Origin of the sequence: Shewanella vesiculosa, assembly GCF_009994065.1 — a bacterium.
Classification (GTDB): Bacteria; Pseudomonadota; Gammaproteobacteria; order Enterobacterales; family Shewanellaceae; genus Shewanella; species Shewanella vesiculosa.
Genome location: NZ_JAACSD010000019.1, coordinates 1 through 57671, shown reverse-complemented (window position 1 = coordinate 57671; position 57671 = coordinate 1). Strand labels below are relative to the sequence as shown.

The 57671-nt window shown below is 42.0% G+C and carries 48 protein-coding genes (1 of these 48 running past the window's edge); 17 read left to right on the top strand and 31 right to left on the bottom strand.

Annotated features, from left to right (window positions below):
• On the top strand, positions 1–288 hold the 3' portion of the coding sequence (locus tag GW828_RS17215) for a hypothetical protein (protein WP_182757182.1). It extends 54 nt beyond the left edge of the window; only the last 288 of its 342 coding nucleotides appear in the window; the start codon falls outside the window, past its left edge; it ends in the stop codon at positions 286–288.
• Positions 289–290: 2 nt separating this feature from the next.
• Here the strand turns inward: GW828_RS17215 and tilS are convergent, their stop codons facing one another.
• The 17 genes from tilS to rpsB all read right to left on the bottom strand — a co-directional run bounded on the left by tilS (position 291) and on the right by rpsB (position 20070).
• Positions 291–1742, bottom strand: a complete 1452-nt coding sequence (gene tilS, locus GW828_RS17210; RefSeq protein ID WP_273059417.1) for a tRNA lysidine(34) synthetase TilS — start codon at positions 1740–1742, stop codon at positions 291–293.
• Positions 1743–1751: 9 nt separating this feature from the next.
• A complete protein-coding gene (dnaE, locus tag GW828_RS17205; RefSeq protein ID WP_124016998.1) occupies positions 1752–5225 on the bottom strand; it encodes a DNA polymerase III subunit alpha in 3474 nt (1157 codons plus the stop codon).
• Between the two features lie 109 nt (positions 5226–5334).
• Complete coding sequence (rnhB, locus tag GW828_RS17200; RefSeq protein ID WP_404716157.1) at positions 5335–5982, bottom strand: ribonuclease HII; 648 nt, start codon at positions 5980–5982, stop codon at positions 5335–5337.
• Positions 5983–6000: 18 nt separating this feature from the next.
• Complete coding sequence (gene lpxB, locus GW828_RS17195; protein ID WP_124016997.1) at positions 6001–7149, bottom strand: lipid-A-disaccharide synthase; 1149 nt, start codon at positions 7147–7149, stop codon at positions 6001–6003.
• A gap of 9 nt (positions 7150–7158) precedes the next feature.
• Entirely contained in the window at positions 7159–7929 is a 771-nt protein-coding gene (gene lpxA, locus GW828_RS17190; protein WP_124016996.1) for an acyl-ACP--UDP-N-acetylglucosamine O-acyltransferase, read from the bottom strand.
• Positions 7926–8387 carry a 3-hydroxyacyl-ACP dehydratase FabZ gene (gene fabZ / locus GW828_RS17185; protein WP_124016995.1) on the bottom strand — a complete coding sequence of 154 codons (462 nt, stop codon included), beginning with the start codon at positions 8385–8387 and terminating at the stop codon, positions 7926–7928. Before fabZ ends, lpxA begins: the two co-directional genes overlap by 4 nt.
• Positions 8388–8418: 31 nt before the next feature.
• On the bottom strand, positions 8419–9444 hold the full coding sequence (lpxD, locus tag GW828_RS17180; protein ID WP_273059414.1) for a UDP-3-O-(3-hydroxymyristoyl)glucosamine N-acyltransferase: 1026 nt from the start codon (positions 9442–9444) through the stop codon (positions 8419–8421).
• Between the two features lie 5 nt (positions 9445–9449).
• Entirely contained in the window at positions 9450–9947 is a 498-nt protein-coding gene (locus GW828_RS17175) for an OmpH/Skp family outer membrane protein (RefSeq protein ID WP_124017027.1), read from the bottom strand.
• Positions 9948–10012: 65 nt separating this feature from the next.
• Positions 10013–12496 carry an outer membrane protein assembly factor BamA gene (gene bamA / locus GW828_RS17170; protein ID WP_273059412.1) on the bottom strand — a complete coding sequence of 828 codons (2484 nt, stop codon included), beginning with the start codon at positions 12494–12496 and terminating at the stop codon, positions 10013–10015.
• Positions 12497–12527: 31 nt separating this feature from the next.
• Positions 12528–13898: a sigma E protease regulator RseP gene (gene rseP / locus GW828_RS17165; protein WP_182757185.1), complete on the bottom strand. Its 1371-nt coding sequence runs from the start codon at positions 13896–13898 to the stop codon at positions 12528–12530.
• Positions 13899–13910: 12 nt separating this feature from the next.
• On the bottom strand, positions 13911–15101 hold the full coding sequence (ispC, locus tag GW828_RS17160; RefSeq protein WP_273059410.1) for a 1-deoxy-D-xylulose-5-phosphate reductoisomerase: 1191 nt from the start codon (positions 15099–15101) through the stop codon (positions 13911–13913).
• A 5-nt stretch (positions 15102–15106) separates the two neighbouring features.
• Positions 15107–15964: a phosphatidate cytidylyltransferase gene (locus tag GW828_RS17155; RefSeq protein WP_124016991.1), complete on the bottom strand. Its 858-nt coding sequence runs from the start codon at positions 15962–15964 to the stop codon at positions 15107–15109.
• A 19-nt stretch (positions 15965–15983) separates the two neighbouring features.
• Positions 15984–16808, bottom strand: a complete 825-nt coding sequence (gene uppS, locus GW828_RS17150) for a polyprenyl diphosphate synthase (RefSeq protein WP_124016990.1) — start codon at positions 16806–16808, stop codon at positions 15984–15986.
• An 81-nt stretch (positions 16809–16889) separates the two neighbouring features.
• Entirely contained in the window at positions 16890–17432 is a 543-nt protein-coding gene (gene frr / locus GW828_RS17145; protein WP_220487623.1) for a ribosome recycling factor, read from the bottom strand.
• Positions 17433–17566: 134 nt separating this feature from the next.
• Positions 17567–18304, bottom strand: coding sequence for a UMP kinase (pyrH, locus tag GW828_RS17140; RefSeq protein ID WP_124016988.1), 738 nt, complete (start codon positions 18302–18304; stop codon positions 17567–17569).
• A 68-nt stretch (positions 18305–18372) separates the two neighbouring features.
• On the bottom strand, positions 18373–19224 hold the full coding sequence (gene tsf / locus GW828_RS17135; protein ID WP_124016987.1) for a translation elongation factor Ts: 852 nt from the start codon (positions 19222–19224) through the stop codon (positions 18373–18375).
• Positions 19225–19341: 117 nt separating this feature from the next.
• Positions 19342–20070, bottom strand: coding sequence for a 30S ribosomal protein S2 (gene rpsB, locus GW828_RS17130; protein WP_124016986.1), 729 nt, complete (start codon positions 20068–20070; stop codon positions 19342–19344).
• Between the two features lie 350 nt (positions 20071–20420).
• Between rpsB and map the strand changes: the two genes are divergently transcribed.
• Genes map through dapD form a run of 3 tightly spaced genes read left to right on the top strand, consistent with a single transcriptional unit; the run spans position 20421 to position 24693 of the window.
• Positions 20421–21218, top strand: a complete 798-nt coding sequence (gene map / locus GW828_RS17125) for a type I methionyl aminopeptidase (protein WP_124016985.1) — start codon at positions 20421–20423, stop codon at positions 21216–21218.
• Positions 21219–21241: 23 nt separating this feature from the next.
• Positions 21242–23815, top strand: a complete 2574-nt coding sequence (gene glnD / locus GW828_RS17120) for a bifunctional uridylyltransferase/uridylyl-removing protein GlnD (RefSeq protein ID WP_273059406.1) — start codon at positions 21242–21244, stop codon at positions 23813–23815.
• Positions 23816–23868: 53 nt separating this feature from the next.
• Entirely contained in the window at positions 23869–24693 is an 825-nt protein-coding gene (dapD, locus tag GW828_RS17115; protein ID WP_273059404.1) for a 2,3,4,5-tetrahydropyridine-2,6-dicarboxylate N-succinyltransferase, read from the top strand.
• A gap of 167 nt (positions 24694–24860) precedes the next feature.
• Here the strand turns inward: dapD and GW828_RS17110 are convergent, their stop codons facing one another.
• The 4 genes from GW828_RS17110 to GW828_RS17095 all read right to left on the bottom strand — a co-directional run bounded on the left by GW828_RS17110 (position 24861) and on the right by GW828_RS17095 (position 30066).
• Complete coding sequence (locus GW828_RS17110) at positions 24861–26759, bottom strand: HD domain-containing phosphohydrolase (protein WP_182698046.1); 1899 nt, start codon at positions 26757–26759, stop codon at positions 24861–24863.
• A 362-nt stretch (positions 26760–27121) separates the two neighbouring features.
• On the bottom strand, positions 27122–27994 hold the full coding sequence (gene purU / locus GW828_RS17105) for a formyltetrahydrofolate deformylase (RefSeq protein ID WP_124016981.1): 873 nt from the start codon (positions 27992–27994) through the stop codon (positions 27122–27124).
• A gap of 177 nt (positions 27995–28171) precedes the next feature.
• On the bottom strand, positions 28172–29650 hold the full coding sequence (locus tag GW828_RS17100; RefSeq protein WP_182698044.1) for a PTS transporter subunit EIIC: 1479 nt from the start codon (positions 29648–29650) through the stop codon (positions 28172–28174).
• The gene (locus GW828_RS17095; protein WP_124016979.1) at positions 29602–30066 is read right to left on the bottom strand and encodes a flavodoxin; all 465 of its coding nucleotides are present in this window, start codon (positions 30064–30066) and stop codon (positions 29602–29604) included. The genes GW828_RS17100 and GW828_RS17095 overlap by 49 nt, the downstream gene beginning before the upstream one ends.
• A gap of 171 nt (positions 30067–30237) precedes the next feature.
• Here GW828_RS17095 and GW828_RS17090 point away from each other — a divergent pair, with 171 nt between their 5' ends.
• Complete coding sequence (locus tag GW828_RS17090) at positions 30238–30399, top strand: hypothetical protein (RefSeq protein WP_165870116.1); 162 nt, start codon at positions 30238–30240, stop codon at positions 30397–30399.
• Positions 30400–30416: 17 nt separating this feature from the next.
• On the opposite strand, the gene truC is transcribed toward GW828_RS17090, so the two are convergent.
• Positions 30417–31217 carry a tRNA pseudouridine(65) synthase TruC gene (gene truC / locus GW828_RS17085; RefSeq protein ID WP_420542446.1) on the bottom strand — a complete coding sequence of 267 codons (801 nt, stop codon included), beginning with the start codon at positions 31215–31217 and terminating at the stop codon, positions 30417–30419.
• A 170-nt stretch (positions 31218–31387) separates the two neighbouring features.
• Positions 31388–31750 carry a YqcC family protein gene (locus tag GW828_RS17080; protein WP_273059401.1) on the bottom strand — a complete coding sequence of 121 codons (363 nt, stop codon included), beginning with the start codon at positions 31748–31750 and terminating at the stop codon, positions 31388–31390.
• Between the two features lie 49 nt (positions 31751–31799).
• Here GW828_RS17080 and GW828_RS17075 point away from each other — a divergent pair, with 49 nt between their 5' ends.
• Complete coding sequence (locus GW828_RS17075; protein WP_182698042.1) at positions 31800–32813, top strand: DUF3549 family protein; 1014 nt, start codon at positions 31800–31802, stop codon at positions 32811–32813.
• Positions 32810–33196, top strand: coding sequence for a DUF3301 domain-containing protein (locus tag GW828_RS17070; RefSeq protein ID WP_124016976.1), 387 nt, complete (start codon positions 32810–32812; stop codon positions 33194–33196). The genes GW828_RS17075 and GW828_RS17070 overlap by 4 nt, the downstream gene beginning before the upstream one ends.
• Positions 33197–33315: 119 nt before the next feature.
• Here the strand turns inward: GW828_RS17070 and GW828_RS17065 are convergent, their stop codons facing one another.
• Positions 33316–34023 (bottom strand): hypothetical protein, encoded by a 708-nt coding sequence (locus tag GW828_RS17065; RefSeq protein WP_124016975.1) that lies wholly within the window; start codon positions 34021–34023, stop codon positions 33316–33318.
• 1410 nt (positions 34024–35433) lie between these two features.
• Here GW828_RS17065 and focA point away from each other — a divergent pair.
• Positions 35434–37014, top strand: coding sequence for a formate transporter FocA (focA, locus tag GW828_RS17060; RefSeq protein WP_273059399.1), 1581 nt, complete (start codon positions 35434–35436; stop codon positions 37012–37014).
• Positions 37015–37377: 363 nt separating this feature from the next.
• Here the strand turns inward: focA and GW828_RS17055 are convergent, their stop codons facing one another.
• On the bottom strand, positions 37378–37905 hold the full coding sequence (locus GW828_RS17055; RefSeq protein WP_124016973.1) for a helix-turn-helix transcriptional regulator: 528 nt from the start codon (positions 37903–37905) through the stop codon (positions 37378–37380).
• A 264-nt stretch (positions 37906–38169) separates the two neighbouring features.
• Here GW828_RS17055 and GW828_RS17050 point away from each other — a divergent pair, with 264 nt between their 5' ends.
• A complete protein-coding gene (locus GW828_RS17050; protein ID WP_273059397.1) occupies positions 38170–38799 on the top strand; it encodes a heme-binding beta-barrel domain-containing protein in 630 nt (209 codons plus the stop codon).
• 536 nt (positions 38800–39335) lie between these two features.
• Here GW828_RS17050 and msrA read toward each other — a convergent pair.
• The 3 genes from msrA to GW828_RS17035 form a co-directional block, all read right to left on the bottom strand.
• Positions 39336–39929, bottom strand: coding sequence for a peptide-methionine (S)-S-oxide reductase MsrA (gene msrA, locus GW828_RS17045; RefSeq protein ID WP_273059395.1), 594 nt, complete (start codon positions 39927–39929; stop codon positions 39336–39338).
• A gap of 1110 nt (positions 39930–41039) precedes the next feature.
• Positions 41040–41357, bottom strand: a complete 318-nt coding sequence (locus GW828_RS17040) for an Mpo1-like protein (RefSeq protein ID WP_182742991.1) — start codon at positions 41355–41357, stop codon at positions 41040–41042.
• Between the two features lie 69 nt (positions 41358–41426).
• Complete coding sequence (locus tag GW828_RS17035; RefSeq protein WP_182742992.1) at positions 41427–42056, bottom strand: GNAT family N-acetyltransferase; 630 nt, start codon at positions 42054–42056, stop codon at positions 41427–41429.
• Positions 42057–42233: 177 nt separating this feature from the next.
• Between GW828_RS17035 and GW828_RS17030 the strand changes: the two genes are divergently transcribed.
• Positions 42234–42470 carry a DUF2789 domain-containing protein gene (locus tag GW828_RS17030; protein ID WP_124016968.1) on the top strand — a complete coding sequence of 79 codons (237 nt, stop codon included), beginning with the start codon at positions 42234–42236 and terminating at the stop codon, positions 42468–42470.
• A 35-nt stretch (positions 42471–42505) separates the two neighbouring features.
• Here the strand turns inward: GW828_RS17030 and GW828_RS17025 are convergent, their stop codons facing one another.
• On the bottom strand, positions 42506–42889 hold the full coding sequence (locus GW828_RS17025; protein WP_124016967.1) for a DUF3192 domain-containing protein: 384 nt from the start codon (positions 42887–42889) through the stop codon (positions 42506–42508).
• Positions 42890–43048: 159 nt separating this feature from the next.
• On the opposite strand from GW828_RS17025, the gene GW828_RS17020 reads away from it, so the two are divergent.
• The 3 genes from GW828_RS17020 to GW828_RS17010 are packed head-to-tail and all read left to right on the top strand — an operon-like array spanning position 43049 to position 46896.
• Positions 43049–43414 (top strand): hypothetical protein, encoded by a 366-nt coding sequence (locus tag GW828_RS17020; protein ID WP_273059391.1) that lies wholly within the window; start codon positions 43049–43051, stop codon positions 43412–43414.
• Positions 43415–44188: a Zn-ribbon-containing protein gene (locus tag GW828_RS17015; protein ID WP_124016965.1), complete on the top strand. Its 774-nt coding sequence runs from the start codon at positions 43415–43417 to the stop codon at positions 44186–44188. It abuts the gene before it with no gap.
• A 14-nt stretch (positions 44189–44202) separates the two neighbouring features.
• Entirely contained in the window at positions 44203–46896 is a 2694-nt protein-coding gene (locus tag GW828_RS17010) for a DEAD/DEAH box helicase (RefSeq protein WP_273059389.1), read from the top strand.
• Between the two features lie 96 nt (positions 46897–46992).
• Here GW828_RS17010 and syd read toward each other — a convergent pair whose 3' ends face one another.
• Positions 46993–47643, bottom strand: a complete 651-nt coding sequence (gene syd / locus GW828_RS17005; RefSeq protein ID WP_182757198.1) for a SecY-interacting protein — start codon at positions 47641–47643, stop codon at positions 46993–46995.
• Between the two features lie 54 nt (positions 47644–47697).
• Between syd and queF the strand changes: the two genes are divergently transcribed.
• Positions 47698–48555 carry an NADPH-dependent 7-cyano-7-deazaguanine reductase QueF gene (gene queF / locus GW828_RS17000; protein ID WP_124016962.1) on the top strand — a complete coding sequence of 286 codons (858 nt, stop codon included), beginning with the start codon at positions 47698–47700 and terminating at the stop codon, positions 48553–48555.
• Between the two features lie 383 nt (positions 48556–48938).
• Positions 48939–50462, top strand: a complete 1524-nt coding sequence (locus tag GW828_RS16995; RefSeq protein WP_182741566.1) for a S10 family peptidase — start codon at positions 48939–48941, stop codon at positions 50460–50462.
• Here the strand turns inward: GW828_RS16995 and GW828_RS16990 are convergent.
• On the bottom strand, positions 50459–51319 hold the full coding sequence (locus tag GW828_RS16990) for a 4'-phosphopantetheinyl transferase family protein (RefSeq protein ID WP_273059385.1): 861 nt from the start codon (positions 51317–51319) through the stop codon (positions 50459–50461). The two genes, GW828_RS16995 and GW828_RS16990, sit on opposite strands and share 4 nt — an antisense overlap.
• 804 nt (positions 51320–52123) lie before the next feature.
• Here GW828_RS16990 and GW828_RS16985 point away from each other — a divergent pair.
• Both GW828_RS16985 and GW828_RS16980 read left to right on the top strand, forming a co-directional pair.
• Entirely contained in the window at positions 52124–53005 is an 882-nt protein-coding gene (locus GW828_RS16985) for a COG3415 family protein (protein ID WP_182741565.1), read from the top strand.
• The coding region (locus GW828_RS16980; protein ID WP_273693542.1) for a type I polyketide synthase at positions 52989–57671 on the top strand (4683 nt) is incomplete at its 3' end. The genes GW828_RS16985 and GW828_RS16980, both read left to right, overlap by 17 nt.

Genomic DNA, 57671 nt, shown 5'->3' with positions numbered 1-57671 from the left:
GGTATGATTGCACTTAAATTTTTTGCCTATGGAGGTCAAAGCGTTGCCGCTGCAGAAATTCAAATGTCGGCGAGTACCTTACAACTGCTTGAATCACATCAAACCGATATGGTAGTCAACAAGCTGTGTTCGATACTGCCTATTGCATTAAAAAATAAAGCCGAATTTGACGCCTCATGGTTTGCTATCGAATTTAATTATGGTCATACCCAATCAGACGAAGATATTGAAACAATCGCCAAAAATATGTTGGCAAAGGGCAATATTTGCAACCCGATAACGCATTAACATCAAAGTAAACTAATGCCTTGGTGCCCTGTTTGCGCTAAATAGCGTTTGTCTACCCATAGGCCGATAGCAGCAACTAATACTTCATCATAGAAAACTAACGGAATAAGTTGCCGACGCCAAGGTGGGATATTGCACTCTTGCCATAGTTTTTTTAACTCACGCGGTTTTGGCCGTTGTGAGGTAGCAAATTGTGGTTGGCACTTAATAGAGCCTGCTGCGCCATAGCGAATCGTCACTTTACTGTTAGTTGGCGCTAACGCTAATAGAGGCTTATCAGCAGATATTTGTTGGCTTAAAAGGCATTGATGCTGGCCGATATCTATCTGCAACTCAGTAACATCACCCTTTAATAGACGAATAAAATCAGCGGTTAATGAGAGCGGATCGGGCGTTTTAAGATCACTATTGCTCAGTACATAGGCCACCCCTGCATAGCGTTTTACTTGGTAGCCACCCCATTGGATCGCCATATTAGCATCATCTTTAGCAGCCAGCAGTTGTGACAGTATCTGCTGTAATTGCGCTTGCGAAGGTAAACTAACGCCACAATGGCTTAAATATCCGCGAAATAGTAATGCTTGCCAAGCGGCACTTAATTGGCCAAAACCGCTAAGCTTAAATCCGCTTAATTCGATTATTGATGCATTGTCATCACTGGCTAACATTAGCCATTGAGGTAAGCGATGACTGACTTCATCATCAATAACGTCTTGTTGCTGAGCACACAATGCCGCACTTCTGGCGGCTGTTACTGCGATACTTGGCCAGCGTTGTTTTAAGCGGGGAATAATATCTAAACGCAGAAAGTTACGATCATAACTGTCGTCTTGATTACTTTCATCTTCAATATGAGTTAAACGCTGTTGCAGTGCAAATTGCTCTATTTGCTCTCGGCTGACATCTAATAATGGCCTAACCAACCAAGCGTGATGATAAGCTTGTATGGCGCCCATCGCACCAAGTCCTTTAGGACCTTGGCCACGCTTTAATGCCAGCAATAACGTTTCAAGTTGATCATCCTGATGATGGGCCGTGAGTAAGATATCACCCGGATTAAGGTAGCGGTCAAACGCTTGATAACGGGCGTCACGCGCTTGTGCCTCAAGGCTTTGCCTTGGACCTTTGTCAACATTAACGCGCTCAATTTGCACGGGTAATTGGTAATAACCCGCACGCGTTATACAGTGTTGCACCCAAGTGTCGGCATTAGGACTGAGCCCATGATGAACATGGATAAGTAAACACGCAATATGTGGGTATTTTTGGGCGAACGCACTCAAACCATAAGCTAATACTTCAGAATCAACTCCACCACTGTAAGCCAGCACTAACTTAGGTGTGCGCTCATGTTGCAAACTCGTCTGTTGATAAAGTGGCATTACCGCTTGTTCAAGCAAACTAAGCAATTGTTGGCCGCTGAGTTGAGCTAAAGTCGAGTGTTTCACTGTCATGGTATGTACCTAGAAAACAATTTTAACATTGGTTGACCCGAGCATACTTTCGAGTGCTAACATCAACTCATCACTGGGATTAACTCGCCATTCATCACCTAAAGTAATTTTACCGCTAGCATGGTCTTGTGCATAATTAATGGTCACCGGAACCACACCATTTCGCCAAGGGGTTAAGGTTTGTTCAAAGGTTTCCAGCCATGCTTGGGTAACATCGTTGCCATGAACATTTATTGCAACCGCTTTAGCAAAATGACTACGAGCTTCACCAATTTCGATAATATTACGGGCGTTCATCCGGTTACCACCAGAGAAATCATCAAAACTGACATCACCTTCGCAAATTAAAATACGATCTTTTTCAAGCATGTGGCCAAACTTTTCAAACGGTTCGGTAAACAGCATGACTTCTAAACGGGCACTTTTGTCATCTAAGGTGACTAGGCCCATTTTAGAGCCACGCTTGGTGATCATTACCCGCGTAGCGACCACTAGACCAGCAACTTTAACGGTTTTACCACGTTCTGTTGGGTGAATATCTTTTAAGCGACCGTTTGTGTATTGCTTCAACTCTTTTAAATACTGGTTAATCGGATGACCCGTTAGATACAACCCTAATGTTTCACGCTCCCCTTCAAGCCAAATTTTGTCTGGCCAAGGGGTACACTGAACAAAGTTTTGCTTACTGTCTTCTGGCTCAGAGTTGAGTAAACCAAACATATCATGCTGACCAATGGCTTCGGCTTTAGCATGTTGCGCGGCAGCACTAATAGCCTCTGGCAAAGTGGCCATCATTGAAGCGCGATGTGGGCCTAAGGTATCTAGTGCACCCGCAAGGATCAGTTTTTCAATCACTCGTTTGTTGAGCTTTTTCAAATCAACACGGGCACAGAAATCAAATAAGTCGATAAATGGGCCGTCTTTTCGGGCCTCTAAAATGGACTCAACCGGACCTTCACCTACGCCTTTAATCGCGCCGATACCATAAACAATATTTAAGTCGTCATCGACGGTAAATTTAAATTGGCCTTTGTTCACATCGGGCGGAATTAACGGTAAGCCCATGCGCTCACATTCATCCACTAAGGTGACAATTTTATCAGTGTTGTCCATGTCGGCAGACATTACCGCCGCCATAAACTGCGCAGGAAAATGGGTTTTTAACCACAGGGTTTGGTACGAGACGAGTGCATAAGCGGCTGAGTGAGATTTGTTAAACCCGTAACCGGCAAACTTTTCCACCAAGTCAAAGATCTTCATCGACAAATCGCCATCGATACCGTTGTTAATCGCCCCTTCTTTAAACGTGCCGCGCTGCTTGGCCATTTCTTCGGGTTTTTTCTTACCCATGGCACGACGGAGCATATCCGCACCACCTAGGGTATAACCCGACAATACTTGCGCAATCTGCATCACCTGCTCTTGATACAAGATAATGCCGTAAGTTGGTGACAATAATTCTTTTAACGATTCATGCTGATATTCGGCATCTGGGTATGAGACTTCTTCACGCCCATGCTTACGTTCAATAAAGTTATCCACCATGCCTGATTGCAAAGGGCCTGGGCGGAATAACGCTACAAGCGCAATCATGTCTTCAAAACAGTCTGGTTGCAGACGTTTGATCAAATCTTTCATGCCGCGAGATTCGAGCTGGAATACCGCTGTGGTCTCATAACGTTGCAGTAATCTAAAGCAAGCAGGATCGGCAAGTGGAATGGCTTCAATCAGTACCGGCTCTTTACCTTCTTTGGCTAGGCGCGGATTAATCATCTGCAATGCCCAATCAATGATGGTTAAGGTACGTAAACCCAAGAAGTCGAACTTAACTAAACCCGCGGTTTCAACATCGTTTTTATCAAATTGCGTAACCGGGTTTAGACCTTCTGCATCGCAATACAGTGGCGCGAAATCGGTAATCCGAGTGGGCGCAATAACCACACCACCGGCATGTTTACCCGCGTTACGCGTCACACCTTCTAGGCGCCGACACATGTCGATGAGCTCTTTAACATCTTCGTCGCTGTCATAGGCTTCTGGTAGCGATGGCTCAACTTCAAACGCTTTAGCTAACGTCATTCCAGGCTCTGCTGGGATCATTTTAGTGAGACGTTCAACAAAGCCGTATGGATGACCTAAAACACGGCCAACGTCGCGCACAACCGCTTTAGCTGCCATGGTGCCAAAGGTAATAATTTGCGATACCGCTTCTCGGCCGTACAGCTCTGCTACGTGATCAATGACCTCATCACGTCGGTCCATGCAAAAGTCGACGTCGAAATCGGGCATGGATACGCGTTCAGGGTTCAAGAAACGTTCGAACAGTAAGTCGTATTCGAGTGGATCTAAGTCGGTAATTTTAAGTGCGTATGCCACTAATGAACCGGCACCTGAACCACGACCTGGGCCAACCGGAATACCGTTATCTTTACCCCATTGGATAAACTCCATCACGATAAGGAAGTAGCCAGGAAACCCCATCTGGTTAATGACTTTCAGCTCAATCGCAAGGCGTTCGTCATACTCGCCACGCTTTTCGATACGAACTTGTGGGTCGGGGAATAAAAACGCCAGACGCTCTTCGAGGCCTTTTTCGGAGGCCGCGACTAAGAAGTCTTCAATCGATAAATCACCGGTGGGGAAATTAGGTAAAAAGTATTCATGCAAGCGGATGGTGACATTACAACGTTTAGCAATTTCAACACTGTTTTGAATCGCCGACGGAATATCACTAAACAGCGCAAGCATTTCGTCTTCGGTGCGCAGATATTGTTGATCGCTGTAGGTTTTAGGGCGACGGGGGTCAACTAAAGTATAACCATCATGGATCGCAACACGGATCTCATGAGCTTCAAAGTCGTCTTGCTTTAAAAACACCACTTGGTTAGTGGCCACAACGGGTAAACCTTTAATTGACGCTAGCTCAACCGCCATGTGTAAATAGCGTTCTTCGTGTGCCCGGCCGGTGCGAATAAGTTCGAGGTAATAGCGATCTTCAAAGTGTTGTTGATAAAAAGCAATCAGTGACTCAACTTGATTTTGGTTGCCTTTTAATAAGGCTTTGCCCACATCACCGTCTTTGGCGCCAGAAAGAATGATCAAGCCGCTGTTATATTTGATCAGCCAGTCTTGATCAATCACTACGCGGTTATCGATATGCCCGCGAAGATAAGCTTCGCTGATTAATTGGGTTAGATTTTGATAACCGTCATTGTTCATCGCAATAATGGTTAACGCACAAAACTCTTTTTCAAAACCAGGCGTTTGTACCCAAAAATCGGCACCAATAATAGGTTTAATCCCGACGCCATGACAGGCACCGTAAAACTTGACCAAACCACAAAAGTTGTTTTGATCAGTTAACGCTATAGCTGCCATGCCCTGACTTTCAGCAGCAGCAATAATAGGTTTAACTTTGGCAACGCCATCTGACATTGAATAATCACTGTGGACGCGCAAATGAACAAAACGAGGATCGGACATAGATTATTTTTCTTCGAAAAAGATGAATGAAACAACACGAAAATGCGGGATTTAGACTACCAAACTAAGTGATTTTATCCAATGATAAACTCACTTAGTTTGGTGATTATCACAATGGATCCTGAAGTAAAATACGCTCAGCAACAGGTTTAAAACTTTTACGATGTTCAGGTAACACGCCATATAATGCCAGGGCTTCAAAATGTGCTTTGGTTGGGTAACCTTTGTGCTTAGCAAAGCCATACTGGGGATACTGGCTGTCTAAGGCATCCATCTCGGCATCACGAGTAACTTTAGCAATAATAGATGCTGCGCTGATGGCCGCAACGAGCCCATCACCTTTGATGATAGCATGGCTGGCAATACCAAAATGAGGCACACGATTACCATCAACTAATACTCGCTCAGGTAAAATGGCCAAACCTGCCACAGCGCGTTGCATCGCCAGCATAGTGGCATGCAAAATATTAAGCTCATCGATTTCAAGTGGACTGGCACGGCCAATACTGACACTTAACGCGTTATCCATAATTTGTTGATATAAAGCGTTACGGCGCTTCTCACTGAGTTTCTTCGAATCATTAAGGCCAACAATTGGTTTACTCGGATCTAAGATCACCGCGGCGGTGACCACATCACCAATCAATGGACCACGGCCGACTTCATCAACACCGGCAACCACACCTTGTGAAATCATGGCGACGTGTTCTGGGGTAATATTTTTAATCACCACAGGAAGAGAATCAAGAGATGTCATCTGTTTTATCCTGTAAACCTAAGACGCATGTAACAATGCCACTACAGCATCTGCAGCTCGTTCGCTGGCGTTACATTTAAGTAAACCATGTAATTGCTCAAAACGGGCATTTAGCGGTGCAAAATCTTGATTGAGTTGGTTAATTACCGCGTCTGCAATTAACTGAGGCTGGCAATTTGCTTGCATGAGCTCAGGCACTATGGTCTCGTTTGCTAACAGATTAGGCAACGAATAGTTCTTAATTTTCATCATACGAATCGCAATGGCGTAAGTAATAGGGCTAACACGATAAGACACCACCATCGGGCGTTTTACCAGCATTGCCTCTAAAGTTGCAGTGCCTGACGCTAACAAAATACAATCAGCAGCAGCCATCACCTCACGAGATTGACCTTCAATAAGAGTGACCTCTAAATCGGGCGCAAACTCCTCAAGCGCAGTTAGAAATTGTTGCCGACGAGCATCATTAACCACAGGCGTGACAAATTTGATGTCCGGATAAGCTTGTTTAACCAACTGGGCTGCTTTGATAAAAGGTTCAGCTAATTGCTTTAACTCACCGCCACGAGACCCTGGTAATACCGCCAAGTATTCAGCATCGGCATCTAATCCTAATAATTGACGCGCAGCCTGCTTGTCGCTGTACATAGGTATGTCATCAGCAAGTGTATGACCGACAAAGGTACAGGGTACTTGATACTGGTCGTAAAAGGCTTTCTCAAATGGCAGTAACGACAACACCATATTAGTGGCTTTGGCAATTTTGAAAATACGCTTTGGACGCCAAGCCCAGACCGACGGGCTAACATAATGGACCGTTTTTATTCCTTTAGCTTTTAACTTAAGCTCTAAGCCAATGTTAAAGTCAGGTGCATCAATACCGATAAAGCAATCTGGAGCTAATTCAGTAATCTGTTTCACTAAACTGGAACGAATATGCATAAGCCGCGGTAAACACGAAAGCACCTCAACTAACCCCATCACTGAAAGCTCTTCCATTGAGAATAAACTTTCAAATCCTAGGGCTTGCATGCGCGGGCCACCAATACCGATAAATCGCGCATCAGGGTAGCGTTGTTTGAGTGAATGAACTAAACCGGCACCTAAAATATCGCCGGAGATTTCTCCGGCGACAATGGCAAATACTTTTGAAGAAGAGTTGGTCATCGTTTCCGTCTATCGAATAATGCCACGAGCAGAGTGGTTTACAAAATCTACTAACATTTTTACATTGGCGTCATTTTTAGCAGACTCAGCCAGTTCAGCATTGGCTTCTTCAATGGTTAAGCTTTTACGAAATATAGCTTTATACGCATTCAAGATTGCACGCTGGCTTTCTTTAGTAAAACCACGGCGTTTTAAACCTTCTAAATTTAATCCACGTGGTGCAGCAGGAGATCCCGAAGCCATCACAAATGGAGGTACATCTTTTAAAATCAGCGAAGCACCGGCAGTGAATGCATGGTCACCAATATGAACAAACTGATGTACACCTGTCATGCCACCTAAAATAACCCAATCACCAACATGCACATGGCCAGCGATAGATGCATTGTTAGCCATAATGACGTTATTACCCACAACACAGTCATGGGCGATGTGAACATAAGCCATAAATAGATTATTTGAACCTATGCGTGTTTCACCATGATCTTGGGTAGTGCCTCGGTGAATCGTGACTGACTCACGGATAATATTATTGTCACCAATAATTAACCGAGTTTGCTCACCGGCATACTTTTTATCTTGGCACTCTTCACCGACTGAAGAGAATTGAAAAATACGGTTACCTTTACCAATAACCGTTGGACCTTTAACCACAACATGCGAGCTTATCCATGTGTCGTCGCCAATTTCAACATTTTCACCGATATAAGTCCAAGGACCAATAGTGACATTATGGCCAATTTTGGCTGTTGGGTGAACAAATGCTAATTTATCTATCACTTTTCAATCTCTCTACGTGCACACATGATTTCAGCAGAACAAACCAGTTCGCCATCAACCAGGGCTTCACCAATAAACACACCAATGCCACGACGCTCTTTAATCATTTTAACGTGAAAATGTATTTGATCGCCCGGTACAACTACACGTCTAAAACGCGCTTTATCAATACCCGCAAAATAATACAATACGTCAGGAGACGGCTCTGTACTCATGGTTTTAAATGCAAGTAAGCCTGTGGCTTGTGCCATAGCTTCTAAAATTAGTACACCTGGCATCACAGGTTGTATTGGAAAATGTCCCTGAAAAAATGGTTCATTAATAGTGACATTTTTAATCGCATGTAGTTGCTCACCTACAGTAAAGTCTAATACACGATCGATTAACAAAAATGGATATCTATGGGGTAGATATTTAAGTATCTCTTGAATATCCATGGTGTTTAATTGGTTTGACACACTACATTCCTTTAATAAGGCAGAATTACAATTATTCTGTGCCCTTAGCACTTTTCTCGAGATTTTTCACTCGACTAAATAAATCATCTAGTTGGCGGAAACGCACAGTATTTCGGCGCCAAAGTTTGTTTTCCATGGCAACTGTAGCAGATGAATACACGCCTTTCTCGCGAATAATACTCGTTATATTGGTACCGCCAGAGACATGGACACCATCCACAATACTAAGGTGTCCTGCAACAGCACTACCACCACCAATAATGCAGTATTTACCGATAGTAGAACTACCTGCAATGATGGAACCACCCGCCATCGCGGTGTTTTGTCCAATAACAACATTATGGGCAATTTGAACTTGATTGTCGATAATCACACCATCATGAATCTCGGTATGCGACAGCGCGCCACGGTCAATACTGGTACATGCGCCAATTTCCACATGATTGCCAATACGTACACCACCTGTTTGAGGGATTTTAATCCAATTACCACGTTCATTGGCATAACCAAAACCATCAGAACCAATAACAGAGCCTGAATGAACGATACAGTGGTGACCAATATGCACATCATGATAAATCGTTACATTCGCCCAAAGACGTGTATCTGAACCAATAATACTGGTTTCACCGATCACACAACCTGGACCAATCTGGACATTTTCACCTAAAATAACATTGGCACCAATCACCGCATTTGCACCAATAGCAACTCCGTCACCAATAATGGCTGAGGCTTCTATTTGGGCTGAAGGATGGATACCAAGGCTCTCTTTTGGTGTGGTATCAAGTAATTGCGCCACGCGAGCGAACCCAACATAAGGGTCACTGACAATTAGGGCATTACCTTGATAATTGCTTGCTTCTTTTTCGCTAAGTAAAACCGCGCTAGCTTGAGTTGCCTCAAGCATTGCACGGTATTTACTATTGGCTAAAAAAGAGAGTTGGCCTTGGACTGCATCTTCAAGAGTAGCCACACTGGTAATTTCCAGCGTATCGTCACCTTTGACTGTTGCACCCAATAATTGGCTAAGCTCTTTTAAAGTCACTTTTTGCATACTTATTATTTGCCTTTGCTTAAGGCTTCTACCACTTTGCTGCTGATATCAGCTTCTGGCTTAACAAAGATTACCGCGCCACGTTGAAGAACCATGTCGTAGTTTTCTTTACCAGCAATGGTATTAATTGCTTTTTGCACTTGAACTAATAGCTTGTTCTGCTCTTCACCTTGACGGCGACGCATGTCTTCGTCTAAAGCTTTGCCTTTCAGTTGGAATTCAGATTTCAATGATTCCATTTTACGGACTAATTCAGTTTTTTGTGTGTCGCTCATTAACGCGCCATCACGTTGTTGCTTTTCAACCATAGAACGCATGTCTTCTTGCATTTTTTGGACTTCAGCAACACGATCACCAAACTCAGCTTTTAACGATTTAGAAATTTGTTCGCGCTGTGGCAACTGCTCGAACACTTGACCCATATCCACTACAGCAAGCTTTTCTGCTTGAACTAGCATAGGGGTAGCAAACAATGCCAATGTAATTAATGCGCGATTTACCATCTTTTTCAAAGTAGACTCCTTGTTGAACTTGTTGTTGTCAGCAAAACTTGCCGAGTGTATTTGTTTTAGAACGTTTTGCCAATATTGAACGAGAAAATCTCTGTCTCATCATCTGCGTATTCTTTCAGCGGCCAAGCTAAACTGAATACCATAGGACCCATTGGCGATAGCCACTGAACGCTCATACCCCATGAGGCACGTAAACGAGCTGGATCACTGTAATCTTCTAACTTAGAGAACTGATCCGCAGGCAGATTTCGATAAGATTCATAATCAAACTCTGTATCCCACACGTTACCGGCATCCACGAAGAAACTGGTCCGCACTGAGTTGGTGTAAGCTTCATCAAGGAATGGCGTTGGAACGATCATTTCAAAGCTTGCGGTTGCAATAGCATTACCACCAATTGAGCGACCTGAACTGACCTGAATCGTATTTGGGTCACCAGGTAAGCTACAACCATCACCAGAAACATCAGGCCCACATTGCTCACTACCACGTAGTAAATAGAACGAGCGTGGACCGACAGAATTTGACTTGAAGCCACGTAACGAACTGCTACCACCTGAATAGTAGTTTTCCCAGAACGGTAAGATTTGGTCATTGTCATTATATTGACCATAACCGTTCGAGTAACCTAAACGGGCGCGAGCCAATAATACAAACCCATGCTGAGGTGTCAGCGGGAAGTAGAAATTGGTATCAAAATCCGTTTTAAAGTACTGCAAGTCAGAACCCGGAACCGTCATTTTACCGCTTAAACGTTGCGATGAACCATCTGTAGGGAACGTACCACGGTTAAGTGTGCTGCGGTACCAACCAGCATTCAATTCAAAGTTATCAAAACTTAAGTCTGAATTTGGATCGTCCGTTTCACGATACACATTGTAGAAACGCAATGCTTGTTCATAAGCAGAGATTTCTGAAATGGTATTATGACGATAACCAATACCACCGTTCAAACGGTTATATTCGTTGATCGGGAAGCCTGAGTTTAACGCCACACCATAAGATTTATTCTTATAGCGTTCAAGGTTAGCCTGGTTAGCATCAAACTCGTTCCAGTAAACGCTACCACCTAAACTAACACCATCTTTGGTGAAATAAGGGTCAGTGAAAGACAAGTTAGCGCTACGGGAATATTTATTAGTGTTAATACTAATACCCGCTTGGTTACCGGTGCCAAGGAAGTTGTTTTGCTCAACGCCAAACTGCAAACTCACGCCAGATTCAGTACCATAACCGACACCCGCGTTAAACGAACCCGACGGCTGTTCTTTTACAGTTACTGCAACATCAACTAAATCGTCACTGCCCGGCACTTGAATCGTTTCTGCATCAACCGTTTCAAAATAACCTAAACGGTTAAGGCGAAGTTTAGACTGCTCAATTTGGGCTGAGTTTAACCATGCCCCTTCCATTTGACGAAGTTCACGACGCATAACTTCATCTTTGGTAACCGTGTTACCGGTGAAGTTAATTGAGCGAACATAGACGCGTTTACCCGGTTTAACATTAATGTTAAGCACCACTTCTTTGGTGTCATCATTAATTTCAGGGTAAGTTTTCACTTCCGGATAAGCATAACCGAAACGGCCCAGGTATTTACTGTACATTTCTTCGGTGAATGTGACATCGGCACCGTTGTACATATTACCCGCTTTGATAGGTAAAATAGATTTCATTAACTCTTCGCGGCCCATAAGGTCACCAATTAAGTTAACTTCTTTTACTTTATACTTTTCACCTTCATTAACATTGATAGTGATGTACAAACCTTTACGGTCCGGTGTCATCGCCACTTGTGTTGAGGTGACTTCAAAACGAATATAACCTTGGTTATGGTAATAGGTTTTGATGGTTTCTAAGTCGGCTTGTAGCTTTTGCTTTTGGTAGCGACGCTCACCAAACAAATCCCACCAAGCCACATAATCTTTGAGCTCCAGCATACTGATGATCTCAGAATCTGAGAACACAGTATTACCTACTACGTTGATTTGACGGATTTCAGCCGCTAACCCTTCGGTAAATTTAAACTTAAGTTCAACACGGTTACGCGGCAAGTTGATGATTTGCGCTTCAACTTTAGCCCCATACTTACCCACACCGTAATAGAAATCTTGCAGGCCTTTTTCAATGCCTGTCAACATGGTTCTATCAAGTGACTCGCCCGCTTTAACACCAGAACCGTCAAGACTTTCTTGTAACTGTTCGTCTTTAATATCTTTATTACCTTCAAACGAGATAATACTGATAGTTGGACGCTCTTTAACCGTTACAAAAAGTATACCGTCTTCGTGACTGACACTGATGTTTTCAAAATTGGTTGAACCGTATAGGCTCTTAATCGCTTGCTGTAATTTAACTTCATCTACCGTGTCACCTACTTTCACAGGTAAACTCAATAGTGCTGCACCGAGAGCAACTCGTTGCAAACCTTCTACTTGGATGTCGGTCACTTCAAAAGGTTGGAAAGACTCTGCCCAACCATTCCCTGAAAAAGACGCGCCGACGAATAACATCGAGGCAAAAATTTTATTAAATCTCATAGAGCACTTCTAATTATTAGTCTGTCCTTGCTCAGAGTCGGGCAAAATCATTGAATAAGGCTACGCCCATCAACATTAGCAGCAAAGCTGCGCCAAACCTGAAACCTATTTCCTGAACCTTTTCGGGTACAGGCTTACCAGTAATCACTTCAATAAAGTAATACAGCAAGTGTCCACCATCGAGCACTGGCAAAGGCATTAAGTTGATAATGCCTAAGTTAACGCTGATGAGCGCGATAAATCCTAGAAAGTACACTAAACCGTAACTCGCACTGGCGCCTGCGCCCTGTGCAATAGAAATAGGACCACTAAGATTTTTCACCGACACATCGCCGGTAAATAATTTTCCAATCATCTTGAAGCTGACCACAACAAGTTGCGATGTTTTATCAGCTGCAGCGACAACAGAATCTACTATGCCATACTCAAGTTCAAAGCGCATATTATCAGGCCATGGAGCTTGAGTTGGGCTAATTCCGACAATCCCGATAGTCTTACCTTCAGGATCTTGTTGTGCTTTTGGCACAACATCAACATTGATAAGTTCGCCTTGGCGCAGCAATGTCATATTAATATTTTTGTTAGCAGAGCTTTGTATCACATCAACAAACGCATTCCAATCGCTGTATTGTGTACCGTTAATGTTGACCAGTTTATCGCCAGCAATAATGCCTGCTTGCTCAGCTGCGCTGTCTTTGCTCACTGCAGCTATAGTTGGATCAATACCTGGGCGAAAAATGCCTAATCCAAGAGCCGTAATCGGTGATTCTTTTTCAGGATCAAATACCCAGTTACGCGTATCGAGCTTGAACGTGCGAACTGGCATGTCCATCCCAGATAACTCAGGTAGTGACGCCAAGGTTAATTCAATACTGTCATCACCAATATGCCCCACTAGGGCCAAGTTAACCTCTTCCCAAGTGCGCACTTTTTGTCCTGACACCGCGATAATCTGTTGCGGCTCAACCAATTGAATAACACTGGCAGGACTGTCTAATTTAGTAGTATCAATCACAGGCTTAATCGACGGAGTGCCAATAAGGTACATGAGATACAAGGCTGCAAAAGCAAAAATAAAGTTAGCGATAGGGCCGGCTGACACAATCGCAATCCGTTGCCATACAGTTTTACGGTTAAACGCTTGATCAACTAACTCGGCGGGGACCTCTTCAACACGCTCATCGAGCATTTTGACATAGCCACCCAGTGGTATCATCGCAACCACATATTCAGTTCCGTCTTTACCGACTTTTCGCCAAATTGCTTTACCAAAGCCAATAGAGAAGCGCTCTACTTTGACACCACAGCGACGGGCAACCCAAAAGTGTCCGTACTCATGTGCGGTAATCAAAATACCTAATGCAACAATAAAAGAGCCTAGGCTCCACAAAAAATCTATCATTATTTCCCTGAACTAATTAAGTGCTTTAATGGCAGACATTGCTGTCGCACGGGTTTGAGCATCGAGCTGTAATATATCGTCAATACTCGCTAAGCGCGTCTGTTGTACCAGTTCTAAACAGCGAGCATTTACATTGGCAATATCAGTGAAGCGGAGCTGGCCTTTTAAAAATGCATCAACAGCAACTTCATTCGCTGCGTTCAGCACAGTAGTGGCTTCTTGCCCTTGCTCGCAAGCCTGCATCGCTAAGCGTAAACAGGGAAAACGGTCAAAGTCAGGTTCACAAAAGCTTAATTGTCCGACTTTGAAAAAATCCAAAGGTTCAACGCCAGCGTCAATTCTTTGCGGATAGCTCATACAATGAGCAATCGGCGTACGCATATCGGGGTTGCCCATTTGCGCAATAACTGAGCCATCTTGGTATTGCACCATAGAATGAATGATACTTTGAGGATGAATCACCACTTTCAGTTGCTCAGCTTGAGTATTAAACAACCAGCGAGCTTCAATAAACTCTAAGCCTTTGTTCATCATAGTGGCGGAATCAACAGAGATTTTAGGGCCCATAGACCAGTTGGGGTGATTACACGCCTGAGTCGGCGTCATCGCACTTAACGTGGTTAAATCGGTGTTTAGAAATGGCCCACCGGAACCTGTTAATAAAATATGAGCAATACCTGAAGCGGCTAAATCACAGTAACCTAATTGGGCTTGAACCTGTGTGGGTAAACACTGGAAAATTGCATTGTGTTCGCTGTCGACAGGTAACACAATTGCGCCCGATGTTTTTGCCGTGTGCATAAATAACTCACCCGACATCACTAAGGCTTCTTTGTTGGCTAACAACACCCTTTTGCCAGCTTTAACAGCATCAAATGTTGGCACTAAACCCGCCGCACCAACAATGGCCGCCATCACGGTATCGGTTCGACTGTCGGTCACTAAAGCGTTTAACGCCTCAGCACCGGTTGTCACTTGAGTAATACAGTTGCTCGGCAATAACGACTTAAGCTCCATAGCGGCGCGCTCATCGACCATGTGAGCATATTCAGGTTGATGGCTGATACACAAAGCCAGCATGTTATGCACGCTGGTATTAGCCACTAACCCATAGACATGAAAATCAGCAGGATTGTTTGCCACCACATTTAAGGTGCTTGCACCAATCGAGCCTGTCGCCCCTAAAATCACCATATTTTGCATTGGCATCACATCCACATAGCTATGTAGATAAACGTAAATACAGGTAATGCAGCCGTTAGACTGTCGATGCGATCTAAAATCCCACCGTGTCCGGGTAGGATAGTGCCTGAGTCTTTAATATTGGCAGCACGTTTAAACATACTTTCAGACAAGTCACCAAATGCAGATGCAAGTGCTGTAATTAAGGTAACCACAACAAGTAAACCTAGTTCTTGCTCTGGGGCAACATACATAATACCCGCGACCACAACCATAGTGGTCACCAAGCCACCAACTAAACCCTCAAGGGTTTTAGCAGGACTGACACTTGGCATTAATTTACGCTTACCTAACTTACGGCCAGCGAAATAAGCTCCAGTATCGGTAGCCCACACCACTAACATGACGATAAACACTAAAGCACCGCCATAATACGGATGCACATTGCTGCTTAACGATTTGAGGGCAATCAATGAAGCAAAGCACGGAATAAGCGTTAACTGACCAAACATGGATTTCAGCATTGGACTGTCTTTCCATATTTTGGCGCTTTTGGGGAAACTGAACACCAATGCACTGCTCACTATCCACCAAAATACTCCAATGGTGATGATGGCGAGGTACATAGGGTGTAATTGCCCTTTAAACCACAACACATCAATTGGTACCGCCAAATTAAGCGCGATAAGTAACAAGCCCAGTGTTGCAGTAAAAGACCACTGCGTAACGTTACAGCTTGGGTCAATAAAACTGCCCCACTCTTTTGCTGCAATTAAAAACACTGGGACTAACACCCAAGCAAAAATATTTGCTGGGAGTAAAAATATTGCCCCGAGTACAATTGGGATTAACCACAATGCTGTTATTATTCGTTGTTTTAGCAAAAACTAATCCTCTTAATATTTATATTGCGCGTATCTCTTCAATTTGACTCCCGGTCAAACCAAAACGGCGCTGCCGACTGGCAAAAATGGCAATAGCATCGCGAAATGCTCGCTCATCAAAATCAGGCCATAAGGTGTCAGTAAACACCAATTCGGCATAAGCGGCCTGCCATAAAACAAAATTACTAATGCGGTAATCACCGCCAGTACGGATCATTAAATCAACTTCGCTCTGATTTTGCATGCACAAATGTTCATTTAAGGCCTCTTCGGTCATCTGACTGCTGCTGATTTCACCACTTTCCACTTTTTCGGCTAATTTCTGTGCAGCTTGTAAGATATCCCAACGGCCACCATAGTTCGCCGCCACATTTAATATCAATCCAGTATTGTTGGTGGTTTTCTCTTGGGCTGCGGCAATTTGTTTCTGCAAACGAGTCGAGAAGCGACTCGTGTCACCAATAATATTGAGCCTAACTTGGTTTTTGTCGAGCAATTTTAATTCACGATGTAACACGGTAAAAAACAGTTCCATCAACAAACTGACTTCTTTATCTGGTCGGCGCCAATTTTCACTGGAGAAGGCAAACAAGGTTAATGATTCAATACCCAGTTGACTTGCTGTGCTAACTGCACGGCGCACCGCTTTAACACCTGCTTTGTGACCAAAAACCCGAGCTTTACCCTGCAGTTGCGCCCAGCGGCCATTACCATCCATAATAATCGCAACATGCTTGGGCAGAGATTGTTTTACTACATCAGATAATTGTCCCGGCAAAACTTGCGAAGTCATATGCTCCGAATCGGCTTTAGGGTCTGATCCAAACTCAACTGTAGACGACATCTACGACAATCCTTTATAAAAACAAACGCCGTGTAGTATACCCTTACACGGCGTGTTAACTCTAGCGTCTAAATTAACAGATTATACTTCCATCAACTCTTTTTCTTTCGCTGCTAAGATCTGATCAATATTTTTGATTGATGCATCAGTATGCTTTTGCACCTCATCTTCACTACGACGTACATCATCTTCTGTGCATTCTTTGGCTTTTTCAAGCTTCTTAACTTCACTAATAGCATCACGACGAACGTTACGAATCGCAATTCGGCCATTTTCAGCTTCGTTACGTACCACTTTGATGAAGTCTTTACGACGTTCTTCAGTTAACGAAGGTAATGGAATACGCAAAGTAGCACCCGCTGTCATTGGGTTTAAGCCCAAGTCAGAGCTCATAATAGCTTTCTCTACCGCTTGAACCATAGTTCTATCGAACACACTAACCGTTAAGGTACGAGAATCTTCTACGCCTACGTTTGCCACTTGCTTAAGCGGTGACATAGAGCCGTAACAAGACACTTGGATAGAATCTAATAAACTTGGGTGTGCGCGACCGGTGCGAACTTTCGCCATTTGATTTTTAGTCGCATCTACACATTTACCCATGCGCTCTTGCGCATCTAACATAATAGTATCAATCACAATAGTTTCCTTTTTGTCACAAATTCACGTGTGTTTGAGCATTAGCCTAAGAATGACACATGCAATAAAACCGCTCAAACAGTTAAATGATATAATGTAAATATTTTCTGTGTCTGTGATTAAGCAGATTGTTTACTGCTAATAATCGTACCTTCTCTCTCACCCATAATCACGCGGCGAAGTGCTCCTGGCTTATTCATATTGAATACCAGAATAGGCATATTATGATCACGAGCCATAGTAAATGCAGCAAGATCCATTACTTTAAATTCTGATTCAAGAACTTCAGCATAACTAAGTGCGTCATATTTAACCGCTTCAGGATCTTTCATTGGGTCAGCAGAGTATACACCATCGACTTTAGTGCCTTTTAATACCACTTCAGCTTCAATCTCAATACCACGTAAACAGGCTGCAGAATCAGTTGTACAAAAAGGATTACCCGTACCCGCAGCAAAAATCACTACTCGGCCAGACTTTAATAAACTAATTGCTTCTGTCCAGGTGTAATCATCACACACACCTTTAAGCGGGATAGCAGACATAAGACGAGCATTAACATATGCACGGTGCAAGGCATCACGCATGGCTAAGCCATTCATTACGGTTGCTAACATACCCATGTGATCGCCCACCACGCGGTTCATACCAGCTTTTGCTAAGCCTTCACCACGAAACAGATTACCACCACCAATAACCACGCCAACTTGGATACCAAGTTCAACAAGCTCTTTCACTTCTTGAGCCATACGATCAAGTACTTTAGGGTCAATGCCGAAGCCTTCTTCACCCATTAATGCTTCACCGCTTAATTTAAGCAGAATGCGTCTAAACGCTGGTTTTGGATTGGTGCTCATAATTTTCATCCTGATCATAACAAAACCGCAGCGGTTGCTGCGGTCTTAGGGTATTTAGATAAAAGCGATTACGCTTTTTTAGTAGCAGCAATTTGCGCAGCTACTTCAGCAGCAAAATCTTCTGCCTTCTTCTCGATACCTTCACCAACTTCTAAACGTACGAAGTTAGTTACTGTTGCGCCTTTAGATTTCAGTACTTCGCCAACAGTTTTCTTTGGTTCCATGATGAAAGCTTGACCAGTAAGAGAGATCTCACCAGTGAACTTCTTCATACGACCAACAACCATCTTCTCAGCGATGTCAGCAGGCTTGCCTTCATTCATCGCGATTTCGATTTGAAGTGCTTGCTCTCTTTCTACAAGTTCAGCAGGAACATCTTCAGGGTTGACGAAATCTGGCTTAGAAGCAGCAACATGCATTGCGATGTGCTTCAATGTTTCTTCATCAGCTTCACCGGCTACAACAACACCAATGCGCTCACCGTGGCGGTAAGAAGCTAGGTTTGCACCGTCGATGTACTCAACGCGACGAACGTTGATGTTTTCGCCGATTTTAGTCACTAGAGCAACACGAGTTTCTTCAAACTGTGTTTTTAACTCTTCAATAGTCACTTTAGATGCAGCAGCAACGTCTAACACTGCGTTAGCAAATGCTAAGAAGTTTGAATCTTTTGCAACGAAGTCAGTTTGGCAGTTAACTTCTAATAGTGCAGCGAAACCTTCGCCATTCTTGATTAGAATTGTACCGTCAGCAGCGATGTTACCTGCTTTTTTAGCAGCCTTCGCAGCGCCGCTTTTACGCATGTTATCAATCGCTAGTTCGATGTCACCGTCAGTTTCAGTCAGTGCATTCTTACAGTCCATCATGCCAGCGCCAGTGCGGTCACGAAGTTCTTTAACTTGGGCAGCAGTAATCGCCATTGTTAAATCCTCTAATTTAATTCGTCTAATATTGCATTTATAAAACAGGGGCCAATAGGCCCCTGTTCACCAATTATCTTATTGGCAAATAAGGGGGATGCTAAGCATCACGCCTTATTAAACAGCTTCTACGAAACCGTCTTGCTCTGCTTGAACAGCTAAATCTTGACCACGGCCAGCGTTAGCAGCTGCAGCAACAGAAGAAGTGTACAAACGGATAGCACGCATAGCGTCATCGTTACCAGGAACGATATAGTTAACACCGTCTGGTGCAGAGTTGGTATCAACAACTGCAACAACTGGGATACCTAGGTTGTTAGCTTCTTTAATAGCAATATGCTCATGGTCAGCACCGATAACGAATAATACGTCAGGTAAACCGCCCATGTTTTTAATTCCGCCTAAAGACTTTTCTAATTTGTCTAATTCGCGTGAACGCATTAACGCTTCTTTCTTAGTTAACTTGTCGAAAGTACCGTCTACAGACTGGCTTTCTAGCTCTTTAAGACGCTTGATTGACTGACGAACAGTTTTCCAGTTGGTTAACATGCCGCCTAACCAACGGTGATCAACATAATACTGATCACAAGAAAGTGCAGATGCTTTGATGGCTTCGCCAGCAGCGCGCTTAGTACCTACGAATAATACTTTACCTTTCTTAGAAGCAATGTTGCTAATGAAAGCTAGAGCTTCGTTGAACATTGGTACTGTATGCTCAAGGTTAATGATGTGTACACCATTACGAGCACCGAAGATGAAAGGCTTCATCTTTGGGTTCCAGTAACGAGTTTGGTGACCGAAGTGAACACCAGCTTGTAGCATTTCGCGCATTGTAACAGTAGTCATTGTATATACCTTAATGTAAGGGGTTAGACCTCCACGCATCCCATGTTTTCGACTTTCTAACTTCCGTTAAGAATGAGAAAGCACCCCGAAAAATGTGTCGATACGTGTGTGATTTAGTATTTAAGTTAATTGCCATGTATAATAGCCGCCATATTTTACGATTTGCCGAACATGATGTACATCTCGCTTAAAAAGCGTCGATTGACATTATATTTACTCGAACCGTACAACAACGAACTTACACATAACGGCGCGCTTTATACCATAAACGGCAAGTAAATACAAATTTTTGCCGTAAAATCCTTGGATAAAACATGCCTATTTTGACCGTCAAAAGATAGAGAGTTTTCATGAGTATAGTGATCAAAAATGCAGACGAAATAGAAAAAATGCGCGCAGCGGGTAAATTAGCAGCGCAAGTCTTAGAAATAGTCGCTCCATATGTTAAGGCTGGAGTCACCACAAATGAATTAAATGACATTTGTGCTAAATATACCGAAGAGCAAGGTGCTATCTCTGCACCACTGAATTATCACGGATTTCCAAAGTCTATTTGTACCTCGGTAAACGAAGTCGTCTGCCACGGTATTCCTTCTGACTACGTGTTAAAAGAAGGCGACATGATTAACCTCGATATTACGGTTATTAAAGACGGTTATCATGGTGATACCTCTAAAATGTTTCTGATTGGTGAAGTGTCAGCAAAAGACAAACGTTTAAGCCGCATTGCCCAAGAAAGCTTATATTTAGCCATTCGCAAAGTGCGTCCTGGGTTAAAATTAGGCGAAATTGGCACGACTATCGAAAAATTCATCAAAACAAGCAAAACAGGGCTTGATAAGTATTCCATCGTGCAAGATTATTGTGGTCATGGTATTGGCACTGGATTCCACGAAGAGCCTCAAGTTGTTCATTATAAAAATAATGATAAAACCGTGCTAAGACCAGGGATGTGCTTTACGATTGAACCAATGATCAATGCGGGTCGTCATACCACCGTATTGAATAAAAGTGATAATTGGACCGTCACCACCTCAGATAGTAAAAATTCGGCACAGTGGGAACACACGCTTTTAGTGACCCAAACTGGTGTAGAAGTGTTAACTTTGCGTGAAGAAGAAGACTTTCCTCGTATTATTAATCACTAAAAATTAAAAGAGTAAGGACATCAATGAATACTGCGCTGGCCGCCAAAAACACATTAATTGACCTAAACCAGCGCTTAGTTGAGCAGTACACTGCAAAACACCCAATTGCTGATATTGTTAAACACCGTAGTCAATTTGTTGATGCTTTACTCATACAAACTTGGCAAGATTTTGGCCTCAATAATGGCCACATTGCCTTGGTTGCTGTTGGCGGTTATGGTCGCGGCGAGCTGCACCCTCATTCAGACGTAGACTTACTGTTTTTGGTCGACGATGAACCATTATCGCCAGAAACTGAAACTCTGCTGAGTCAATTTATTACCTACCTTTGGGATACAGGGCTTGAAATAGGCCACAGTGTTCGCACCATAGCGCAAACTATTGAACAAGGTAAGTCAGACATCACCATTGCCACGAATCTGATTGAAGCCAGATTGCTTACCGGCAATGAATTTCTGTTTGACGTGTTATATGACGCCATTCGTCAACAAGACTTTTGGCCCTCATATGACTTTTATAACGCCAAAAAAGATGAACAATCGGCACGCCACAGCAAAGCCAGTGCCTTTGATTTAGAACCTAACATCAAAACTTGCCCTGGCGGATTACGCGATATTCAGACCATAGCCTGGGTCGCGATGCGCCACTTTGACGCGGCGACATTAGAAGAACTGGTCGAATACGATTTTTTGTCACCGGCAGAGTTAGCCGAACTCATTGAGTGCCAAAATTTTCTGTGGGAAATTCGCTTTGCCCTGCACATCACAGCTAATCGCAACGAAAACCGCCTACTATTTGACTTGCAACGCCAAATAGCCAGTTTATTAGGTTACGAAGATGCCACTCAATTAGCTGTTGAGCAAATGATGAAACGCTATTATCGCACGGTGCGCCGCGTGATGGAGCTCAATCAAATGCTGTTGCAATTGTTTAAGCGCGCGACTTTGGGCCATACAAAAGCGCTTGAGATACAGCCTATTAGCGATGTTTACCAACGTCGCGGGCGTTACATCGAAGTATTGAATGATGATTTATTTAGTCTCCACAACGAAGAGATATTACGTTTATTTCTGTTGGTGGCTAAAAACTCTAATATTCAAGAAATCTACGCGCCCACTCTCAGGTTGTTACGCAATGCCCGTAGAGCCTTAACGACACCGTTACAAGAAAACCCTGCCTGTCGTAAAGTGTTTATGGAGATCTTAAAACATCCTCGCGGCATAGCGGCATTTTCATTAATGCATCGACACGGCATTTTATCGTCTTACCTACCTGCTTGGCGCAAAATTGAAGGCCAGATGCAGTTTGATTTATTTCATGCCTATACCGTTGATGAGCACACCCACAGATTACTGCTCAATATTGAACGTTTCTCACAAGCAGAACAAAAAGATGAATTCCCACTGGGCGCCATCTTAATTAATCAATTACCGAAAAAAGGCTTATTGGTACTCGGGGCCATTTTTCATGATATCGCCAAAGGCCGCGGCGGTGACCACAGTAAACTGGGCTCCAAAGATGCAATCGATTTTTGCAAATTGCATGGCATGAATGATCACGACGGACGTTTGGTGGCATGGTTAGTTGAAAATCATCTAGTAATGTCGATCACTGCGCAACGAAGAGATATTTCAGATCCAGAGGTCATAGCACTGTTTGCTGAAAAAGTGCGCGATGCCGCGCATTTAAGTTATTTATACTGCCTTACCGTTGCCGACATTTGCGCCACCAATGAAAAAACATGGAATAATTGGAAAGGATCATTGCTGCGGGATTTGTATTTTGCCACCCAACGGGTATTAGCTCGGGGTAAAGAAAAACCTATCGACGTAAAAGCGCGAGTACAAGAGATCCAAGCCAAAGCGAAAAAAGAACTGATCCGCCGCGGGTTGAAAGAAAAAGACATGGATACGCTGTGGTCACGGTTTAAGTCGGAGTATTTTTTACGTCATCAACCAACCCAAGTTGCTTGGCATGCAGAAGCGATTTTAAAACATCATCACGATGATCCATTAGTGTTAATGTCAAAACATACTACTCGTGGTGGCACTGAACTGTTCGTCTACAGTAAAGATAAACCAAAACTTTTTGCTACTGTAATGACCGTTTTAGACAATAAAAACATTAATGTTCATGACGCCAACATCATGACATCAAAAGATAATTATGCACTCGACACCTTTGTTATTTTAGAACAAGATGGCGAACCTATTGTGCAATTATCTCGCATTCAAAGTATCCGCAAGGCGCTCGAAAAAGCCCTAGCCAGTGAAAACCCTAAATTACCAAAATTTAGAAAATTAGCGCGGATCATGAAACCTTTTAATGTTGCGACTCATGTGAGTTTCTTACCCAGTGCCCGTCATGGTACAAGTATGATGGAATTAATTACCTTAGATACGCCAGGTCTGCTGGCCAAAGTCGGTGATACCTTTTATCGTTGTAACGTTACACTGTTAGCGGCAAAAATTACCACTATCGGTGAACGTGCAGAAGACTTCTTTATTTTACAAAACCAAAATGCGACAGCCCTAGATGAGCAACAGCAGCAACAATTATCTGATGCGCTTACACTGGCGCTAAAATCATCTAACTAATTTTTTTAACCTTAATTTTTACGCTACTAATCATTTAATACCGGGAGAAAACAATGGAGGCTTTACGCCAACGCATTGAAGCAGCATTCGAAACACGTCAAGACATCTCACCTTCAAGTGTTGAACCTAGTGTTCGCGCCGATGTGGAGACAGTGATCAGTATGCTCGATAAAGGCCAAGCACGTGTTGCAGAGAAAATTGATGGCGAATGGCATGTGCATCAATGGCTAAAAAAAGCGGTGCTACTGTCTTTCCGCATTTTTGATAATGGCGTGATTGAAGGCGGCGAAACTAAGTATTTCGACAAAGTCCCACAAAAATTTGCCGATTATGATCAAGCTCGTTTTCAAGCTGAAGGTATTCGCGTTGTGCCACCAGCCACCGTTCGTAAAGGGTCATTTATCGGTAAAAATACCGTATTAATGCCATCTTACGTTAACTTAGGTGCCTATGTTGATGAAGGCACTATGGTTGATACATGGGCAACGGTAGGTTCGTGTGCGCAGATAGGTAAGAACGTTCATCTATCAGGTGGTGTGGGTATTGGTGGTGTATTAGAGCCATTACAAGCCGGACCAACCATTATTGAAGATAACTGCTTTATTGGAGCTCGCAGCGAAATCGTTGAGGGTGTGGTGGTTGAAGAAGGCAGTGTGATTTCAATGGGCGTTTACATTGGCCAAAGCACACGGATTTTCGACCGTGAAACTGGTGAAGTACATTATGGTCGAGTGCCAGCAGGTTCGGTTGTAGTATCAGGTAATTTACCATCAGCTTGCGGCACATACAGTTTATATGCAGCCATTATTGTTAAAAAAGTCGATGCTAAAACCCGTGGTAAAGTGGGTATTAATGAACTATTACGTATCGTTGATTAATCTTGCTCAACAGCGATAAATAGATAAAAGGCTCCTAGGAGCCTTTTTTATTGTGTTGATAATATTTACTGAACAAATTCACTTAACCAGTCAAATTGACAAAAAGCATCGACTCTCATCAATAACCTAGATTAATTAAATCTGTAATAAGCTAATGCATCGGCGTATTAGGCGTTAACCAATAATGCATTAGCTAATATTTTCCAGGTGAGCATACCGATAACCTGATGCTTGTCATTGTGAACAATCAAATAGTTTGCATTGGTTGTTTCCATCATGAGTTTGGCATCATTCAAAATCGTACTGTCAGATATCATATCGACCTTATGCATCATTACCTGATGCACACGCTTATTAAGCAGGCTTCTATCCACTGCGCGCTCTGCTGCGGTATCTAAAAAAGGGCTGTGCCAAAATGCCAAGGTATTGTTATCGATGACACCAATGGGCGTACGATGTTGTTCTGACAGTACCACAGCCACATCCATTTTAGCCTTTTTCATCATTGCTTCTGCATGCTCAAGAGTATGGTACTCCTCAAGAAATACAACCGGAGCTAATAGCAAACCGCTCACGACTCCCGCGTCTTTAAAGTCTTTACTCGCTAAAATATCCAAGCATGCATCAACAACAACCTCATCGTATATTTTACCTCTGCCCTTTAGTAAATCTTGGGTTAGCACTGCCATGCCAAGGGCGGGACGATAAGGTCGATGGCTAAGTATTGATTCGGCAACGTCGGCTACGGCAATAATCTTAGCCTCAAGTATAATATCATCAGCTTTTAATCCTTTAGGGTAACCAGAGCCATCTAAACGTTCATGATGCTGGAGGATCATTTGTTTGATCGGCCATGGGAAATCGACTTCACTAACAATCAGCGCCCCTTGCTCGGGATGCTGTTTAACCAAGCCAAATTCAGCATCACTCAGTTTTGATGTTTTAGACAGGATCTGACTAGGGATGGCCAATTTACCAATATCATGGATCAATGAGCCCAGTTTAAGTCCTTCTAAACGATCTGGAGGTAAACTCATTTTCTCACCAATAAGATAACTTAATTGTGCCACTGACTTTTGATGCCCTGCGGTGTAAGCATCTTTAAGCTCTAGCGCCTCGGAAATAGCACCTATAAGTTGGACTAAAATCGAGGTCATCTTTTCTTTTTGGATTTTAATGATGCTCGACTGCCGAGAGACGGCCTTCATGGTGCGAGGTAATTCGATACAGTGCCATAAAATTGTAGCAAAAATACTCAAGGATTTTGCATCAACTTGGGTATAGGTGGTGTCCCGATTACCCACCCCAATAATACCGACTAATTTTTTGCGATAATGAATAGGGACGCATAAATGGTTTTTAAAGGCAAAAAAGCCATCTTCTTGGGTGTTATTTTTAGACAACACAGTTAAATCATTATGAATAACGGGTTTGCCAGAACGAATGGTTTCGGCCCAAATACCAGAATTGGCTTTATACTCTTGGCCCTTGGAGAGTGTAAAATAATCAGCTACCGCTTCATTCCACGCAGTGCTAACGATTTGATTCTTTTTTTCATCAAATTTGTGTAAGTAACCCACTTTAGAATGGGTTAACGACAAGCCTTGGTTTATCGCAGTGGTAAATACCAAATCAGGACGAGCATTAATAACTTCTTCTATTTGATTAAGCCAATCATCACTTGAAAGTATCGCTTGATGATAATCAGGATGGAGCTGTGACAACCACGCTTTGTCTAACTCGATTACAATCACAGTTATACACCAATGCTGATCACTTTCTTCTATAGGAGTCATGGTAGCTTGAAGTGCATTGCCTTTATCATCAACAAAATTGATAACATGATCGATATGGCGATTGTTAAAATCGATGTTGTCTAATGTAAGAGCGGAAAAGGCATGCGAAAGCGGTTGTTTTAAAATAGCCGCTATAGGTTTATTGACTAATTTATACAATGGCTCACTCAGTTTAATTAACTCAAGCCTGTCATTAAAAATACCCCAACACAGTTTGGCTGTTTTAGGCAATTCAGATGGTTTTAAGAATAAGTCAGCTTTGTGTAGCATGGTGGGCCCTATTTAATATTTTCAATCGGCATAGGAAGTGGTTTAACTTAGCGAGGTCGAGGATTTCAATATTTCTCCCTAAAATTGACCTTACACTATGACGCATATTGTTTACAAAGCGTATCGCCCTTCAACACCAAATAGATACAACATCGACAGGAATTACGACAGCATACCATTGATAATATTAAACAATCCTAACGATTATCTTTGACGAGTTCAAAGCGTGTTACTCGCTTAAACTGAATAACTGCAACATCCATGTTCCGCTCTGTAAGACCAACACTCAAGTAAGGCTACACAGTTTATGTAACGCCTTACTTGGGCGCTTTTTTGTAGTATATGACCGATAAATAACGACGTTAAAAGACTACCGTTTTATTACCGTACACCACAACTTGTTCATTTAATACTAATTGTAGCGCTTTGCTTAATACGCTTTTTTCAACATCACGACCGTTATGTGCTAACTCTTCAGCACTGTAACTATGATCAACTGAAATCACATCTTGTTTGATAATCGGCCCTTCATCTAAAAGATTATTCACAAAGTGTGCTGTTGCACCAATAATTTTGACGCCGCGATCCCAAGCCTGCTTGTACGGAGATGCTCCAATAAAAGCCGGCAAGAATGAATGATGAATGTTAATGATCTTATCTGGAAATGCTGACACAAATTCAGGCGTTAACACTCGCATATATTTAGCCAACACTAAAAAGTCAGTCTCATAAGGCTGAATTACCGCCAACATCGCCTGCTCATGTTCCTGACGATTTAACCCTTCGTGGCTAACATAATGAAATGGAATATCAAATTTTTCAGTCAATGGCTGCAGCACATCATAATTCCCCACTACAGCAGCAATCTCAACGTCTAAGCCGCCGTAATAGGATTTCATTAAAATATCACCTAAACAATGGGCTTCTTTTGTCACCATGATCACGATACGTTTTTTACCCATATCGACCAATTTCATCCGATTCTGGGTAGGCAATACCGCGCGTAACTCACTTAATAGCCGTTCATCATCAAACTGACCTTCAAGTTCTGCGCGCATAAAAAAGCGCCCTTGTGTGTGGTCTACAAATTCGGTGTTTTTAATAATGTTTAATTGATGAGCGAAACATACACTGGTAATTTTGGCAATCAAGCCTTGGGCATCGGCACAATCGGTTATCAGCACTTTTCGCTGTAAAACAGGTGGGTTAATAATGGTATGATCTTGTTGGCTCACGCTTACAACTCCTCTTTAAAGACTGTTCAACAGTGTGCCATTTAAAAAGATTTTTGGGTGAGGTTTTTAGTGATAAATTTTCATAAAATGAAAATTATCTCCTTTTTAATCTCATGTTCTAAACAATGGCCGCCAAATTAAGCCAAAATTCAACACAACTACATATAACGGCTGTCATTAGCGTCGAGAATCTAAATATTTTTGCAGTAATTTACGCAGAGTTTCCGCTTTAGTCCCATAGACAACTTGAACACCTTTACCCATTACCACCACGCCTTTAGCGCCCAAGCGCATCAGTCTGGCTTTATCAATTAAATGCGCTTGGTTAACACTAATACGTAAGCGGGTTAAACAAGCGTTAATTTCAACTATATTATCGCGCCCACCTAATGCCGAAATCATCGCTCTTAAGCTCTCTTTGGGTTTTGCGGGTATATCGCTTTGTTCTATTCGCCCTGGGGTTTTTAAGTTAAATGCTAAAATGCTGGCCCTAAAAATAGCGTAATAGATCACAGCTGTGAGCGGACCTAGTACCACAATCCAATGCGTATTGGCAGAGCGAGAAAACAATAACGTAAAATCCACCAATCCATGAGAAAACACAATACTGTGATGAATGTCGAGCAAAATGCACACGCTATAGGCAATACCAGTGAGTAATGCATGGACAATAAATAAGATAGGCGCAACAAACATAAAGGCAAATTCAATCGGCTCTGTCACCCCAGTTAGCCAGCTGGCCGTAGCAGCGGATAACATAATACCTGCCACTCTGTTGCGCTCAGCTTTATCAGCACAACGCCAGATAGCTAATGCGGCGGCAGGTAAGCCCCACATTTTTATCAAATAGCCGCCTGCGAGATTTCCAGCTAATGGGTCACCAGCGAGATAGCGAGCCACCTCACCTCGTACAACTGTTCCTTGGTTAATGTATTGGCCTATTTCAAGATAAAATGGCGCATTCCAAATATGATGTAACCCAAGCGGAATTAATAAACGTTCAACCGTACCGTAGACCCCAAAAGCAATGGCAGGATCTTGATACACGGACCAATCAGAAAGATGTTCGATAACACGAGATAACGGTGGCCATACATGGATTAAAAGATAAGCCAACGCCATAGAGAGAGGAATAACAATGATGGGCGCACTGCGGCGACCTTCAAAAAATGAAAAAATAGCTGGTAATTTAACATGATGACTAATGTTTACCGCTAAACAAGTGATCGCACCAACTAACATACCGCCAGCGATGCCAGTATCAATGGTTTGCATCCCCCACAATGGCCGTGAAACCAGGCCATAAATATCTGTGAGGGCCCCCATGGTAGATAGAAAAACACCAAAACCAAAGACTGCAGAAAAAGCAGCAATACCTTGATCACGGCAAAATCCAATGGCTACTGCGACGCTAAACAACAATGGCATCATGGTAAACACTAAGTTACCGACTGCAGACAAGACAGTATTTAATTCTGTTGGGATAAATGGCAGCGGATTAAACGTCAACCCTAACATCACCCCCGCAGCGGGTAAAATAGCAATTGGAATCAGCAGAGCTTGACTAAGACGCTGGGCAAATTTAAACCATTGTTGCGTAATAAAACTTACGCTACGTTTACCGATATAACGGTGCTGTGCCAAGTGGCTATCCATGTTTTAGCTTCTATTTCGGGTTCCATCGTTTCACAGGCATCGATCTCTAACCGTTCAGTCAGGGGTTTTGCACCTAATTCAGTAAATAATTCATCAAATTGTTTTATCGCACCACAATAGGTTTCGTAGCTTGAATCACCTAAGCCAATAAGGCTGTATTGCAATGAGGGCAGATACGGTGCGTTGGATTTAAGTTCATTAAACCAAGGCGCAATATCTTCAGGTAAGTCACCTTGTCCAGTAGTGGACGATACGACTATTAGTAGCTCATTCTGTGGTGGCACAAAACCTAATAATTCATTAGGTTGCCAAAGTTTAGCGGTAAAACCTAATTTTGCAATCTCCTTAGTCACTGTTTCAGCAGTAAATTGTGCACTACCATAAACGGTACCAAAAACAATATTGACCATTTTCATGGTATACTTTCCCCTTAAATTAAATACTATGTAAAATACCTTGAGTGTTAATAACTTACCTTACTGTATTCTTTTAGTCTCTCGCAAGTGTCTTTATGCTGCTAAGGTTAAATCAATAGGGTCAAAGCGGGTTGGCTCAAAGTGAAATAACGCCACAATGGAATCTAGACCATGCGACAAGTGAGCCGAAAGCGAAAACTCAAACTCCAGCATAAATCTGCCCACATACGCCGTAATTACTATTTTCATATTGAACAACAAAATCATAAGCTTATTCCCCCTATTGCTGAGTTCGAAAAGCTCAAAAAAGCGATTGCCGATCACATAGAATAAATCAGCGTCTTAGGGTGTTAACTAAGTAACATACTTGGCATAGATGATAATTGATCATCATCCCAGCCAAATGCAGCGAAAATATCTAGCCATTCTGCTTCTAACTCAGTTTCTATATGCATCGGTTGCTGTGTCACCGGATGGGTAAACTGCAAACTTTTTGCTATCAACCATAAACGATTAATACCGAAATGCTCACGAAAAAACTTATTTTGTTTACCATCACCATGGGTAGTATCACCAATGATGGGATGACGTAAATGCGCCATATGACGGCGTAATTGATGCTTACGCCCAGTATGAGGACTTAATCTTACTAATCCGAAACGGCTAGAAGGATAACGACCTGAGCTAAAGGGTATTTCAGCATTCAATAGTGGTTGGTAATCCGTCACCGCTTGTTGTGCTGCTTTATTGGGATCGACATGCTTGTCCCCCAAATCATCAAATTCTTGTTTCAAGGCATAATCTAACCTGTCAGACTCGTGCATATTGCCACGAATAATGGCTAAGTATTGCTTCTTAATACTGTGATCGGCAAATTGCTCACATAATGCCCGAGCCACCTCACTCGATTTAGCAAACAGCAATACGCCAGATGTCGGACGGTCTAAGCGATGCACTGGAAACACATGACAACCCACTAAATCACGGGTCATCTGCATCGCAAAAAAACGCTCTCTTCGAGCTAAATAACTGCGATGAACTAATAAACCTGCGGGTTTATGTATTGCAACAATATGCTCGTCTTCAAATAATATCTCGACATGAGGAGGCTGTACGTCGTCTAAGTCAGTGTCTTCAGCACTATAATTCATGTCATCAGAGCTTATTTGCCCAAATAAATCATCATTATCCAATGAGTATTCAGCATCGTTATCTTTTGTCATCTTTATCACTTTACTTATTTTGTATTGGGCTAAGCCTATTCGGTCAAGCTTTGTTGGCATAGGGTATATAGGATTAATGTGGCTGACGTTATTTTCGCTTAACGCTGGCTGAGCAATATATCAAATTGCCGTAACAGGGCAATCATCACCTCACCATGGGGCTTACTTTGCCATACGTGCTCAGCCATAGGGGCTAACGCCATATTGCTTGGCAAAGGATGTCGTTGTACAACAAGCTCGGTCATCTTTGGAATAAAAATAAACTGCAACCATTGCTCAAATGCCATTACATCACAGCAAAATGGTGCCGCACTGGTCATTGCTGATACTGGAGGTAAAATATCAGACCACAGCTGAAACTCCTTAAGCAATTGTTCTAATTTAATTAAATGATTTTGGCTGGTTAAATAAAGCATAAAAGTGAACGACAACATCAAGGCTAAGTCGGAATATGATATCATTTAGCGCATTGAATACCCATCCAACATATGTGATTTAGTGACAACACCCATGACCGAGATAACTACCCTAAGCCAGTTTCTGACGACAGCAAATACTCAATTCCAAATATACGATTTAGGTCGCCGAGTGCAACATATCGATATGTTAGCCTTTCAGCAAATTGACTCTTTATTGGCGCCGTATCCTTATCCCATTCAAGGCCATGCGCAGTTTGCAATCGTATTTTGGCAACAAGCACAATTACCCTATATCTGGTTTGTAAAATTACCTTTAGATGAGCAAGGTTTATTATCACCTGCGCCGCGAACTCAGTTTATTAAAATGATTTTAGAGGCCTTGGGTCGTAACCCAACCCAAGCATTAACTGATGAACAGCAAGAGCAATTAGCCAATCATCCATTTAGCTTTAAGCCAAATCAACATAAACTGGCATTATTTAATGCCTTAGTGAGGCTTCAGCTTAATCAACCGGCATCGAGTCAATACGAATTTGCCGCACAGTATTTGTCTGGACAAGCAGCGCATGACACATGGCCACAACTGGGTGTTCAAGGTTTAGCAGATCTTTGCGTTCGCGCACACCAATTTAACCATCTTGATGACATAATCAACGCCCTTGATAATGCTCCTATTGAAGTAAAAGCTGCACTTTGCCAAAGCTTGGAGCACATTAATCTTGATAAGCGCCTTGCTGAACACTTGTTTAGTCAATTACAACAAGCTGAAGATCATCTAAAGGTCATGTATTTAGCGGCATTAGCGTCCAATGTGCACTACAGCATGGCAGCGATTAATCAGTTAAATGACCAGCAAGCTCTGGATGAAAACACCTTAATCACCATTGCGGCTCGTAACTGGTTAGCCCTAAAAGATGATGACACTCGTAAACACTATTTAGAAGCACTTGCAAAGCAGCCGCAGCACTTCTTTAATCAAGTATTTGCTGATATCGTGGCAATACCCAGCTTGCGTCCTGGATTATTAGCTGACTTAAGGCATCCAGACAGAAGCATTCAACTAGCGACCGCTATCGGCGGATTATTTAGGGCAACCAGCCTATGATGAGTGATTTTTTAATATTTGTTGCTTTAATTGTTGTTGGCGCTTTTTTTTGGCAATTAAGACAAATGGCCGAACTTAGCCGAACTGTCGTAGAGCAGTCGTGTAAAAAACAGAACGTACAATTGCTCGCCATTGCAATGGAATCGGCTCGTCCGAGTATTGGTGGCACGACAGGCATTTGTTGGAAAGCAACTTTTATGTTCGAATTTAGCACCGACGGTTTAAACCAATATCGTGGACACATCATGATGCATGGTAATCGTGCGACTAAGATTGAATGGCCTATTTTCCCGGAGCCAGAATGGATGGATGCCCCTATGGCCAGTGGTAAATTTGGCGGATGCGGCAGCAGTAAAAGTTGCGATTCAGGCAAATGCCATTAATGAGGTTAACTTGACGCTATTTTGCACTCTTGAGCAAAATAGCGTTTTATTGTTGTTCAATGCCCGAGAACTAAACATTACTGTTCATCTATTTGTTAATAGCATTGCTCTTACCATCATTAAGCTTGAGGTTTGTTAATCATTTTATAATCGTGATAAGTCACCGTTTGGATACTATCAAGCGATTTAAAAATTGCCGCCGTTCCTTCGATAGTGGTTGATGTATGTTCTGGCATCGCTAAACCTTCGAACACAGCAAACCCTAATTCTAATTCAAATTTTGTCAAGGTGACTGAAAATGCCGGATTCAGATCATCGGTATTACTGATCAGAATTTTTTTCAGCTGTTTGGATGCTTTATCTAAATAAAGCATTCCAGTAAGAGCAGCATTATCAAGTTCTTCAATATTAGGAACAAATTTAAACGCTACACTCGTTTCATCTTCAGCCACCAAAACAAGTGTGGTTAAATCAATAAGATCAGAAAATGCTAACTCATGGCTGTTCTCATCTTTATCCTCTTTAAGATCTTGTTGATGTTGCTGATATTTGTCTGTGCGCTTTTTATCAGGTTTTTCACCATTTTCAGACACCAAGGTCCATCGCTGCATTTCAGGCTGTGACGCATCAAATCGTTCAACTCGTGTTAAGTCAGGCATAACAGTATGCTGAACATATTGCCAACGTACATTTGCATCATCTGTGTTATGGTTAATCTCACTTAATGCCTGCTCAACCCATTGCAGCTCCTCAGGAGTCACCTCGGCATTAGCTTTGTAACATGTAAAAGCAATACTGATCACTAAAGCCAACGTAAACACATTCATACTATTCCCTCTTATACTAAACTCACATCAACTGTTTACAATTTGACAACATTACCAAGATAAGTTCCGATTATAGCGAAAAAAACACAAAAGAAAGGCCGCGACATTAACTGCCGCGGCCTCTTGATCTCTTGTTAAGCTTTCCAGCTATAAATGTGCTCCCTGCACCATCCATGCGTATCGCTTGCTTCCTGCTATGTCCTTGTTCAATCCTTGATGTTCCTTGTACAATTAAGTACTTTCCATCTTACTCGATTATCCTTTTACCGAGCCTGCTCCATCCTGAGCGTGTCCTTATATCATCCATGAAATTCTTAACATATCCTGTCGCAAATCATTTGCGTAGCATCTTGCATCCACTGCACATTATCATCCTGATAATGTTATAAAACCTGCTTAATCCGCTAGTGCGTCCATTGAGCAAGCTTAGCGTTTCATCCTGAAACTTAATATCGTCCGTTATGTCCGTATAGTCATGGTCTTCCTAGACCTATTTACTACCTTGTAATGTCCCCTTCCTAGGTACGAGATAAATAATAGTTCATTTACCTCAACCTAAACAGGTACCTCTAAATGATTAAAATATCCCGCGGATAATAAAAAATAAACTTTATAACAAAATCATAAGCTTAGATTTAAAAAAGAAATAATCACCATTAATTAGGTGATTCATCTCACATGCTTTGTGAGATATATCTCACAAAAATGCAGGCTAAAAAGGTAAACACCAGGTTAACGTTTAACACTAATCAAACATTTATTCTGAGTAAATAGCACGAATACTCGCCTCAACTCGCTTTTATGGTCATTTTACCCAAATAGCTTCATTTCAAGACTCGCAGATAACACCCGAATAGTTCTATACATAAATAACCACACTGACACTGGCTCATGCCAATTTATGAGCAATATTAGCCAATCCCAATAAATAGGTTTTAAGCATGAGTGGATTAAACCTAAATTTTAAGATCCTATTTAGATTTTGCTTATATAGGCTGTTTGTATGTTGAACGGTGACAGTTTTACTACCTAAATAATCTTTAAGCCCAATGACATCATTCTCGCCCCGAGTAAATTGATACTCACTATCAATTTTTATTTTTTGTGTATAGCAAGGCTTAAACGACCATACGGCCTGCACCTCATAATGGCACAGCGTGTCATATGTAAAGGACAAAAAGCGGTTCTAATCAGCCTAAAACGGCTAAAAAAGTACGCTCATCTACGACAAGCAAGCTATCAATTTAATTGATAGCTTGCTTAAAAAAGTCTCAATATTATTTATGCGATTTATTGTGTAATTTAAATTTGCACTCACGACACAATAAACACATTCAAGGAGTTATCGATGTATATAGCATATTTAAGTCCACCTCGATTTGGAGTCCGTAACACATTACGGAAGACATCATGAGGGAGGATCACGCCCCAGAGGCGAACCCATACTTATTAACAGCCAAGCAAAAAAACCATTTCTGCGTGGTAGATGAACATATTGTAATCAGCCCTTTTGAAAAGGCTGCGGAATATGGACACGCTAAAGTCACTAAGCACTTTGGGCAATCATTTGGTCTATCTGTATTTGCAGGCGCCTTCATTGCTCTGGCATTTGTATTTTATCTTACGGTAACGACTGGTTCATCAGCGGATTCATGGGGCTTAGTCAGATTTAGTGGTGGTATCGCTTTTAGCTTAGGACTCATTCTCGTAGTTGTTCTGGGTGGAGAACTGTTTACCAGCACGGTATTGAGTGCGATTGCTTGGGCACAAAAACGGGTCTCGACCAAACAATTACTGGGCTGTTGGACGCGCGTCTATTTAGGCAACCTATGTGGCGCAATGTTGATACTGCTACTGGTAATGATGTCAAAAATGTACGCCATGGACAGTAATCAATGGGGACTTAATGCACTGCATGTTTCACAACACAAGATCCACCATGATTGGAGCCAGGCTTTTGCTCTTGGGATACTGTGTAATTTGTTAGTTTGCCTAGGTGTGTGGATGACCTTTAGCTGCAAAGATGCTTTAGCTAAATCGTTACTGCTCATATTACCAGTTGCTATGTTCGTCTCAAGCGGTTTTGAACATAGCATTGCCAACTTATTCATGGTGCCACTGGGTATTGCCATTCAACACTTTGCTGGAAATGAATACTTCAGTGCATTGGGAGTAATGCGACAAACTTTTGCAGACCTTACCTTAAGTAACTTCCTGTTTAACAACCTTATTCCGGTAACGCTGGGCAATATAGTCGGTGGTGCAGTGTTTGTGGGTCTTGGTTATTACTGGATAGATAATACCGCGATGAAAGTCCCTGGCGAAGCTGCATCACGACACATTAGCACCATCACAAAAACTCCGATGCAAATTTCAAAAAAGTACCAAGATTCAAATATTGCTCAACAAACTCAATATCAACCAAGTCAAGAGGACTTAGCCATGAAAAATAAAATCCAAAAACTTATTGTCAGTGAACTAATGGACACTAAACCGACCACTCTTTCAGTTGATACAAGTATTTATCAAGCGCTTACCCTGCTAGCAAAAAATAATGTCCGCAGTGCACCTGTGATCGATAAAGATAATCAGCTATTAGGCTTTGTATCAGAGCAAGATCTTATGCGCTCACTTTGGTCTGAGGAGTTTGCATCTACATTGCCTATTTCAGTCAAAGATATTATGCAAACTAAAATGCTCACTGTCGCACCAACAGAGAAAATTGTTCAATTGCTAGAGTTTATGGTGGTTGATAAAAACAAACTATTCCCTGTGACAGATTCAGGTATGTACATTAGCGGTGGCTATCAAAGCTATGAAGAACGTCTGCGTGATGCATCTGCAACTGTACCAAGTACTTATCCAGTTGTTGAAAACGGTCGTTTATGTGGGGTTATTCGTCGTGAAACCTTCATGCAAATGTTCGCTAAGCTTTATAGTCCAGAGCACGATGGCATTACCCATCCGGTTGAACAGCAATCAGTAGCATAATCCCGAAGACACAATGCCGATGCAAATACTGATTTCATAGTCAGCTCGCAAACACTCTGCTTAAGTTGATATCACCGGGAACAAGTTAACAATATTGCTAACTTGTTCCCATACAAGATTGACTCTCTAGGTTTATGCGCAGGGTAATGCTGTCTATAATAGTGCGAAACAGTTTGTCAGCCGATTAAGCTTATTATTCATCAACAACATCCATAAACCATATTGATTGTCATTTATACAACCAAGGCTGACAAATTCATCACACTAGATTATTCACCAAAGTGAAGCTAGCGTTATATTTCTTTTCACATTCAAGTCCCATTAAACAAACATTCGTATTGAGAGCTTTTGAGATATAGAGCGTTACAACGAGCCTTCCATGAACCAAGCAATAAAGCTAACTTTACTCGTAGTCGCAGATTTTTTATATACACTCGTTAACTGATTGCGTACGGTTTTATCTGAAGCGTTTCTAAAATTAGCGATTTCCTTAGCGCTATATCCCTTGAGAGTAAACAAAGCAATGTCAGACTCGCTATCAGTTAACCCCCATCTAGAAAATTGTTTTACTATTTCCTCGCCAAAATGTCGCTTGGCACTTATCAATTCTTTCGATGCCTGCATTGAGTAAATGATCGCTTGATCACGCTCTTTGAGCAACTGTGCGTTTCTTCGTGTGGTCACTTTCGCATTCCATAGCAACATCAACAGTAAAGATAGCGAAAAAACAGAAACTGTAGCTTCTTGTAATATATGCAATATATTAGCCCCCCGCCCCATATCGGCAAAAAAATCCGAAATACTGGTGATGATAACGATCAAAAAAAATAGCATAGTCAGAAATTTTAACTTTCCAGCGTCAATCATCACATTTCGAATATAGTGCATCATTACTTCCCTAAAATTAGTTCCTTGTTAATTGTCTCACTCATTGCTTTTTTGGGTATGCGACATATGTCCTACGTACTGAAAATTAACCCTTATTTTTATACAGAAACAGAGCTCGGGACATTACGCCCATATAACAATGATTCAACCAGGCCTATCATCGGCGTTACCTGAGGTGATGATGACTTGAGTTCATCTTTGCATATTGACTCAAGCCTAACGGATCCCAATCGACACTTGCTGTTAATAATATAAATGGAAACATCGATGAAAAATCTTAACTATTTACCCGCAATCATTCTGACATCAATCGCCCTTTCATTATCTTTTACTGGGCAAGCTGTAGCTCAAAATGTTGATTTTGGTCCACTTCAGCCGTTAATTGGATCGTGGAAAACGGTTAGTCCCGGCGTTGACATCGCACCTGGAAGAACAGGGTCAAATGTTGGTGAAGGTGGCACAGCTGTAGAAGCTTTCTATGAAATAAGAACATATGAAGCCGCTGCCGACGCTGTTAATGCCAGTGATCAATCTCTGGTCGCTATCTATTACAAACTAGAGGTGTTTAGACAAAGAGACGATGCCAAGTTTCATGATCAGCGTGGTTATATGATTTACGACCAAAAGAATCAAATGGTATATAACTCATTCTGTGTGCCAAGAGCGGTATGTGTGACCGCAGAAGGAAAAGCAGGCAAAAAAATGACCCTGACAGCGCCAAGTAGAGGTATAGGTGAATCGACATATATGACCGAGAATGCGACGACCCAAGGATTCTCTATGACAATGGAAATTAGTGAAAAAACCCTGTCCTACTCACAAACCACCAAACTCAATATCTACGGTAAAGATTTCTCTCATACCGATGCTGCGACGTTAGAAAAAGTGAATGAGTAAGTTAATACGACTTCTCGCGCTTAAATAAAACAATGGCAAAGAGTAGGTTATTGATTAGACGCTGCAAATAACAGCGTCCTTCTACTCAGATAACGAGAAGGCATCAGCAACGCATGGGCAATCTAGGCATAAAGGGCATCAGTCATAAACTTGGCTTATTAACGGCTTAAATCAGCTGATGTCCGCCTATTACTCCAAACTATATTTTTTGATAGTAAAATTAAACAAATAAACAGAGCAGGTTATCGCCAAAAGAAGCTAAACAATCATCGACCGCCGAACACAATAAAGCACTTATCCTAATAAAGGAAACAGTTGCAAATGGGGTAAATCAACTTGTGACTAATGGTTATTGATTTTCAAATAATTAATCGTCTCAATAGCCACAGTCAAATAATCCACTTTATTTAATAGTTACAATTTTTACGGCATTAACATCAACCAATACCCACTAAAAATCGTTACTTTATTCTAAATATAAGCAGTGAATAGCTGATTCACTTTCAATCTCATATGTGTTGTGCCAAACAACCTGATTAATGTGTCGCTTTATCTCCCCAAATTTCCTCTAACCTTTGGTCACGACCGCAATTCCAGCGATAAGCATGGTAGCGAATAGGATTGTTCTTATAGTAATCTTGATGGTAACTTTCATCGCCTTTGATAGGGTAAAAAACACTCGATGCTAAAATTGGCGTAACCACTTTCTGGTTAGGAAATTGTTTTTCAATATCGCTTTTAGACTGTTCGGCAATTTGCCTTTCTTTATCATTTGCCACAAATATTGCGCTTAAATAGCTAGTACCTTTGTCACAGAACTGCCCTCTTGCATCAAAGGGATCAATATTTACCCAGTAATAATCTAATAACTCTTTGTAGCTCACTTTATTAGGATCATAGGTTATCTGTACCGCTTCAAAATGACCTGCATGGTTACCGTTATAGGTGGGATCTTTTAAGCTTCCACCAGTAAACCCTGATATCACATCGCTAACACCATCAAGCTTTTCAAAATCGGACTCCATACACCAAAAACATCCTCCGGCTAAAATGGTCTTATCTGCCGTGGCGTTAGAAGCATAGGACAATAAGCTTGCTGCCAATATTGTTAGCATTAATATACTTTTCATAACACCCTCCTTATTTTTCGAGATGATGGCCTGCTTGTATCAAACATATGTGCACTACGAAGTTAATAATATGAAGGTTCACTATGGCAGAAAGCTGTCACTATTACATTGAGTTTATTATTTAGACAAAAGGTCATTGAGATAATCATCAGCATTTTCAGAGTATCAATGACATGCTTGAACATGCCCTCGGGATAAATTGAGAGTATCAATATAGGCATTAGCAGATTCAGTTGATATTGGGTCATATTGGCGAACATTAGTGTCACAAAGATGACGAGATAATCGTTCAAATAAGTGTTCAATTACATCACAGGATTATAAAAACATCGCGAAAACTGAACGATATCGATAGGACTTATTATGAATATTGAGATTAGCGATTTAGATAGGCTAAAGCTAGTTAACCTAGCACATCATCAACCCAGTCCGACCATAGAATTCCGCAGCGACTCAAATATGAGTTTTAGATGCAAAAAGGCACAACCTTAAGTTATAAGGTTGTGCCCGTTAACACTTTTGTCAGCATCCTGCTGAATATTTGCTCCCTGCACACCATCCATGTAAACATGCTTCCTGCAGTCCTTTTCCCTGTTCTCATTTCCTTGTCTATTTGTGTAATACAAACAAACCCATGAGTGTCATTCCTTTGAACAGCCTATCCATTGACTGAGCGGTAAATCTATTCAATCCGTTGAATCTATCCATGCTGCATCCTGCAGCCCTATCCTTGTTATCCTTGTGTCAACAGCATGACTGTTTTCACTCATCCTTGATTCGGCTATCCATTTGCCGAGCTTATGCTCAATCCGTGAGCGTGTCCTAATAACATCCATGATATTCTTAAGCATTAATTGTCTTATTTCTCATCCTAAGAAAACCAACAAATAACTCGCTTTCGATAACTACATTCTAATCAAAACCAGCTCGATGAAAAGTCACTCAACATCATTGAAATAGATGCTTAACATACCGACACTCAAGAAAAACATGTAATACTATGATTTTTATATATTAAATATAATTAATAACGTTAAACGCTGACAACTTTAGATAAGATCCCTTACATGCTTGTAGGATATGGCTTACAAAAGCATGAGCAGGTTATTACTATCGGATTGATTTTCGCCACAGGCGCATTATCATCTGCCCAAACATGACCCAATCAGCCCACAAACTATAAAGCGGATAAGTGAATGTAGCAGGCCTATTTTTTTCAAATAGAAAATGCCCTAACCATGCAAAGCCATAACCCACAACGGGCAGCCACAATAATTGCCACCAATGCTGATTAATCAAGGTATTCACAATAATAACCAAAATAATGCTACTGCCAATATAATGCAGCCTTCGACAAATAGGGTTTTGATGTTGCGACAGATAAAATGGGTAAAATTCTGTAAATGAAGAATAACGTTTAGGTTCCACTATTCACTCCTTAATTGATATTCCGCAAATGATATGGCCCGATGAGTATTCAATTATTTTACGCTGGCGTTACACTTTACTGTAAAACAGAATTTCACCTTCTATATTACCGATGCTAACGTTAGCAATACTGCTAAACCCTTGTGTTACCAAAGCCCGATGATGTGATGGATTACTAACAAACACGCCTACTCCATCGAGATCAGGTTGTTCATCACACCAACTCAATACCGCTTGAATTAACTTAGCCCCATAACCTTTTTGCTGCTCATTTGGTGATATAGCAATAAATTGTAAAACACCACACTTTTGAGAAGGCAGATGTTCAAGAATGCAGGTTTCTTTTTGCATTAATCCTTGGGTCGATTTCCATCCGGTACCCAGCATCATTTTGAAACGCCAGTGCCAATATCGTCCCTCACCCAGAGGAATGAGATGAGAAATGACACACGCAATTCCGATTAAACGCTCACCATCAAATAAACCGATTAAAGCTTGTTCTTGTTGCCATAACTCATTTAACTCTTCACGGATGGCTGCCCGAAGCTTTTGCTCATATTGTTGTTCATCATCTTGAGCAAGCACGCCAATAAAATAGGGGTCATCATGATATGCGTTGTAGAGAATGGAAGCTGCGACTCTCAGGTCTTCTGCGGTCAAATACACTGCACGAATAGTTTCCAAGGTGTGATTGTCCATTTTTATTCCTTGTTATTGACTCTCTAAACTCAATCTAACTTAACAAGTTTGAAACATTCTACAAGTTTTGTTTACGCATTTAGCCTGTTCGCGGTTGTCATTGCCAGTTGTTTGCTATTTACCTCATCAACGCTGATACTGAATTTGTTTACCACACCATTACAAGGAATCCTTTAAATGGACACTACATCAAATGATCTTAGCCATTTATTTATGCAACTAGGTTTACCGCATGATCAAGTGGGTATCGATGACTTTGTTATGCAAAACAAGCTTGCTAAGCATACGTTAATAACCGATGCAGATTGCTGGAATCCAGGCCAAAAAGCATTTTTAAAAGAGGCATTACGAGAAGACGCCCAATGGTCAGAAGTGATTGACCAATTGGACGTAATGATGCGCGCTGAAATGTAATTAATTTTTGACCTTATAACAGCGCCATTATCTCATCAGATTTGTTTGTAGGCGGTGTTACCCCAACCGACTAAAACATCATCGCGAAACACAATGGGCGTGCATTCATCTTTGGTTGTTTTACCATCGCCTTGCGCCCATTGCGTTCGGTAAAACATGACCTTGATAGACTGTTCCCCTTGGTTTTCAGTCGGCTTAATATAAGCTTCGCTGAAATCGGCGGTGCCCATTAGAGTTATCACTTGATCACTCGTCATCCCCATAGACAGTTTGCTCAACAGTTCACGATTCTTATCTTGTTGAACTTGCCAATAGTCAGCACTTTTAGCCGATTCATGATCACCGACACTGATAACACAACCACTTAGCCCTACTGATGTGGCGATAATTAATCCTGCTGTGATAAGTTTTAATTTCATGTTGCATCCTTTTTGTTAAAATAAAATCCGCATTGTATTTACAGTTCCTTTAAGCCAGAATCGTGCCAAAAATTAAAACGCTGATTTATATATCTTTATTTTTATATTTAATAAGAATTAGTTAATCTCACACCACCGAATTAAGGAATTTAACCAACAATGAGTCCAATTGAGCAAGTACTTGCCGCGGCTAAATCGATTGCTAACAATGGAAATACTCCCTGTTTGGCACTGATTAAAAGCCGTTTAGGAAATAGCATTCCAATGCCTACCCTAATCCAAGGTTTACAACAGTTTAAGGCGTTGCCAAAATCCGAGTGGCAACACATACCAGAATTAGCCGATATTGCCGCTGTGGCTGACAAACCTGCAGATAATAACGTGGATCTTACCAATGTTATTCAGCAGGTCATGAGTCTGCAACAACACGTCACACTGCTCACTAAGCGAGTCGAACAGCTAGAAAATCAATTACAAGACAATGCCATTCAAAGCAATATCATTATTAATAAGGCAGACCAATAGATGTTTGTTACTGAACTGCGCTTTGAATGTTTTGCCGACACAACAATTGATACCGTAGAAAAAGCCATCAACGCTTTTCTTGAAGCCCTAAGGGCGAATGGACAAATTTTAGGCAGGGAGTTTGCCGTCGCTTTTAATGACGGTGAATTTAGAGTTCGCCTGTTGTTACCCGAAAAAACCAGCCTGGCAAATCGTTATCATAGCCCGTGGGTAAAGGTCACTTTAGCCGGATTAACCGCGGCCAAACTATTGGCTCCTAGAGAAAAGTTCATCGGCCAAGACATTAACTCTGAAGTTAGCAGCACAGAGACACCATCATGGCAGGTGTTGTATACCAGTTATGTTCATATGTGCTCACCGCTACGTAATGGCGATAATCTCTTGCCTATCCCCCTGTATCAATTACCTGCGACCTTCAATGGCGATCATAAACGCATTATAAAATGGCAAACAGAATGGCAAGCATGTGATGAGCTACAAATGGCGGCTGCCACTAAAGCTGAATTTGCCGCATTAGATGAAATCACTCGGGTAGACAGCGACCTATTTAGACGAGGTTGGGATTTACGTGGCAGAATAGAGTTTTTAACGCAAATACCAACTTACTATTATCTGTATCGTGTCGGTGGTGAGTCGTTAGAAAGCGAATTAAACCGAGCTTGCCCACGTTGTGGTTCACATCATTGGAAACTTGAACAGCCTTTGTTAGACATGTTTCACTTTCGCTGCGAGCCATGCCGCATAGTGTCTAATATATCTTGGGACCATCAGTAAATGGAATTACTTCATTGAGTTACAAACAAATTATTTCTTATTACCGAGATTGCTACAAGGAAGATAGTGCCTCCATTAATCTTTGGAACGTCAATAAACTTAAGCAAGAAGACCGTTTAATTCTTCAAGGTAAAGATGAACTAGGCACAGGTTTTTTACCTCGGCTACCTATCCCCGAAGAATTTGCCGCCCCAATGTTAAAACGGGTAGCAATGTATCAAAGAGAAAGAGTATTACTGTATGCACGGTTCTTGTTTGTCGGCAAAGTCACCATAAAAGGCGAGCTTAAAACGGTAGTATCGCCTTTGCTCTTTAGTGAAGCCACCATTGAGCAGGATAATGGTAATTGCTATTTTTCTACCCAAGCCGATGAAACTGAAATCAATGAAGCCTTACTGCAACAATTACTCCCAGAAGATAATGCGCTAGCAGAATCGCTTTTTTCTGAAGAGACTCGCTCCGCATCATTTTGGACCTCATATTTTAGTAATAATCATATTGAAATAAGCTCGCTTGAATTACTCCAATATCCGAAGCTTGCTCAATACAGTGACATCAAAAAAGCGCTGACAAAAAAGATCCCCAGCTTATTACCCATTTCCATGTTAATTTTTGTTGAAAGATCAAAAAGTAGCCGCGGCGTACTTCACGAATTAGACACTATCATCAATGCTAATCAGCTATCAGCCCCTATCGGTAAGCTCTTTAACCATACAATGGCAAAGTCGAACAAGGTTTCCAAACCTGCGAAGCTCAAGTACGACTTTTTGCCTGGACTATTATCAGGCCCACAAAAGAAAGTCATCGCTATCGCCGCTAACAACAGTCTAGGTTGTGTGTCTGGCCCACCCGGCACAGGTAAAAGCTATACTATCGCTGCCGTTGCAGCGGAACATATGGCTCGCGGAGAGTCGGTGTTAATTGTGGCCAATAATGAAGTAGCCCTTGATGTTATTGCAGACAAATTGGCGAGTAACTTTACCTTAGGCGATGTTTCAATTAAGGCCGGACAAAAAGCCTTTTTAAAGCAGCTAAAAGACTATACCGCTGATTTGTTAGCCGGTTACTTTGCAGATGACTTGGACAACAGCCCCAAAGCAAATGAACAAGAAATTAACCAGCTAAATCGATTGCTAGGTAAATTAGAACATCGTTTTATGGCTTTCAGCCAAAAAGCCATCAGCCGAGGCTTGCGGTTGCACCAACTTGAGTTACAACAATCGAAGTGGTTAAAGCGCGCTTATCTGTTTTTTATTCAAGGATCAATAAACCAATGGCACCATCAATGGCATGCATTAGATACCATTAACAAACGCACCATTGAACGTGAAACACTTGCTTCTGACTATCTCAATGCACTTAAAAAAAACAACTTAAAAACATTAGTCAGCCAACACCGAAAGTCTCTTCAAGCATTTAACCAAGCAATACGCAGTCGAACCTCCAGTAAACAACTCGCCCAGTTTGCGAAGATTGAATATGCCAAGTTATTTGCTGCATTTCCCATCTGGTTGGTGAGCTTAAATAGCCTGCACAAAGTATTACCGCTTAACAGTGAAATGTTTGACTTAGTGATTATTGATGAAGCCACGCAATGCAATATTAGCAGCTGTTTACCGGCCTTATATCGTGCAAAACGGGCACTAATTGTTGGCGATACCAAACAATTAAAACACTATTCATTTTTAGCCAGAGCTAAGCAGAATCAATTATTAAGTAAAAATAATGTGCCTGAAAACAACCAGAGCGCCATCAGTTATCGAGATAATTCTATCTTAGATTTAGCCCTAAAAACCTTAAACACCGATAAAGAGCTGGCCTTTCTAGATGAACATTTTAGAAGTAAACCTGAACTCATCCATTTTAGTAATCAGTCTTTTTATCATTCAAGATTAAAAGTCATGCAACACCGACCTTGTACTAGCTCAGGCCATTTGCACCTTCATCGACTAAAGGGGATCCGCGACACATCCGGCGTAAATCATCAAGAAGCACAATGCATCCTAGCTGATATTCAAGCTCAAATAACAACCGACAATAACACTGGCATAGCCCACAGTATCGGAGTCATCTCACCTTTCAGCGCTCAAGCAGAACAGATTGCCGCACTGATTGAAAAGCATATTCCTCAAGCCGATATCATTAAACACAATATTCGCGCTGCTACGCCGTTTGGTTTTCAAGGTGAAGAACGAGATATTATGTTGATTTCGTTTGCAATTGATAATAACAGTAAACATGCAGCAGCCTACCTAAACAAGGCCGATGTATTTAATGTCACCATTACCAGAGCACGTCAAAAACAGTCGTTATACCTGTCAATTGATGACTCACAATTGCCAGAAAATAATCTACTGCGGTGCTATATAGCATCAATGACCACTTTTCATGCCGAGCATAGCGTCACCTCAGAAATAGACGCATTTCAACAACAAATCATTGCAGCATTACAAGAGCAACAAATAGAAACATGGCCGGGTTATGCCATTGTTGGCACAGAAATAGATATTTTATGCCGTTATGCTAACAAGTACCTTGCCATCGATCTTATTGGCTTTCCTGGACCATGGGCTAATTTTTTCGAACTGACAACCTACAGGTTATTTGAAAGAGCAGGAGTTGAAATATTGCCATTAAGCTATGGTCTGTGGGTTGTCGATAAGCAAGCATGTATTGATAAAATAAAGTCTACGCTGTTATTACCATGATAAGAAAAGCTAAGCGGGGATGATTTATAAGATTAAACCACTGTGGATGCATTAAGTATTGAAACACTCAAAAGAGCATTTCAATACTGCTGATGGTTATTTTTTACGTAAAAAATGTCGTCCCATGGTTTTGATCCGCAGCCAGATCCCAGGATGCTCAGCAACAATCTCAGCTTCTTCTATGGGTTTAACTGGTGGGGTTATTAACGGAGAGAGTTGCTGCAGAAATTCTGTTAATGATGGTGCAATCTGAGTAGTTTGTTTTTCGCCTGGTATTTCTATCCATACGCTGCCATCATCATTGTTTACAGTTAGCATTTCGTCACCATCACCTAACACGCCGATAAACCAAGTTGCTGGTTGTTTAAGCTTTTGCTTCATGATCAAATGACCAATTACATTTTGTTGCAAATTTTCAAAGTCAGCTTGATTCCACGCTTGGATTAATTCACCTTCGCCAAACGATGCAGTAAACGCCAATGGCGCTGAAAAATATTGCCCATAAAATGCATGAATATCTTGGTGTAACTGAATATTTAATGCATGCTCTACATTACTAAAGTCGCCTGTATCATCCCGTTTAACAGGTTGCCAGAATACGATTTTATCGTTATTCGCATCAAATGCACCTTGAATACATACCGAATCCTCGCCCAAAGGATAATAGCGCGGAAATTCAGATAGGGTATCTTGATAAGAATTAAGATATTTTTTAATGAAGCAATCTAATGCAGATGAACAAGACACTTAAGCCACTCGTAGTTTATAATAAAACCATATTTTGACACGGAAACCGATTAGATGACACACAATCACGACCCTTATAGTGACGCTGCAGCATTAAAAGGCCTAACATTAGGCCGTGCAACTGCTTATCAAGCTGAGTATGACGCGTCACTGCTGCAAGGGGTTCCTCGTAAACTTAACCGAGATGCTATTGAATTAAGCGGTGAACTGCCTTTTCATGGTACCGATATTTGGACAGGGTATGAATTGTCTTGGCTTAATGCCAAAGGCAAGCCTATTGTTGCTATTTTGGAAGTTCAGTTAGATATCAACAGTGTCAATTTGATTGAATCTAAGTCTTTTAAACTGTACTTGAATAGTTTTAACCAAACTAAATTTGACAGTGTAGAAGCCGTACAAGAAACCTTAAGCCGTGACCTAAGCACTTGCGCCCAAGGTGAGCTAAGCGTAAAAGTCATTGAGCCTAAGTTTTTTAATCTTGAACGTATCATTGATTTACCGGGTAGCTGTATTGATGAGCTAGACATTGAAGTTAATGAGTACGCCTTTAACCCAGATCATTTATTAGACAGCACAGATGCAGATAAGAATGTCGCTGAGACACTAAATTCTAATCTATTAAAATCTAATTGTTTAATCACCTCACAGCCTGATTGGGGCAGCGTGATGATCCGTTATCAAGGCCCTAAAATTGACCGTGAAAAACTGCTGCGCTACTTAATTTCTTTCCGTCAGCATAATGAATTTCATGAACAATGCGTTGAACGTATCTTTGTCGACTTAAAGAAATATTGCCAATGCACTAAGCTAACCGTATATGCACGCTATACCCGCCGTGGCGGCTTAGACATCAATCCTTATCGCAGTGATTTTGAAAATCCACCAGAGTCGAACCGTCTAGCAAGACAGTAATTGCTTTTGAACTGACTGCAAAAAAGCCTTTATCTTTGATAAAGGCTTTTTTAATTAATCTACCGATCTTTTTAAGCCATACGATCATTCTTCGCCATTCTCAGTGAGGTATTAATACTTGCACTAGGTTCTTTTTAATAACACTTTTCGAGCAGTACTCAATGTCATTAAGCCTAGGTTTAAATGAATATAAGGCCTAAATCGATCGGTATATCATGAGCATAATACCTTCTACACACATTGATAATACACATCACAAACATCACTTAATATGGCACAAACTTTTACAATATAGCCTTGTTGTTCGCAACACATTTGAACAATCGCTATGCTAATCTGCAGTCTACTCGACCACAAATGACTAACATAACCAGAGAGTTCTTATGCTCAAATCACTTTTACATACAGGTTTAATCGTGCTTTTTTTACAAAGCGCCTGCATCTCATCAAACGCTTTTGCTAACGATATCAGACAAATACCCATTGATGAAAAAGTAGTGACCGAGCATAAAGCGAAGATCAATGGTAAAACCATCCCCTATAAAGCCACGACAGGAACTCAACCCGTATGGGATGAAGAAGGTCATCCGACCGCGACCTTGTTTTACACTTATTACCAACGTACTGACGTTAAAGACGACACTAAAAGACCGTTAATTATTTCATTTAATGGTGGCCCAGGATCTGCCTCGGTGTGGATGCACATTGCCTATACTGGACCTAGAGTATTAAATGTGGATGACGAAGGTTACCCACTACAACCTTATGGCGTCAAAAATAACGACAGCTCAATACTGGATATTGCCGATATCGTTTACGTTAATCCTGTTAACACCGGTTACTCAAGAGTATTGCCAAATGATGAAGGCAAAATGCCTTCAAAAGATGAGCAACAAAAAATGTTTTTTGGAGTAAAAGCCGATATAAAATACTTAGCAGAATGGGTCACCACATTTGTGTCTAGAAATGAACGCTGGCGCTCACCTAAGTATTTAATTGGTGAAAGTTATGGTACTGCAAGGGTTTCCGGTTTAGCCCTTGAACTGCAGAACAATCAATGGATGTATCCTAATGGGGTTATCTTAGTCTCACCCACAGATCTTGGTATTGAGCGAAATGGCCCTGTAAAGGCAGCTAATCGCTTACCCTATTTTGCCGCTGCAGCTTGGTACCACAAAGCACTTGATACTGATTTACAGCAACAAGATTTAACACCGATTTTAGCTGAGGTAGAGCAATTTACCTTAAATCAATATCTACCAGCACTCGCCAAAGGCAGTTTTATTGATCCAGATGAAAAGCTGCGGATTGCCCAACAAGTTGCTCATTATTCAGGGCTTAGCCTAACGGATGTACTGCAAAGTAATTTAGATATCGACACTGATTACTTTTGGAAATCCTTATTGCGTGACCGCAAGCAAACCATAGGCCGTTTAGATTCACGTTATACCGGTATCGATGAAAAAGTCGTTGGCGCAAGTCCTGACTATAATGCAGAGCTTACCTCTTGGCTTCATAGTTTTACTCCAGCAATTAATGATTACCTGCGTACCGAACTGAACTATAAAACTGATATAAAATACAATATGTTCGGACCAGTTCATCCGTGGGATAGAAGCGGTAATAAAACCGGTGAAAATTTACGCTTGGCAATGGCGCAAAACCCATACCTCAATGTGATGATCCAATCCGGTTATTATGATGGTGCAACTAATTATTTTGATGCTAAATACACCATGTGGCAGCTTGACCGCAGTGGCTTAATGAAAGACAGGTTATCATTTAAAGGCTATCGCAGTGGCCACATGATGTATCTTCGTCACGATGACTTAAAGCAATCAAATCAAGATTTACGCCAATTTATTAACTCCACATTACCAACAGAACAACAAGCGGCAAAATACTAGTCGTGTGAAGAAGGTATTAATTGCGCCAACGAAATTATCGACATCGTTGGCGCTTTTATGTGCAGCAAAGACTGAGATTGCATATCACCAATACACACGCTGAAGCGGTAATATGGGCTCAATCGGCCAAAGTAAAACTGCCATTGCGGCTCGTGATAATCGAGCGCTGAAAAATGGATATAATCACTGGCTGCGATAGTAGGATATTGATCATTAACAGCTTCAAACACGCTATTAGCAGCAAATGTAAACCCAAAAGAGGTTAACGACTGCGCCAGCCCTTTGCCTGTTGCTTTAATAAAGGCCTCTTTCAACGCCCATAAATCAAAAAAACGTTGGCGTTGTAACTCAAGCGGCAATGCCATCAAATCTTCTATTTCAACAGCAGAAAAGTAGTGATTCAAAATAGCTTCTATTTTGGTACTACTGCGTTCACGCTCAATATCAACACCAAATGACAAGGCTGTTTCAGCGGCATATGCTTGCTTATTACTGACAATGCCGATCATTAGCCAATCGCCGCTATGGCTCAAATTAAAATGCAGCCCAGTTTGAACCAATAAGTCTTCGCTAAGCGCCGGTTTACCCTTAGCACCATAGCTAAAACGCCACTCAAAAGGTTTTAGATCACTATGAAGTGACATAATAGCCCGAAGCGCTAAACGCACTTGTAAACCAGTATTGCGCGCCGATTCACTTCTGTAACGACTAACCTTAGCAACCTCGTCATCGGTTAACCAATTTAAGGCTAAACCAGCCTCGTAATCTGCAGCACAAAGCGCACCATCCAGTGGCACAAAATAAATATGTGGCTGAAAAAGCGGCTGAGATGAGTTTATAGGAGATGAAACAGACATTAAAACAAACAAGGCTCTATTAAAGGTTAATACCGTTAAATTACCTCAATAAGCTCGATTCAGCGAGGAATTTGTCAAACTCCTTGTATCACGGCGGTTACAAGTCAGCATAGTTAACCTGATAATCGTTATGTTAACTTTTACTGTTGATGATTAGTGCTAATTCATCAACAATCATCACCATAACCACACCATCGAAAGCTTGAACATTTATGCGCATAGTCAGCCTAGTCATTATATTACTGTTATCGTTATTCAGCTCAAACGCTGCATTTGCCCAATGGCACCATCAGCAAAGTGGCGATTAAATCAAGCGAACTCAATAACCCCAAGTTAGAGCGTCAATTAACCTTAGTGTTGCGTTCAATTAACTTCCCTGCCGAAAGTATCGCTGTAATGACCACCATCTGAGCCATTGATTTCTTTCCAAGTTAATTGGCTTTAAAAACCGATAAAATTGTTCCAAAGCCGGTAATGGGACTGCTCGTTAGCGGCTTTTTACTCAAATAATATACCGTTTAATTGACGGCTAAATAATTGCCAAAATAACGCGGTTTCAGGGCAATTACAGCGACGATGTAAGCATTGAAACATAGCCTTAATAATCGTTTTTACCGCTCAGATCTTGTTTTTAGTCTCGGGTGATTGTATCGGAGTGAAACCTCAGGTAATCTGCTTTGTGCTAAAAAAAGCATAAATGGATATTTGGACTCATTTTTTAGCTTATTTAAGTATGAATTAAGTAAGTATGGGTAAGTTTAAATGCGCTAAAGTCCCAATAGATTATTTGGAATACCGGTCTAGATGACAAAAAAGATAACCACACATTTAGCACCTGAACTATTGAAGAGTAAGCCTCGTCCAAAATCGGTTTATCACCGTAATGCGACTACGACGCCGGAAATGCGTCAATTTATTCAGCAATCCGATTATAGTGTCAGTCAATTATCCAAAATCCTCAATATTAGCGAAGCCACCGTTCGTAAGTGGCGTAAACGTGAATCCATCGATAACACGCCAAATACCCCGCACAAACTCAACACAACACTCTCTCCGATGGAAGAGTACGTGATGCTGGGCTTGCGTTATCAATTAAAAATGCCTTTAGACAGGTTATTAAAAGTTACCCAAGAATTTATCAACCCTAATGTATCCCGGTCTGGCCTAGCTCGCTGTTTAAAGCGCTTTGGAGTATCAAAACTCGACGAGTTTGATACTCCTTTTGTGCCAGAAAAATTTTTCAATCAGCTGCCTATCACTCAGGGAGCCGATATTCAAACCTATACCGTTAACCCGCAAACCTTAGCCGACACTTTAGCCCTGCCAAGTCCAGATCCGGACAACGTCGTGCAAGTGGTGTCGTTAAGTATTCCGCCTCAATTAACAAAGCAGCAAGCCTATTCTGTTTTGCTTGGCGTTGATTTTAAGTCTGACTGGGTTTACCTCGATATTTATCAAGACAGCCATACCCAAGCGAGTAATCGCTATATAACCCATGTCTTAAAGCACGGGCCATTTCATTTACGTAAGTTATTGGTTCGCAACTATCACACTTTTCTTGCTCGTTTTCCTGGAGCAAGTCAACCAGCCGCAGTATCTACTAGCACCATTGATGCAGCTGGATCCCAACACCAGATAACTGAACCTCAGTTATCAAACGGAGACTCATATGAGCCAATCCAGTAATAAAGATAAGCGTTTAAACAAACGCTTAAAAGATATGCCAGTCGCTATTGTCGGCATGGCGAGTATTTTTGCTAACTCACGTTACCTAAACAAGTTTTGGGATTTAATCAGCGAAAAAATTGATGCCATTATCGACGTTCCAGAAACCCATTGGAACGCTGAAGATTACTACAATGCCGATAAATCAATGGCCGATAAAACCTACTGTAAACGCGGTGGTTTTTTACCCGAAGTCGATTTCAATCCAATGGAATTTGGCTTGCCACCGAATATCCTCGAACTGACAGACACCTCACAACTCTTATCTTTAGTGGTCGCCAAAGAAGTGCTGGCCGATGCAGGTATTGATGCGCAGTACGATACCGATCGCATCGGTATTACATTAGGCGTCGGCGGTGGTCAAAAAATCAATCACAGTCTCAGCGGTCGTTTACAGTACCCTATACTCAAAAAAGTATTTAAAAATAGTGGTCTAAGCGACGCAGACACTGAGATGTTGATCAAAAAGTTTCAAGATCAATATATCCACTGGGAAGAAAACTCATTTCCAGGCTCACTTGGTAACGTGATTGCTGGGCGTATTGCTAATCGCTTTGATTTAGGCGGCATGAATTGCGTGGTTGACGCAGCATGTGCAGGTTCTTTAGCGGCGATGCGCATGGCGATAACCGAATTAGTTGAAGGCCGCAGTGACATGATGATCACCGGTGGTGTGTGTACCGATAACTCGCCATCTATGTACATGAGCTTTTCAAAAACACCGGCATTTACCACTAATGACACCATTCAACCTTTCGATATCGATTCTAAAGGCATGATGATAGGTGAAGGCATTGGCATGATGGCGCTTAAACGTCTTGACGATGCTGAGCGCGATGGTGACCGAATTTATGCTGTTATTAAAGGGATTGGCTCATCATCTGATGGTAAGTTTAAAAGTATTTATGCCCCGCGCCCAGAAGGCCAAGCTAAAGCATTAAGACGCGCTTATGATGATGCGGGTTTTGCACCGCACACGGTTGGCTTAATTGAAGCCCATGGAACAGGCACTGCCGCTGGCGATGTGGCAGAGTTCAATGGTTTAAAATCGGTGTTTACCGAAGATAATGATACCCAACAGCACATTGCTCTTGGGTCAGTAAAATCACAAGTCGGCCACACTAAATCGACCGCTGGAACCGCTGGGGTCATTAAAGTTGCTTTGGCTTTGCATCATAAAGTGTTGCCACCGACCATTAACGTCAGTAAGCCCAATCCTAAATTAAACATTCAGGACTCGCCGTTTTATTTAAACACCGAAACCCGTCCATGGTTACCTCGTACAGACAATACGCCGCGCCGCGCGGGTATTAGTGCCTTTGGTTTTGGTGGCACCAACTTCCACATTGTGTTGGAAGAATACCGCCAAGAACATGTTCGAGGCGATAAATATCGTCAACGTTCCGTGCCGCAAAGTCTATTAATCCATGCTGAAAATAAAGCTGCATTACAGGCTCAATTAACTGCCCTGCAAACTGAAATTAGTGCTGTTAATACCACACAGCAAAATCGTCAAGAAATTGTGTTGGCTGATTTTGGTAAACGTTTTGCCTTAACGACCATACCCCCTAAAGCCGCGCGCATAGGCTTAGTGGTGGCATCATTAGCAGACTTAACCATTCAGCTGACTCAAGCGCTGGCGCAATTGAGTTCGAATACTGCCGACAGCTGGCAATTGCCTTCTGGCACCAGTTATCGCTCAGCAGCATTAATTCATCCTGAATCGGCAAGCCATAAAGTGGCGGCATTATTTGCCGGACAAGGGGCGCAGTATCTGAACATGGGCGTCGATTTAGCCTGTTTGTATCCAGAAATGCGTCAACAATTGATGCAAGCAGATAAGGTATTTGCGCAACATAAACAAATGCCACTATCGCAAATAATGTACCCTACCCCGGCTTTTGAAGCCGAAGATATTGCCGCACAACACGCAGCATTAACCAATACTGCCAATGCCCAAAGTGCTATTGGTGCAGTGAGCATGGGCCAATATGCATTATTGACTCAAGCAGGTTTTAAAGCCGATATGGTGGCCGGTCATAGTTTTGGTGAACTGTCAGCATTATGTGCTGCGGGGGTCATTAGCCAAGCTGATTATTATCAATTGGCCTTTGCTCGTGGCCAAGCAATGGCGGCAACGCCTAAAGATCAAGATGCTGGCGTGATGTACGCCATTATTGTCCCCGCTCAAGCTGCTGACCAAGGTGTTGAAAAGCTTGAACAGTGCATTAGTGCTTTTGAGGGCGTCAAAGTGGCTAATTACAATGCACCAACCCAACTGGTTATTGCAGGTCCAACAGCATCATGTACCTTAGCGGCACAAGCAATCACCGCTGAACTTGGTTTTAAAGCAATCGCCCTGCCGGTTTCTGGCGCATTCCACACGCCATTAGTGGCCCATGCGCAACAACCCTTTGCTGCGGCCATCGATAAGGTTAAATTTGCTAAGCCAAAACTAAGCCTTTATGCCAATGGCACAGGTAAAGCACATCCAAATGATCCTAAAGCAATCAAGGCAGCATTTACTGATCATATGCTGCAGTCAGTTCGTTTTAGCGAGCAATTAACCGCTATGTACGACGCTGGCGCACGAGTATTTGTTGAGTTTGGTCCTAAAAACATCCTCCATAAATTGGTTGAGGCGACCTTAGGCAACAAAGCCGAATCAGTCAGCATAGTGAGCTTGAACCCAAATCCTAAAGGCAATAGCGACACTCAACTGCGTCAAGCAGCGTGTCAGCTTGCGGTATTAGGGCTGGCATTAACCGAGGTTGATCCTTATCAAGCGCCCATCGCTGAACTTGCAAAAGTGTCACCGATGAACGTCAAGTTAACTGCGAGTAATTATATTAGCGCCACCACCCAAGCCAAAATGAACAAGTCGCTGCAAACTGGCACAGTTACCAGCAAAACAGTAGAAGTACCGGTCGAGAAAATTGTGGAAAAAATTGTGGAAAAAGAAGTGATTAAAACTGAATACATTGAAGTGCCTGCAACATCAGCACAAGCGCCAGCCTCTGAGGTTGCCGCACCTTTGGCGGCAACGACGGCTGCAGCGGCTAAACCAGTTAGCGCAAATGTGCCTGCGTCGGCCGATAGTATCGGTGCATTTTTTGCTGCGCAGCAACAAACGGCGCAATTACATCAGCAATTTCTAGCCATACCACAGCAATATGGTGACACGTTTGCTCATTTGATGACAGCGCAAGCACAAATGGCATCATCGGGATTAGCCATTCCTGAAAGCTTGCAACGTTCTATGGAGCTGTTCCACCAGCATCAAGCACAAACATTGCAAAGTCACAGTCAATTTTTAACCCTGCAAGCGCAAGCAAGTCAAGCTGCATTAGCCATGTTACAAGGGCAAACACCAATGCCAGCAGCGACGTCAGCACCAGTAGCTGCTGCATCGATGCCGCCTGCATTTGTGCCCCAAAGCCAAGTTGCTCAGGCCACAACGACGCCTTCGACTGTGGTAGCTCCTGTTGCTGCTGCTCAAGTTCAACCAGCTCAAGCGGTTCAATCTCAACAGACTGCCAGTAAACCAGTCCAGGCTCCTGTAGCTCAGCAAGTGAGTTCGCTTGCAGTTTCAGCCCCAACAGCAGGACTATCGCAGCAACAAGTGTTAGACACTATGCTCAATGTGGTCGCAGATAAAACCGGTTACCCAACTGAAATGCTTGAACTTGGCATGGACATGGAAGCCGATTTAGGTATCGACTCTATCAAACGCGTCGAAATTTTAGGCACAGTACAAGATGAGCTACCAGGTTTACCTGAACTAAGCCCAGAAGATTTAGCCGAATGTCGCACCTTAGGTGAAATCGTTAGCTACATGCAAACTAAACTGCCTGCGGCAAACACAACTACTGTAGCGTCAACAGGATCAACATCGGTAGTTACTGCAGCACCAGCATCAACGAGCTTAACCGCTGAAAAGGTTCAGCGCACCATGTTAGCTGTGGTTGCCGATAAAACCGGTTACCCAACTGAAATGCTTGAACTTGGCATGGACATGGAAGCCGATTTAGGTATCGACTCTATCAAACGCGTCGAAATTTTAGGTACAGTACAAGATGAACTGCCAGGCTTACCTGAACTGAGCCCAGAAGATTTAGCCGAATGTCGCACCTTAGGTGAAATCGTTAGCTACATGCAAACCAAATTGCCTGCTGCCAATGCAGTTAGTGTAGCGTCCTCTGCACCAGTCGCTGCAAACACTGCAACTGCATCAACTGGCTTAACAGCTGAAAACGTCCAACGCACCATGCTCGCTGTGGTTGCCGATAAAACCGGTTACCCTACTGAAATGCTCGAACTTGGCATGGACATGGAAGCCGATTTAGGTATCGACTCTATCAAACGCGTTGAAATTCTCGGTACAGTGCAAGATGAGCTGCCAGGTTTACCTGAACTCAGTCCAGAAGATTTAGCCGAGTGTCGCACTTTGGGCGAAATCGTCAGCTACATGCAAACCAAATTGCCTGCGGCCATTACAGTGGCACCAGTAGCAACCGTCTCTTCATCTACAGCACCAACAACGGGCTTGAGTGCTGATACAGTATTAAGCACCATGATGTCAGTTGTCGCCGACAAAACCGGTTACCCAGCTGAAATGCTTGAACTG

What these genes read in the sequence shown, in the direction of transcription:
- tilS (WP_273059417.1), bottom strand. Translation starts at nt 1,742, where the DNA reads ATGACAGTGAAACACTCGACTTTAGCTCAACTCAGCGGCCAACAATTG.
- dnaE (WP_124016998.1), bottom strand. Translation starts at nt 5,225, where the DNA reads ATGTCCGATCCTCGTTTTGTTCATTTGCGCGTCCACAGTGATTATTCA.
- rnhB (WP_404716157.1), bottom strand. Translation starts at nt 5,982, where the DNA reads ATGACATCTCTTGATTCTCTTCCTGTGGTGATTAAAAATATTACCCCA.
- lpxB (WP_124016997.1), bottom strand. Translation starts at nt 7,149, where the DNA reads ATGACCAACTCTTCTTCAAAAGTATTTGCCATTGTCGCCGGAGAAATC.
- lpxD (WP_273059414.1), bottom strand. Translation starts at nt 9,444, where the DNA reads ATGCAAAAAGTGACTTTAAAAGAGCTTAGCCAATTATTGGGTGCAACA.
- GW828_RS17175 (WP_124017027.1), bottom strand. Translation starts at nt 9,947, where the DNA reads ATGGTAAATCGCGCATTAATTACATTGGCATTGTTTGCTACCCCTATG.
- bamA (WP_273059412.1), bottom strand. Translation starts at nt 12,496, where the DNA reads ATGAGATTTAATAAAATTTTTGCCTCGATGTTATTCGTCGGCGCGTCT.
- rseP (WP_182757185.1), bottom strand. Translation starts at nt 13,898, where the DNA reads ATGATAGATTTTTTGTGGAGCCTAGGCTCTTTTATTGTTGCATTAGGT.
- ispC (WP_273059410.1), bottom strand. Translation starts at nt 15,101, where the DNA reads ATGCAAAATATGGTGATTTTAGGGGCGACAGGCTCGATTGGTGCAAGC.
- uppS (WP_124016990.1), bottom strand. Translation starts at nt 16,808, where the DNA reads ATGTCGTCTACAGTTGAGTTTGGATCAGACCCTAAAGCCGATTCGGAG.
- frr (WP_220487623.1), bottom strand. Translation starts at nt 17,432, where the DNA reads ATGTTAGATGCGCAAGAGCGCATGGGTAAATGTGTAGATGCGACTAAA.
- pyrH (WP_124016988.1), bottom strand. Translation starts at nt 18,304, where the DNA reads ATGAGCACCAATCCAAAACCAGCGTTTAGACGCATTCTGCTTAAATTA.
- tsf (WP_124016987.1), bottom strand. Translation starts at nt 19,224, where the DNA reads ATGGCGATTACTGCTGCCCAAGTTAAAGAACTTCGTGACCGCACTGGC.
- rpsB (WP_124016986.1), bottom strand. Translation starts at nt 20,070, where the DNA reads ATGACTACTGTTACAATGCGCGAAATGCTACAAGCTGGTGTTCACTTC.
- map (WP_124016985.1), top strand. Translation starts at nt 20,421, where the DNA reads ATGAGTATAGTGATCAAAAATGCAGACGAAATAGAAAAAATGCGCGCA.
- glnD (WP_273059406.1), top strand. Translation starts at nt 21,242, where the DNA reads ATGAATACTGCGCTGGCCGCCAAAAACACATTAATTGACCTAAACCAG.
- dapD (WP_273059404.1), top strand. Translation starts at nt 23,869, where the DNA reads ATGGAGGCTTTACGCCAACGCATTGAAGCAGCATTCGAAACACGTCAA.
- GW828_RS17110 (WP_182698046.1), bottom strand. Translation starts at nt 26,759, where the DNA reads ATGCTACACAAAGCTGACTTATTCTTAAAACCATCTGAATTGCCTAAA.
- GW828_RS17100 (WP_182698044.1), bottom strand. Translation starts at nt 29,650, where the DNA reads ATGGATAGCCACTTGGCACAGCACCGTTATATCGGTAAACGTAGCGTA.
- GW828_RS17095 (WP_124016979.1), bottom strand. Translation starts at nt 30,066, where the DNA reads ATGAAAATGGTCAATATTGTTTTTGGTACCGTTTATGGTAGTGCACAA.
- GW828_RS17090 (WP_165870116.1), top strand. Translation starts at nt 30,238, where the DNA reads ATGCGACAAGTGAGCCGAAAGCGAAAACTCAAACTCCAGCATAAATCT.
- truC (WP_420542446.1), bottom strand. Translation starts at nt 31,217, where the DNA reads ATGAATTATAGTGCTGAAGACACTGACTTAGACGACGTACAGCCTCCT.
- GW828_RS17080 (WP_273059401.1), bottom strand. Translation starts at nt 31,750, where the DNA reads ATGATATCATATTCCGACTTAGCCTTGATGTTGTCGTTCACTTTTATG.
- GW828_RS17075 (WP_182698042.1), top strand. Translation starts at nt 31,800, where the DNA reads ATGACCGAGATAACTACCCTAAGCCAGTTTCTGACGACAGCAAATACT.
- GW828_RS17070 (WP_124016976.1), top strand. Translation starts at nt 32,810, where the DNA reads ATGATGAGTGATTTTTTAATATTTGTTGCTTTAATTGTTGTTGGCGCT.
- GW828_RS17065 (WP_124016975.1), bottom strand. Translation starts at nt 34,023, where the DNA reads ATGAATGTGTTTACGTTGGCTTTAGTGATCAGTATTGCTTTTACATGT.
- focA (WP_273059399.1), top strand. Translation starts at nt 35,434, where the DNA reads ATGAGGGAGGATCACGCCCCAGAGGCGAACCCATACTTATTAACAGCC.
- GW828_RS17055 (WP_124016973.1), bottom strand. Translation starts at nt 37,905, where the DNA reads ATGATGCACTATATTCGAAATGTGATGATTGACGCTGGAAAGTTAAAA.
- GW828_RS17050 (WP_273059397.1), top strand. Translation starts at nt 38,170, where the DNA reads ATGAAAAATCTTAACTATTTACCCGCAATCATTCTGACATCAATCGCC.
- msrA (WP_273059395.1), bottom strand. Translation starts at nt 39,929, where the DNA reads ATGAAAAGTATATTAATGCTAACAATATTGGCAGCAAGCTTATTGTCC.
- GW828_RS17035 (WP_182742992.1), bottom strand. Translation starts at nt 42,056, where the DNA reads ATGGACAATCACACCTTGGAAACTATTCGTGCAGTGTATTTGACCGCA.
- GW828_RS17030 (WP_124016968.1), top strand. Translation starts at nt 42,234, where the DNA reads ATGGACACTACATCAAATGATCTTAGCCATTTATTTATGCAACTAGGT.
- GW828_RS17025 (WP_124016967.1), bottom strand. Translation starts at nt 42,889, where the DNA reads ATGAAATTAAAACTTATCACAGCAGGATTAATTATCGCCACATCAGTA.
- GW828_RS17020 (WP_273059391.1), top strand. Translation starts at nt 43,049, where the DNA reads ATGAGTCCAATTGAGCAAGTACTTGCCGCGGCTAAATCGATTGCTAAC.
- GW828_RS17015 (WP_124016965.1), top strand. Translation starts at nt 43,415, where the DNA reads ATGTTTGTTACTGAACTGCGCTTTGAATGTTTTGCCGACACAACAATT.
- queF (WP_124016962.1), top strand. Translation starts at nt 47,698, where the DNA reads ATGACACACAATCACGACCCTTATAGTGACGCTGCAGCATTAAAAGGC.
- GW828_RS16995 (WP_182741566.1), top strand. Translation starts at nt 48,939, where the DNA reads ATGCTCAAATCACTTTTACATACAGGTTTAATCGTGCTTTTTTTACAA.
- GW828_RS16990 (WP_273059385.1), bottom strand. Translation starts at nt 51,319, where the DNA reads ATGTCTGTTTCATCTCCTATAAACTCATCTCAGCCGCTTTTTCAGCCA.
- GW828_RS16985 (WP_182741565.1), top strand. Translation starts at nt 52,124, where the DNA reads ATGACAAAAAAGATAACCACACATTTAGCACCTGAACTATTGAAGAGT.